Source organism: Streptomyces sp. NPDC059874 (assembly GCF_042731135.1).
Taxonomy (GTDB): domain Bacteria; phylum Actinomycetota; class Actinomycetes; order Streptomycetales; family Streptomycetaceae; genus Streptomyces.
In genome coordinates this window covers 1-46,697 of record NZ_JBHWJY010000068.1, presented here as the reverse complement: position 1 = coordinate 46,697, position 46,697 = coordinate 1, and the positions used below count along the sequence as shown (strand labels likewise).

The following is a 46,697-nucleotide window of genomic DNA, read 5'->3' as shown; positions in this document are numbered from 1 at the left end:
CGCGGGAACGTTCCCGCGCGCCCGGCCCCTTCCGTCGTTCAGCGGCTGAACAGGGGCTGCCCCGGCGGGACCGGCCCGTCGGACGGCAGCAGCGCCAGGTCCAACCCGCGCACCAGCCGGGCCCGCAGGGTCTCGTCCGCCGCCAGCGCCCGAGCGACCCGGCGCGCGGCCGCGGGGGCCTGCGCGTCGGCCGCCAGCACGACGGCGAGGGTGCCGTCGGAGTCGGCGCCGCCGCCCCGGCCCAGGTGGGCCCGGAGCACGGCCGGCTCCGCCGCCACGGCGGCCCGTACGGCCTCCCGTACGGCGGGATCGGCCAGCGGGTCCGCGTCGGTGCGGCCCTCGGCGAGCGCGAGCAGCGCCGCGCCGGTCAGCTGGTAGGTGACGGGGCCGGCCAGGTCCAGCACGACCGTGTCGGCCTTCTCGTGCGCGGCGGCGGCCAGTGCCTGGTGCAGCGGGACGGCCACCGGCCGGGCCGCCGGGTCCCAGAGCGCGAGCGAGGCGATCGAGGTGAAGGCGGGCAGGGCCCGCCGGTCGCCCGCCCGCAGCGTGGGGACGGCCATGTCGCTGGTCTTCTCGCGCTTGAGCCCGGTCTCCGGATCGGTCTCCACCTCGCCGAGCACGGCGACGACCGGGACCAGCAGGCGCGCGTCCTTCAGCGCCGCCAGCACCTCGGGCTCCTTCGCCCGGTCCTTGGACCAGGCCGCCAGGGCCTCGGTCAGTCGGGGGTCGGCGGAGCCGTCGTCGTCCGAGAAGCCCGGGTCGGGAATGTTCTTGTTCGAGTTGTTCGCCATGTTCGCCTCGTTCGCCACAGTGATCCGACCCTACTGTGCGGCGCGCGCGTCCCGTCCCCGGGTGCCCCGGCGCGGGCGGCGGGCCAGTACGACGGCCAGCGCGAGCAGCGCCGCCCCCAGGGCCGCCGCCGGGGCGCCGAGCCGTGCGGCGCGCTCGGGCGGTCGGACCGGCTCGGGGCCGGAGCCGAAGTAGGACCGCCCGGCCGGGGCGGGAGTGGGGACCGGCGCCTGCGGCTGCATCGCCTCCGCCTTCTGGAGGGCGGCGGCCGGGTCCACCATCCCGTGGCCGCGGGCGTCGTCGCGTCCGCCGGCCGGTGAGTCGGAGGCGGTGTCCTCCAGCAGCTTCTTTATCTGGGCCGGGGACAGCTCCGGGTGCGCGGCCTTGACCAGGGCCGCGGCGCCGGAGACGAAGGCCGCGGCGGCACTGGTGCCCCAGCCTTCGTAGTAGGAACGGTCGGGGTCGGCGATGACCACGTCCACGCCGGGGGCGCTGACGGTGGCGTACCAGTTGCGGGTGGAGAACTTGGCCTTCCTGCCGCGGCGGTCGACGGCGGTGACGGCGATCACGCCCGGGTAGGCGGCCGGGTAGGAGACGCGGTCGCCGTTCTCGCCGCCGTTGCCCGCGGAGGCGACGACGACCACGCCCTTGGCGAGGGCGTACTGGATGGCCTCGTCCTCCCCCGCCTCGTGGTGGGCGGAGTCACTGTCGTCACCGAGGGACAGGTTGATCACGTCGGCACCGTGGTCGGCTGCCCAGCGGATGCCCTCGGCGAGGGCGCCGCCCTTGGATTCGCGGGCCTGGGCACGGCCCGGGTCGCCCTCCTCCAGGATCACCCGGACCGGCAGGATCTTCGCCTGCGGGGCGACGCCGAGCACGCCCTGGCCCCGGTGGGGGCCGTGGCCGTGCCCGGCGATGATGCTCGCCATCGCGGTGCCGTGCCGGGCCCAGGAGCGGTCGCCGCGGCCGGCGCCCATGCCGACGAGGTCGGTGCCGTCCAGGACCTGACCGGCGAGGTCGGGGTGGGACTCGTCGACCCCGGTGTCGAGGACGGCGACGGTGACCCCGTCGCCGCGGGTGGTCCCCCAGGCCTCCTCGGCCCGCAGGGCCAGCAGGCCCCACTCGCGGTCCCGGATGGTGTCGGCGGCGGCGGTGGGCGCGCCGGCACCGGTCGCGAGGAGCGCGGCGAGCGCGAGGGCCACCGTACGGCCGAGTGCGCTCATCGGGTCGGCGCCGGGCTGGGCGGGGTCGTGACGGTGCGCAGGGCGGCGGCGACGTGGCCCGCGAGGCCCTTGGCCTCGTGACCGAGTCCGGCCCGGGCGGCGGGACCCGCGGCGTCCTTCTTCATCAGGTCCTCGGCGGGGAGGGGCGCGTCCAGGAGGCGGCCGTCGGCGAAGGCGGACACCGTGTAGAGCACGACGGGGGCGTCGGAGAGCACGGACGCGGTCCAGGCGGCGCGCTGCGCGTCGGCGAAGCCGAAGGCGGGTGGGGCGGTGAACCGCCCGGTGAGCTCGGCCATCGCGGGGGCGTCGGCCGGGGTGAAGACCATGCCGACGGTGATCAGGGAGCTACCGGTGGCGTCGGTGTAGGTGGCGCGGAGCACGCGGGTGCAGCCGGTGGGGGCCAGGAGGCGTTGCCAGTCGGCGGGGAGCGCGGCGGGGCACGGGGCGTCGGGGGCCAGCTCGATCCGCGTCCAGCTACGGTCGGCGCCGCCGGGGCCGGCCGAGGGGCCCGCGAGGACGGGCGGCAGGAGGCTGTCCACGGGGGTGGAGTGCCACAGCGACTCGGCCTTGCGGTAGACGGCGTCGGCGGAGGGCTTGTGGTGGGTGGCGCGGTGCTCGGACCAGGCGGTGAGGCCGGCGCCGACGACGAGGCCGGTCCCGAGGGTCGCGCACAGCACGGCGGCGAGTGCCCGTACGGGGTGGCGCCGGGGCCGCGTGGTGTGGTGCGGGGGTGGAGGCTGTTCGGGCTCGCCCAGAACCGCGGTCCGCGGTGTCGTCGTGGTCATCCGGCGGCTCCGCCCCCCGTTCTGTACGGCTGCCTGCCCGTACTCTACGGGGTCCCCGCACCGGGCCTTGGTCCCGCACGGACCGGTGCCGCTGCCGGCACGAGCCAGCCTCGCCGGCGTTTGAGGCGCGGGGTACGGTGCGGAGCCCCGGTTCGGGAAGGCGGCACCGCGCAGCGGCGCCCCCGGCCGCGACCCCTACCCACCGGTACATACCTCTGGCAAGCTGCCGCCATGTCTTCCGACCGGGCCCGGTACGACCGGGCGACCGCGCATCTCGACGCGCCCCTGGCCATCGTGGATCTCGAGGCGTTCGACGCCAACGCCGACGACCTGGTCCGGCGGGCGGGCGGCAAGCCGGTGCGCGTGGCGAGCAAGTCCGTACGGTGCCGGGCGCTGTTGGAGCGCGTACTGGCACGGCCCGGGTTCGCCGGGATCATGTCGTACACCCTGGCGGAGTCGATCTGGCTGGCCCGGGCGGGGTTCGAGGACGTGCTGCTCGCCTATCCGTCCGTCGACCGGGCCGCGTTCGCGGAGCTGGCCGGGGACGCCAAGCTCGCCGCCGCCGTGACGGTGATGGTGGACGATCCCGCGCAGCTGGAGCTCATCGACCGGGCCCGGGACGGCGGCTCCGAGGAGATCCGGGTCTGCCTCGAACTGGACACCGCGCTGCAGCTGTTCGGCGGGCGGGTCCGGGTCGGGGCGCGGCGCTCGCCCCTGAGGGAGCCCGCGCAGCTGGCGGAGTTGGCGCGGGTGGTGAGCGCGCGGCCCGGGTTCCGGGTGGTCGGCCTGATGGCGTACGAGGGCCACGTGGCCGGGGTCGGGGATTCGCTGGCCGGGCGGCCCGTGCGGTCGCGGGCGATCCGGCTGATGCAGGGCGCGGCCCGCAGGGAGCTGGCGGCGCGGCGGGCCGCGGTGGTGCGGGCGGTCCGGGAGGTGGTCCCGGACCTGGAGTTCGTCAACGGTGGCGGGACGGGGAGCGTCGCGGAGACCGCGGCCGAGGGTGCGGTGACCGAGATCGCCGCCGGGTCGGGGCTGTACCTGCCGCGGCTGTTCGACAACTACACGACCTTCACCGGCCGGCCGGCGGCGCTGTTCGCGCAGCCCGTGGTGCGGCGCCCCGGGGTGGGTGTGGTGACCGTCCTCGGCGGCGGGTATCCGGCCTCCGGCGCGGCCGGGGCCGACCGGTCGCCGGTGCCGTACCTGCCGCAGGGGCTGCGCTACGACCCTCGGGAGGGCGCCGGGGAGGTGCAGACCCCGCTGCTCGGCAGCCCGGCCGACGATCTGCTGATCGGCGACCGGGTGTGGTTCCGGCACGCGAAGGCCGGTGAACTGTGCGAGCGGTTCGACACCCTGCACTTCGTCGAGGGGGACAGGGTGACGGCCAGTGCCCCGACGTACCGGGGTGAGGGGAAGACCTTCCTCTGACCAGTACACCTAGTACGCCTGGTACACGGAGTCCGTCTGGTCCGGGATGACGCTCGCGTCGGAGCGCAGGACCGGGCCCTTGGTGCCGTCGTGGTCGACGTAGCCCGTCGTCGCGCAGGGGTAGGGCGTGGCCTTCCGCTGCTTCGGCTCGATGAACATGGGGTTCACGATCCACCGGCCGTCGCTGTTGTCGTAGGCCCGGCACATCAGCTCGTTCTTGTTGCGGTTGACGACGAGCCGCAGCGCGGTCGCGTCGCGCAGGAACGAGATGTCGGTGTCGGAGTCGCCGGCGGCGAACACCTGGCGGCGGGCGGCCGGCTGGACCTCCTCGGCGTCCGCGCCGCGCACCCCGAAGATCTCCTTGTTGATCCAGCAGCGCTTGCCGTCGATGTACGTGATCATCGTGTCGGCGCCGTCCCGGACGGATCCGCAGCCCTGGAGGTGGGCGGTGAACTTCCCGCCGCGGGTGGTCGTGTTGCGGATGCCGATGACGTGGTCCGCGTCGATGCCCACGCCCTTGGCCCACACCTCGACGACCGGCTGCGGGGAGGCGGAGCTGATCCAGACGTCGAAGCCGGACTTCTGGAGGGTGCCCACGAGGTCCCGCTGCTGCTCGTAGTAGCGCACCCAACCGGTGGCGGTGCCCGTGCCCACCTGCTGGGTGGCTCCGATGGGCGCGGAGAGGTTCTCGGTGCGGGCGGCGGCGGCGAAGCCGCGGATCTCGCGGGCCGTCCAGCCCTGCGTGAGCTGGGCCAGCCAGGCGTACGAGGGCTCGGTGGTGCGGCGGTCCCAGCCGGCGAAGGCGGTGGCGCCGGTACGGGTCGCGGCGGTGCCGTAGACGGCGTTGATCTCGTCGGCGCAGCCGGCTCCCTCCGCCGCTCCGGTGGGCAGCGGTTCGCCGGGGCGGGCGAGGGCGGCGCAGGCGTCGGCGAGGGCGGTGACCGCGGCGGGGGTCAGGAAGCGGCTGGTGGTGGCCCAGTCGGCCGGCCGGCGGATCTTCCCGTTGCGCAGCAGCCAGTACATGGTCGCGTCGCCGACGTCGTTCTTGACGACGGTGTTGTCCCAGTCGAAGACGGCCACGGGCTTGTGCCGCCGACCACAGGTGCCGTACCGGTCGACGAGCTGCTGGAGTCTGGCCTGGTTGTCCCCGTACCAGCCGGACCCGACGACCGCCCGCCGACAGGAGGTCTGGTCCGCCTGTGCGGGCGGCGCCAGGAGGAGTCCGGAGCCGGTGGCGGTTATGAGGGCGAGGGTGGCGGTTCTGTTCCTGCGCATGCTGCTCCTTCGCGTTCGGGTAGGAAAAAGCCGGGCGCCTCGCGAGGCGCCCGGCTGGGGCGGGCCGGTGGTAGGGGCCGGTGGTACGGGCCGGTCGTACGGCCGGTGGTACGGGACGACCTACAGCGGGGTGACGTACGCCCCGGAGATGCCGCCGTCGACGAGGAAGTCGGTGGCGTTGATGAAGGAGGAGTCGTCGCTGGCGAGGAAGGCGACGGCGGCGGCGATCTCGGTGGGTTCGGCGAAGCGGCCCAGCGGGATGTGCACGAGGCGTCGGGCCGCGCGCTCGGGGTCCTTGGCGAACAGCTCCTGCAGGAGCGGGGTGTTGACGGGCCCGGGGCACAGGGCGTTCACGCGGATGCCCTCGCGGGCGAACTGGACGCCGAGTTCGCGGGACATGGCCAGGACGCCGCCCTTGGAGGCGGTGTAGGAGATCTGGGAGGTGGCGGCTCCCATGATGGCCACGAAGGAGGCGGTGTTGATGATGGAGCCGCGGCCCTGGCGCTGCATGTAGGGCAGGGCGGCCTTGCAGCAGAGGTAGACGGAGGTGAGGTTGACGTCCTGGACCCGCTTCCAGGCCTCCAGGCCGGTGGTGAGGATCGAGTCGTCGTCCGGGGGCGAGATGCCCGCGTTGTTGAAGGCGATGTCCACGGAGCCGTAGGTGTCGAAGGCGGTCTTGAAGAGGGCTTCGACCTCCTCGGGGCTGGTGACGTCGACCTTCACGAAGGTCCCGCCGACCTCCTCGGCCGCGGCCTTGCCCGCGGTCTCGTCGATGTCTCCGCAGACGACGTTGGCGCCCTCGGAGGCCAGGCGGCGGGCGGTGGCGAGGCCGATGCCGCTGCCGGCTCCGGTGATGACGGCGGTGCGGCCGACCAGGCGGCGGCAGACGATCTCTTCAGTGGTCATGTGTCTCAGGCCTCCGTGCTGATGAAGACGTTCTTGGTCTCGGTGAAAGCGGTGAGGGCGTCGGGTCCGAGCTCGCGGCCGAGCCCGGACTGCTTGTAGCCGCCGAAGGGGGTCCAGTAGCGGACGCTGCTGTGGGAGTTGACGGACAGGTTGCCCGCGGCCACGGCGCGCGAGACCCGCAGCGCGCGGCCGATGTCGCGGGTCCAGAGGGAGCCGGAGAGGCCGTATTCGGTCGCGTTGGCCAGGCGTACGGCGTCCTCCTCGTCCTCGAAGGGCAGGACGACGGCCACCGGGCCGAAGACCTCCTCGGCGGCGACGGGCGCGGTGGGGGCGACGTCCGTGACGAGGGTCGGCGGGTACCAGAAGCCGGGGCCTTCGGGGGCCTTGCCTCGGATCGCGGTGAGGTCACCGGTGACGTAGGACCGTACGCGGTCCAGCTGGGTGCGCGAGATGAGCGGCCCCATCTGGGTCTTCTCGTCGAGCGGGTCCCCCACGGCCACGGATTCGATGCCGGGCGCGACGAGTTCCAGGAACCGGTCGTAGACGGAGCGCTGTACGAGGATGCGGGTGCGGGCGCAGCAGTCCTGGCCGGTGTTGTCGAGGAAGGCCATCGGGGCCGCGGCGGCGGCCGCTTCCAGGTCCGCGTCGGCGAAGACGATGTTGGGGCTCTTGCCGCCCAGTTCGAGGGTGACGCGCTTCACCCGGTCGGCGCACTTGGCCATGATCCGCTTGCCGACTCGGGTGGAACCGGTGAAGACGATCTTGGCGACGCCGGGGTGCTCGACGAGGGCGTCGCCCGCGACCGCTCCGTGGCCGGGGAGCACTTGGAAGAGGTGCTCGGGGATCCCGGCCTCGAGGGCGAGTTCGGCGAGGCGCAGCGCCGTGAGGGGGGTGGTCTCGGCGGGCTTGAGGATGACGGCGTTGCCGGCGGCCAGCGCGGGGGCCAGGCCCCAGGCGGCGATCGGCATGGGGAAGTTCCAGGGGGCGATCACGCCGATGACGCCGAGGGGTTCGAGGAAGGTGACGTCGATGCCGCCGGCGACCGGGATCTGGCGACCGGAGAGCCGTTCCACTCCCCCGGCGGCGAATTCGAGGAGGTCGCGTACGTTGCCCGCCTCCCAGCGGGCGTTGCCGATGGTGTGGCCCGCTTCGCGGACCTCCATCCGGGCCAGTTCCTCGATGTTCGCGTCGACGACCGCGGCGAAGCGGCGCAGCAGCCGGGCCCGGTCGGCGGGGGCGGCCGCCGCCCAGGCGCGCTGGGCCGCGGCGGCCCGGGCGACGGCGGCGTCGACATCGTCCCGTGTGGCGGCCGGGACGATGGCGACGGTTTCCTCGGTGGCCGGATTCAACACTTCCAGCGCATCGGACACGTGGTGCCTCACAGACGTTCGGATTCGGGTCGGTCGGCGGGATTGTCGGCGGGATTACAGGCGTTCGAAGGAGCGGCGCAGCTCCCAGTCGGTCACCGCGGAGTCATAGGCGTCGAGTTCGACGCGGGCCATGTTGCGGTAGTGGGCGACCACTTCGGGGCCGAAGGCGGCCTTGGCGATCTCGCTGTTCTCCCAGAGCTCGGCGGCCTCGCGCAGGGTCGCGGGGACGTGCGCGTAGTCGGCCGTGTAGGCGTTCCCGGCGCACACCTCGGGGAGTTCGAGGCGGTTCTCGATGCCGTAGAGCCCGGCCGCGACCAGGCCGGCGACGGCGAGGTAGGGGTTGACGTCGCCGCCGGGGAGGCGGTTCTCGAAGCGCATGGAACGCCCGTGGCCGACCACGCGGAGCGCGCAGGTCCGGTTGTCCACGCCCCAGGCGACCGCGGTGGGCGCGAAGGATCCCGGCCGGAAACGCTTGTACGAATTGATGTTGGGGGCGTAGAGAAGGGAGAAGTCGCGCAGCGCGGCCAGCTGCCCGGCCAGGAAGTGCCGCATCACCGGTGACATTCCCCCTGGCCCGTCTCCGGCCATGGCGTTGCGTCCGTCGGTGTCGCTGAGCGAGAGGTGGATGTGGCAGGAGTTGCCCTCGCGCTCGTCGAACTTGGCCATGAAGGTGAGCGAGACACCTTCCTGGGCGGCGATCTCCTTCGCCCCGGTCTTGTAGACGGAGTGCTGGTCGCAGGTGGTGAGCGCCTCGTCGTAGCGGAAGGCGATCTCGTGCTGGCCGAGGTTGCACTCGCCCTTCGCCGATTCGACGACCAGGCCCGCGGCCTGCATCTCGTTGCGGATGCGGCGCAGCAGGGGTTCGATGCGGCCGGTCCCGAGGACGGAGTAGTCGATGTTGTACTGGTTGGCGGGGGTCAGACCGCGGTAGCCCGCGTTCCAGGCCTGCTCGTAGGTGTCCTGGAAGACCATGAACTCCAGCTCGGTGCCGACCATCGCGGTGTACCCGAGCTCGGCCAGGCGCTCCAGTTGGCGGCGCAGGATCTGCCGGGGCGCGGCGACCACGGGCGAGCCGTCGTTCCAGGCGAGGTCGGCGAGGACGAAGGCGGAGCCCGGGTTCCAGGGGATGCGGCGCAGGGTGGCGAGGTCGGGGTGCATGGCGAAGTCGCCGTAGCCCCGGTCCCAGGAGGACATCTCGTAGCCGTCGACGGTGTTCATGTCGGTGTCGACGGCGAGCAGGTAGTTGCACCCTTCGGTGCCGTGCGCGAGGACCTCGTCGAGGAAGAACTGTGCGGCGAACCGCTTGCCCTGGAGCCGTCCCTGCATGTCGGGGAAGGCCAGGACGACTGTGTCGATCTCACCGCTGGCGACGAGGGAGCGGAGCTCCTCCGGCGCGAGCGGCGGCTTGCGGTCTACCACTGGAATCTCTCCTTCGGTGAGCCGAGTGCGCCTAAGGTATTGAACAGAACCATTGCTTGGGAAGGGGAGGAGCCAAGATGACCGACACGGCGAGCGAAGGGGACGCCGCCCGGCGTCTGGATCCCGTACTGCGGCAGGTGCGGGCGGGCAACGGTTTCGAGGAGGCCCTGGAGCAGATCCTCCAGGTGGTCCGGCTGGGTCTGGTGTCCGGCGGCGAACGGCTGCCGCCCGAGCGCGAGTTGGCGGAGCGGATGGGGATCAGCCGGGTCACGCTGCGCGAAGTGCTGAAGGTGCTCCAGGACCAGGGGCTGGTGGAGGCCCGGCGCGGCCGGTACGGCGGAACGTTTGTGCTGCCCCGCCCCGACACCCCGGCGGGCGGCGCCGAGGAGGAGCTGCGCCGGCGGGTCGCGGGCGTGGACATCGAGGACGTACTGCGCTTCCGCGAGGTCCTGGAGGTGGGGGCGGCCGGGCTGTGCGCCTCCCAGGGACTGACCGAGGAGGCCACCGACCGGCTGCTCGGCGCGCTGGCCGCCACCCACGACGCCCCGCTCGCCGACTACCGCCGCCAGGACACCCTCTTCCACCTCACCCTGTGCGAACTGGCCGGATCCGCCACCCTGACGGCCCAGTACGCGGCCGTCCGGGCCAAGGTCAACGACCTGCTGGACTGCATCCCGCTGCTCGTGCGGAACCTGGAGCACTCGCAGCAGCAGCACACCGCGCTGGTGGAGGCGGTGCTGGAACGGGACGCCGCCGGGGCGCGGGAGATCATGCGCGAGCACTGCTGCGGCACGGCGGCACTGCTGCGGGGCTTCCTGGCGTGATCCGGCGCGCGAGAGGCATTCGTAACGTCCGTTTAACGCAGAGGTCTTGCGCACTCCACTCCCATACGGCAAAGGTACGCAGCAAAACCATTGCAGCATTGCCCGTAGGCAGGAGCGCACGATGGCCGACGACATCGAGGCAGGGCTGACAGCCGTGCCCTCACTCACCAAGTCCCCCGAGGGCGGGAGCGACCACCCGGACGACTACCTGGAGCGCCGCACGCTCCGCCGCGGCAGCGCCGGCTGGCTGCTCCTGACCGGCCTCGGTGTCGCGTACGTCGTCTCCGGGGACTTCTCCGGCTGGAACGTCGGCCTCGACAAGGGCGGCTTCGGCGGCCTCGCCATAGCCACCGTCCTCATGGGCGCGATGTACGCCTGCCTGGTCTTCTCCCTCGCCGAACTGTCCACCATCCTGCCCACGGCGGGCGGCGGTTACGGCTTCGCCCGCCGTGCGTTGGGCCCCTGGGGCGGGTTCCTCACGGGCACCGCGATCCTCATCGAGTACATCCTGGCCCCGGCCGCGATCGTCATCTTCATCGGCGACTACGTGGAGTCCCTCGGCCTGTTCGGCCTCACCTCCGGCTGGCCGGTCTACCTCGGCTGCTTCGTGATCTTCATCGGCGTGCACCTGTGGGGCGTCGGCGAGGCGCTGCGCTTCAGCCTCGTCGTGACCGCCGTCGCCGTGGCGGCACTGCTGATCTTCGCGGTGGGCGCCTTCACCGAGTTCAGCGCCGACGGCCTGAACGACATCCCGGTCGACACGGAGGCCTTCGGCTCGAACTCCTGGCTGCCGCTGGGCGTTCTGGGCATCTGGGCGGCGTTCCCGTTCGGCATGTGGTTCTTCCTCGGGGTGGAAGGCGTACCCCTCGCCGCCGAGGAGGCGAAGGACCCGGTCCGCTCCATGCCGAAGGCGCTCGCCATCTCCATGGGCATCCTCGCCCTGCTGGCGCTGATCACCTTCTTCGCCGCGACCGGCGCGCAGGGCTCGGACGCCGTCAAGGCCGCCGGCAACCCCCTGGTGGTGGCCCTGGAGGGCGACGGCGGCCCCACCGCGCTGAGCCGCTTCGTGAACTACGCGGGCCTCGCGGGCCTGGTGGCCTCCTTCTTCTCCCTCATCTACGCGGGCTCGCGCCAGCTCTTCGCCCTCTCCCGCGCCGGCTACCTGCCCCGCTTCCTGTCCCTGACCTCGAAGCGCAAGGCCCCGTACCTGGGTCTGGTCATCCCCGGCGCCATCGGCTTCGCGCTCGCCGCGGCCACCGGGGACGGCGCGCGCATGCTCAACATCGCGGTCTTCGGCGCGACCATCTCCTACGCCCTGATGGCCCTCTCCCACATCGTGCTGCGCCGCCGGGAGCCGGGCCTGGAACGGCCGTACCGCACCCCCGGCGGCGTGGCGACCTCCTCGGTGGCCTTCGTACTCGCCCTCTCGGCCCTCGTCGCCACCTTCCTGGTGGACAAGGACGCGGCATTCATCGCACTGGCCGTGTACGCCGTCGCCCTGGCCTACTTCGCGATCTACAGTCGGCACCACCTCGTGGCCTCGGCCCCCGAGGAGGAGTTCGCGGCTCTGGCAGAAGCCGAGGCGGAACTGACCCGCGACTGAAACCCTGCCCCTGCGAACTCCTCTCGCCCTTCCCTTCTGGAGGTACGGAACGTGCCCAGGCCGCTCATCGGCATCACCACCTATGTCGAGGAATCCACCCGCTACGGCGTGTGGGACCTCCCGACGTCCCTCGTACCGTCCGGGTACTACGAACTCGTCCAGGCGGCGGGCGGCGCGGCCGTGCTGCTCCCGCCGGACGAACCCGCGGCGGCGGAGGAGGTGCTGAGCCGGGTGGACGGCCTGATCGTCGCGGGCGGCCCGGACGTGGACCCGGTCCACTACGGGGCGGTACGCGACCCCCGCACGGGCGCCCCGGCGACGGTCCGAGACCACTGGGAACTGGCCCTGATCGCGGCGGCCCTCGACGCGGGCACCCCGCTCCTGGGCATCTGCCGGGGCATGCAGGCGCTGAACGTGGCCCTGGGCGGCACGCTGATCCAGCACATCGACGGCCACGTCGACACCCCGGGCGCCACCTCCTGGCACCCGGTCCGCCCGGTCCCCGGCACCCGGTACGCCTCGCTCGTCCCCGAGGAGGCGCAGGTCCCGACCTACCACCACCAGGCCGTCGACCGCCTGGGCCGCGGGCTGATCGTCTCGGCGCATGCCGTTGACGGCACGGTGGAGGCGATCGAACTCCCGGACCGCTGGGTCGTGGGCGTCCAGTGGCACCCCGAACGCGACAAGGACACCCGCGTGATGGCCTCCCTGATCGAAGCAGCCGCCCGCGCTCCGCTCCCGGTCCCGGTGGCCTGACCGCCCCTGCCCCCGCCTGCGCGCCGCCGCTCCCGGGGCTCCGCCCCGTACCCCGCGCCTCAAACGCCGGCGGGGCTGAAGTCGCCCTCCGGCCGGCGAAACCGGTTTGCCCTTCGGCGGGGCTGGGTTTGGTCCGCGCCTGGCGTACGGCAGGAGCAAATCCAGCCCCTCCGGCGTTTGAGGAGCGGGGTACGGGGCGGAGCCCCGGATCTTTGAGCCGCACCGGGCAGACGGCAGCAGCCAACATCCAGCCCCGCCGGCGTTTGAGGCGCCCCCGGTACGCCCGGCTACGAACGGAGTCGGGTCAGCGACAGGAGGTCACGGGCCGGCCCCGCAGGCCGCGCACCGCCCGGCCAGACCGCCCGCAGCGCCCGGCCGAGCGCCGCACCGGCCACCGGTACCTCCACCAGCCGTCGCGCCGCCAGCTCGTCCCTCAGCGCCAACTCCGACAGCACGCACGGCCCCGCCCCGCTCAGCGCGGCCGCCTTCACCGCGGTGGTCGACGCCAGTTCCAGCAGCGGCGCCGCCAGCCCCCCGGCCGAGGCCAGCGCGGCGTCCAGCACCTGCCGGGTCCCGGACCCCCGTTCCCGCAGGATCAGCGAGGTGGAGGCGAGTTCCGCCGCCTCCACCGCCCGCGCCCGCCGCGCCCACGCGTGCCCCGGCGCCACCGCCACCACGAGCCGGTCCTGCGCGATCACCGCCGAGTCCAGCCCTTCCGGCACCGTCAGCCCCTCCACGAAGCCGAGGTCGGCCTCGTGCGTGAGGACCCGCTGCGCGACGACCGCCGAGTTCCCGGCGTGCAGGGACACCGCCGTGTCCGGCCGCTGCCCGCGCAGGGCGATCAGCCACCCAGGCAGCAGGTACTCGGCGATCGTCATGCTGGCCGCCACCCGCAGTCGCGAATCGCGCCGCCCCCGCAGCGCCTGCGCCCCCGCGTCGAAGGCTTCCGCCGCTTCCACCACCCGTCGGGCCCAGTCCGTGACCAGCGCGCCCTCCGCCGTCAGCGTCGACCCCCGCGGGGAACGGTCGACCAGGGCCACCCCGAGTCGTGTCTCCATCGCCCGGATCCGGCTGCTGGCCGCCGGCTGGGTGATGCCCATCCGCCTGGCCGCCCCGCTCAGGCTGCCGACCCGCGCGACCGCGAGCAGCAGCTCCAGCGCGCCCAGATCCGGCACCCGGTGCGCCAGCGGCACCCACTCCTCTTCACCCATAACATCAGTTTATGGCCTTATAGCGAGATGACCTCTGCCGTCCGCCCGCACCTGCGACGACGCTGGATCCATGGCCACCACCCTCGTGCGACCCCGCACCCTCACCGCACCCGCGCCCCGAGCCCACAAGGCCCCCGCGCTCCGGCACCTCGGCCCCAACTGGTACGCCTCCGTCATGGGCACGGCGATCATCGCCAACGCCGGGGCGACCCTCCCGTACCAGCTTCCCGGTCAGCACGTGGCCTGCCGGCTCGTCTGGGCTCTGTCCGCCGTCGTCCTCGCCGTCCTGCTCACCGCCCGCGCCGGCCACTGGCTCCACCACCGCGACCAGGCCCGCGCCCACCTCCTCGACCCGGCGGTCGCCCCCTTCTACGGCTGCCTCTCGATGGCCCTGCTGGCCGTCGGCGGCGGCGCCCTCATCGTGGGCAAGGACCTCATCGGGACCGACGCCGCCGTCGCCGTGGACACCGTCCTGTTCACCGCCGGCACCGCGATCGGCCTGGTCATGGCCGTGGTCGTGCCCTACCTGATGGTGGTCCGCCACAAGGTCGAGCCCGGGCAGGCCACCCCCGCCTGGCTGCTCCCCCTCGTGTCCCCCATGGTCTCGGCCGCCCTCGGCCCGCTGCTGATACCCCACCTGCCCGCCGGCCAGCCCCGCGAGACCCTGCTGCTCGCCTGCTACGCGATGTTCGGCATCAGCCTGCTGGCCACCCTGCTGATGCTCCCCCTGGTCTTCGGCCGGCTGATCGTGGGCGGCCCCCTCCCCCTGGCCCTGACCCCCACTCTGTTCCTGGTCCTCGGCCCCCTCGGCCAGTCCACCACCGCCGTGAACCAGCTCGCCGACATGGCCCCCCAGTCGATCGGCGCCCCCTACGCCGGGGCGCTCGGCGCCTTCGCGGTGGTCTACGGGGTCCCCGTGATGGGATTCGCCCTGCTGTGGCTGGCGCTCTCCGCCGCGATGCTGGTCCGGGCGGCCCGAGGCGGTATGGGCTTCGCGATGACCTGGTGGGCCCTGACCTTCCCCGTCGGCACCTGCGTCACCGGCGCCGCGGGCCTGGCCCGTCACACCGGCCTGACCGCCTTCGCCTGGCTCGCCGCGGCCCTGTTCCTCGCCCTGCTGACCGCCTGGCTCCTGGCCGCCACCCACACCCTGCGCGGCCTGTTCTCCGGCCGCCTGCTCGCCGCTCCCCGCCAGACCGCGTCGCGCTAGGGCCTGTCCCCGGCGGGGTCCCGATCAGCCGGGTCCCGGCCCCTCCGGGTACCGGCGCGCCGCGCGCAGTGCCGCCGCCAGGACCCGTGGGGCCTCGGCGAGGGAGGGGCCGTACCAGGTCAGGTGGCGGCCGCTGACGAGCGCGGCGGGCAGTTCGGGAAACGCCTCCGGCCCGTCGGACGCCGTGAAGCGGTACGGCTCGTCCGGAAGAACCACCAGGTCGCAGTCGGCGGCGGCCAGCTCGGCCGGCGGAACCCTCGGGTACCGGTCCGTGTGGCCGGCGTACGCGTTGCGCACTCCGAGGCGCCCCAGCAGGTCCCCGGCGAAGGTGTCCCGGCCCAGCACCATCCACGGCCGCCGCCACACCGGGACGAAAGCGGTCAGCGCCCCGACCGGCTCCACCCCGGCCCACGCCCGCTCGGCGTCCGCCAGCCACCCGGGCCTCGTCAGCCCCAGCGCCCCCACCAGTACCCGGTCCAGCTCACGCAGCGCCTGCGGCAGCTCCCGTACCTCGGTGACCAGCACCTCCAGACCGGCCGCGCGCAGGGCCGCCAGGTCGGGGGGCCGGTTCTCCTCCTCGTTGGCGATCACCAGGTCCGGGCGCAGCTCGACGATCCGCCGTACGTCGGGGTTCTTCGTCCCCCCGATCCGCATCGCGCCCCCGAGGTCGGCCGGGTGCGTGCACCAGTCGGTGACCCCGACCAGCAGCCCCGGCGCGCTCACCGCGACCGCCTCGGTCAGCGAGGGCACCAGCGAGACGACGCGCCGCACGCCGCTCAGCGCCCGGGGGACGGCGGCTCGGACGTGGCGTGGATGTGGTCGCCCACCGCGACCACCAGGAGCCGGGTGTCCTCGGTGACCGCCCGCCAGCGGTGGCGTACGCCTCCCGACAGGAACAGCGCGTCGCCGCTCTCCAGCCGGTACGCCCGGCCCTCCGCCTCCACCTGGCAGGCGCCCGCGACCACGTACATCAGCTCGTCGTTGCGGTGCTGGTACTCGCGTCCCGCGTCCTGGTCTCCGGTGAACTCCAGCGCGTGCAGCTGATGGTGGCCGCGGACCAGGGGCCGGACACCCGGAACCGGGCTGAGCCCGGATTCGTCTCCTGCCCGTACGAGGTCCACCGTGCGGGCGGTGTCGGAGGCGGCGAGCAGCTCGACGGCCGTGGTCTCCAGCGCGTCCGCGACCCGCTCCAGGGACCGCATGCTGGGCCGGGCCCGCTCGTTCTCTATCTGGCTGAGGAAGGGCACCGACAGACCGCTGCGCGCCGAGACGGCGGCCAGCGTCAGGTGCAGCGCGCGGCGCCGCTTGCGCACGGCCACGCCCACCCGTAGCGGTTCCTTGCCGTCCTTGTCGTTCATGTCGCTCTTGTCGTTCTGATCGCCGTGGTCGCCCTTGCCGTCCCTGTCGTTCATGTCGGGGCTGCCCTCCCCTTGTCCGTCGCACATCGGTGTGCTGTAAGCACCTTACGCAGCAACCGCCCCCGGTTTCGCATGCACGGGATTCCCGTGCGTACCGGGTGCGCGCCCGTTCACCTTCCGTGGCGGGCCGCCCCATCCGGCCCCCGGCCCCGTTGCGGCATCATCGTCACCGTGACGACGACACGACGCCTGATGCTCCTGGACACCGCCTCCCTCTACTACCGCGCGTACTTCGGTGTGCCGGATTCCGTGAAGGCCCCCGACGGCACTCCGGTCAACGCCGTCCGCGGGCTGCTCGACTTCATCGGTCGCCTGGTCCAGGACCACCGCCCCGACGATCTGGTGGCGTGCATGGACGCCGACTGGCGGCCGCACTGGCGGGTGGATCTGATCCCTTCCTACAAGGCCCACCGGGTCGCCGTGGAGACCGAGAGCGGACCCGACGTCGAGGAGACCCCGGACACCCTCGCCCCCCAGGTCCCGATCATCGAGACCGCGCTGGACGCCTTCGGCATCGCCCGGGTGGGCGTCGCCGGGTACGAGGCGGACGACGTGATCGGCACGCTAACGGCCCGCGCTAGCGGCCCGGTGGACATCGTCACGGGCGACCGGGACCTCTACCAGCTGGTGGACGACGCCCGGCAGCGCCGCGTGCTGTACCCCCTCAAGGGCGTGGGCAGCCTCCAGGTGACGGACGAGGCGTGGCTGCGCGAGAAGTACGGGGTGGACGGCCCCGGCTACGCGGACCTGGCGCTGCTGCGCGGGGACCCGAGCGACGGCCTGCCGGGGGTCCCGGGCATCGGCGAGAAGACGGCGGCCAAGCTGCTCGACGCGTACGGGGACCTGGCCGGGATCATCGCGGCGATCGACGACCCGAGGTCGAAGCTGACCCCCACCCAGCGCAAGCGGCTGGACGAATCCCGGCCGTACCTGGCGGTGGCCCCGAAGGTGGTCCAGGTGGCCTCGGACGTCCCGCTGCCGGCCTTCGACCCGGCCCTTCCGACCGCGCCCGCGCAGCCCGAACTGGTGGATGCGCTAGCCCATCGGTGGGGTCTGGGGGGCGCAGTCTCCCGGCTGAGCGGCGCACTGCGCATCTGAGGTGCTAACTTAGGTAAGGCTAAGTTTCAGGGGAGTCAGGGGAGACACCGTGGCAGAAGGACGCGCCCGTACCGTCGGCACCGCCGCCGTGGTCCGCACCGAGCGGCTCACGCCGCACATGGTGCGCATCGTGCTGGGCGGTGAGGGCCTGGAAGGCTTCGGCGCGGGCGAGTTCACCGACCATTACGTCAAACTCCTCTTTCCCCCGCAGGGCGTCACCTACCCCGAGCCGTGGGACCTGGAGCGGATCCGCGCCGAGTACCCGCGTGAGCAGTGGCCGCGCCAGCGCGCGTACACCGTACGGAGCTGGGACCCGGCGCACCTGGAGCTGACGCTCGACTTCGTCGTCCACGGCGACGAGGGCCTGGCCGGCCCCTGGGCGGCGCGGGCCCAGCCCGGCGAACTCGTACGCTTCCTCGGCCCGGGCGGCGCGTACGCTCCGGCCCCGACGGCCGACTGGCACCTCCTGGCAGGCGACGAGAGCGCGCTCCCCGCCATCGCGGCGGCGATGGAGCGGATGCCGGGGGGCGCGCGAGTGCACGCTTTCGTGGAGGTCGAGGGCCCGGCCGACGAGCAGAAGATCGCCACCCCGGACGGCGTCGTGCCGGTCTGGGTCCACCGCGGCGACCGCCCGATCGGCGAGGCCCTGGTCGAGGCGGTCACCTCCCTCCACTTCCCCTCCCGCGACGTGCACGCCTTCGTCCACGGCGAGGCGGGCTTCGTCAAGGAACTGCGCCGCCACCTCCGCCTGGAGCGCGGCGTCCCGCGCGAACGCCTGTCGATCTCGGGCTACTGGCGCCTGGGCGAAACGGACGAGGGCTGGCGCGCGATCAAGCGCGACTGGAACGCGGCCGTGGAAGCCGAACAGGACCACGCCACGGCCGCGTAGCCCCTACGGGCCCCGCCCCGGTCCCCCGCGCCTCAAACGCCGGCGGGGCTGGATGGTGCGGCGGGGCTGCGCCCGGCGCCTTGGGCGCGGCCATGCCCTCAATCGCCGGGCGGGCTGTTTGCCCTGCGGGCAGCACTGTGGCGGACGGGCGCCAGCCAAATCCAGCCCCGCCGGCGTTTGAGGCGCGGGGTCCGGGGCGGAGCCCCGGCAGCGGCGCCGCACCGGGCACCGGCGGAGCCACCCCGCGCGCGGACACCAGCCCGGCGGGACAATGGCCGCATGCGTACGCTCCGCGCACTCGCGGCAGCCGGGACCGCCGCGCTCCTGGCCGCGACAGCGGGAGCGGCATCAGCCGCCCCCTCCCCGCCCCCCGCGCCGAAACCGCAGATCAGCGACGAGGCCGTCGACAAGGCCGTCGCCCGCCTCGACCAGACCATCACCGACCTGATGCGCCGCACCGGCGTCCCCGGCCTCTCCGTGGCCGTCGTCCACGACGACGAGGTCATCCACCTCAAGGGCTTCGGCGTCCGCCGCACCGACGAGCCCGCCAAGGTCGGCCCCGACACCGTCTTCCAGATCGCCTCCGTCTCCAAGCCCGTCTCCTCCACCGTCATCGCCGGCGCCTTCACCACCCCCGACGAGTGGGACCGTCACGTCACCCTCCCCGGCTTCGCCCTCAAGGACCCCTGGGTCACCGACCACGTCACGACCGCCGACCTGTTCTCCCACCGCAGCGGCCTGCCCGACCACGCCGGCGACCTCCTCGAAGACCTCGGCTACGACCAGTCGTACATCTTCGACCACCTGCGCCTGGAGCCCCTCACCCCCTTCCGCGCGACCTACGCCTACACCAACTCCGGCCTCACCGCCGCCGCCGAGGCCGTCGCCCGCGCCAAGGGCACCACCTGGCAGAAGCTCAGCGCGGACACCCTCTTCAAGCCCGCCGGCATGACCCACACCAGCACCGAGTTCTCCGCCTACGTCAACGCACCCGACCACGCCTCCACCCACGTCAAGAACCCGGACGGCACCTGGAGCCCCCGCTACGTCCGCGACCCGGACGCCCAAGCCCCCGCCGGCGGCGTCAGTTCCACCGCCCGCGACATGTCCCGATGGCTGCGGCTCCAGCTGGCCGACGGCACCCTCGACGGCAAGCGGATCATCCCCGCCGCCACGCTCGCCCGCACGCACGTTCCCCAGATCGTCTCGCAGCCGCCCACCTCCCCCACCGGCCGCGCCGGCTTCTACGGCCTCGGCTGGAACGTGTCCTACGACGACTCCGGCCGGCTGCGCCTGAGCCACTCCGGCGCCTTCGAACTCGGTACCAACGCCAACGTCACGATGCTCCCCCTGGAGAAGCTCGGCATCGTCGTCCTCACCAACGGCGCCCCCGTCGGCCTGGCCGACGCCGTCGCCCTCGATTTCTTCGACGTCGCCCAGCACGGCAAGGCCACCACCGACTGGCTTCCCCTGCTCGCGTCCGTCTACGCGAAGGAGGTCGACGAGGCCCGGTCCCCCACCGACTACGCCCACCCGCCCGCCTCCGCCAAGCCCGCCAAGGACAGCGCCGCCTACACCGGCACCTACGACAACCCGTACTACGGCAAGGCGACCGTGACGGCCGACAACAAGGGCACGCTGACCCTCGCCCTCGGCCCGAAGCCGATGCTCTTCCCGCTCACCCACTACGACGGCGACACCTTCAGCTTCGAGACCACCGGCGAGATGGCGGTCGGCCGCACCGGGGTGACCTTCGCCGACGGCACCCTGCGCGTCGAGTACCTCGACGCCACCCACCTGGGCACCTTCACCCAGCAGTAGGCGTGTGCCCCTCGCCGCATAGCCTGTCCCCGAGATGAGACGCAAAGCCCAGGTACCCCCCTCGCCCCTCCCCCAGCGCGCGGGCATCGACCCGGTGCGCCTGCGGCTGCCCGCCGATCCGGAGGGGATGTGGCCGGATCTCGGCGCCTACCTCACCGCGCGGTACGCGGGCACCCGCGGCGCGCAGTCCATCGCGCACCTGCTGGCCGCCGGCCGGGTGCTCGGCCCCGGCGGGCGGGTGCTGCGCGCGGGGGACCCGTACGAGCCCGGCGGATACCTGTGGTTCCACCGGGACATGGAGCCCGAGCCGGTGGTGCCCTTCGCGCTCCGCGTGGTGTACCGCGACGCGCACCTGCTGGTGGTGGACAAGCCGCACTTCCTGGCGACCACGCCGCGCGGCAGCCACGTCACCCAGACCGCCCTGGCCCGGCTCCGCGAGGAGCTGGACCTGCCGGAGCTGAGCCCGGCGCACCGGCTGGACCGGCTGACCGCGGGGCTGGTCATGTTCAGCATCCGGCCCCAGGACCGCGGCGCCTACCAGCTCCTCTTCCAGCGGCGCGAGGTGCGCAAGGAGTACGAGGCCCTCGCGGCGCGCGATCCGGCGTCGGCCTTCCCCCGCACGGTCCGCAGCCGGATCGAGAAGACGCGCGGGGTCATCGCGGCGGTCGAGGTCCCGGGCGGCGAGCCGAATGCCGAGAGCCTGATCGAGCTCGTCGACGCCCGGGGCGACCTGGCCCGCTACCGGCTGACCCCGCACACCGGCCGCACCCACCAGCTGCGGGTGCACATGAACGCGTTGGGCCTGCCCATCCTCGGCGATCCGGTGTACCCGCGGGTCACGGACCCGGCCCCGGACGACTACCGTCGCCCGCTGCAACTGCTGGCCCGGGTACTGGACTTCACCGACCCGGTCACCGGGACCGCCCACCGCTTCGAGAGCGGCCGCGAGCTCCAGGCCTGGTCCGACCGCACCGGCTGGGAAGCCGGCAGCCGGTGATCTACGGGACCTGGACGCCCGCGATCCGCAGCGCCGCATCGGCCGTGGCCGCGGCGAAGACCGTCACGGGACGCGCCGGATCGGAGCGGTGTATCAGCATGACGCCCTCGATGAGCCCGAACACGAGGTCGTTGCGCAGGTCCAACCCCGCCTTGTCCCCGGCCAGTTCGTCACCGACGGACGTGCCGTCGAGCAACGTCCGGTAGCCGTCCCTGAGTTCCTCGCGCATCCGGCGGAACTGCGAGAAGCGCGAACCGGCCACCTCCGGCAGCAGGTACAGCGCCCCCAGGTTGTACGGGCCCCCGCACAGCAGCAGCACGTCGGACCGGCACAGCTCCCACAGCCGGCGCGCCGCGGGCCGCTTCGCGTCGGCGAGCAGTTGCCGGGCCAGCACCAGCGAGGGTGCGACCGTGGACTCCAGCAGTTCGGCGAGGAGTTCCTCCTTGCCGCCGAAGTAGTGGTACATCGTGGCCTGGCGCATTCCAGCCCGTTCGGCGACCGCCCGGGTGGTGGTCGCCGCATATCCACGGACGGTGAACAGCTCGGCCGCCGCGCAGAGGAGTTCCTCGCGCGGCGGCCGGCCGCTTTCCGGTCTCGCCTGGTCGGCGCGCGGCCGACCGATCCGTCTCGGCCCCCCGGCCGGTCCCCCACTCATGGGCTGATCGTCGCACACAGCACGCTGATTCGATCATGGCAAGAGATCAGATCGAGCCAACCCCATCTTTAGAGGAAGCTCCAAATCCGGTTATCCGACGGAGCTGTAGGCCACCACACCCCGCAGGAGCGCGTCCACTGCCTTTCGGGCATTGCGGGCCACCGTGCTGCCGCTCTCGCCGGAGGCCGAGGGGGCCGCCGCCGCGATCTGGCCGAGCACGTCGATGACTTGCTTGCACCAGCGCACGAAGTCACCGGCCGGCATCTCCGCCTCGCGCAGCACCTCGTCCAGGCTCTTGTCGGACGCCCACTGGTACGCCGCCCACGCGAAGCCGAGGTCCGGCTCGCGCTGGCCCACGCCCTCCGTCTGGTTGATGCGGTGCTCCTCCTCCAACGCGTCGAGCCGGCCCCAGATGTGCACCATCTCGCCCAGGGCGGCCTTCGCCGCGCCGCCCGGCACCTTCGGCGCGACCGCGTCGTCGGACTGTCGCGCCTCGAAGACCAGAGCCGAGACGCAGGCCGCCAGTTCGGCCGGACTCAGCCCCTCCCAGACCCCGGCGCGCAGACACTCCGAGGCCAGCAGGTCGAGCTCACCGTACAGCCGGGCCAGACGCTGCCCGTGCACGGTGACCTCGTCCTCGCGCAGGTAGTCCAGCTCGGTGAGCAGCGCGTGGATACGGTCGAAGGTGCGGGCGATGGTGTTCGTCCGGCCCTCGATGCGCCGCTCCAGCTGCTGCGTGTCCCGCTTGAGCCGCCAGTAGCGCTCCGCCCAGCGGGCGTGGTCCTCGCGCTCGTCGCAGCCGTGGCAGGGATGCGCCCGCAGCTCGGACCGCAGCCGGGCGATCTCACGGTCGTCGGCGGCCGCGGCCCGGCCGCGCGCACGCCGCTCCGGGGTGATGTGCCCGGCCTTGGTCCGCAGTTGGGACGCCAGGTCCCGACGGGACTGCGGGGAACGCTGGTTGAAGGTCTTGGGGATGCGCATCCGGTCCAGCGCCTCGACCGGGACCGGGAAGTCGATCGCGGCGAGCCGCTTGACCTGCCGCTCGGCCGTGAGCACCAACGGCCGCGGCCCCTCCGCCCACTCCTGCCCGCGGTGCCCGTGGACCCGCCCCGCCGGCACGCCCGGATCCAGCACCAGCGCGAGCCCGGCGAACTTGCCGGTCGGCACGTGGATGATGTCGCCCGGCTTGAGCTTCTCCAGCGAACTGGCCGCCTGCGCCCGCCGCTGGGCCGCGCCCTGCTTGGCCAGCTCCGTCTCGCGGTCCTTGAGCTCGCGGCGCAGCCGCGCGTACTCCTCGAAGTTCCCCAGGTGGCAGGTCATGCCCTCCTGGTAGCCCTCCAGGCCCTCCTCGTTGCGCTGCACCTGCCGGGAGATCCCGACGACCGAGCGGTCGGCCTGGAACTGCGCGAAGGAGGTCTCCAGCAGCTCGCGCGAGCGGTGCCGCCCGAACTGGCTGACCAGGTTCACCGCCATGTTGTACGAGGGCTTGAAGCTGGAGCGCAGCGGATACGTGCGCGTACCCGCGAGCCCGGCCAGGCCCGCCGGGTCCATGCCGCGTTGCCACAGCACCACCGCGTGGCCCTCGACGTCGATGCCGCGCCGCCCGGCCCGGCCGGTCAGCTGCGTGTACTCGCCGGGGGTGATGTCGGCGTGCTGCTCACCGTTCCACTTGACCAGCTTCTCCAGGATCACCGTGCGCGCCGGCATGTTGATGCCCAGCGCCAGGGTCTCGGTGGCGAAGACCGCCTTGACCAGACCGCGGACGAACAGCTCCTCCACGACCTCCTTGAAGGTGGGCAGCATGCCGGCGTGGTGCGCGGCGATGCCCCGCTCCAGGCCTTCGAGCCACTCGTAGTACCCCAGGACGTGCAGGTCCTCGGTGGGGATGGACGCGGTGCGCGCCTCGACGAGCTCGCGGACCTTGAGGCGCGCGGAATCGTCGTTCAGCCGCAGCCCCGCGTAGAGGCACTGCTGGACGGCGGCCTCGCAGCCGGCCCGGCTGAAGATGAAGTTGATCGCGGGCAGCAGCCCGTCGTTGTCGAGGCGGGCGATGACCTCGGGGCGGGACGGGGTCCAGATCCGGCCGCGGGAGCGCCGCTCGCGCTCGCGGTCGGCCTCGCGGACCATCTTGCCGCGCCGCCTGTCCTTCGGACTGTAGGTGCGACTGTTCTCCTCGCGCGCCATCCGCAGCAGGTCGGGATTGACCTCCCGGCGCGCGGAGCCGCGGCCTCCGTGGTCGGACTCCTCCTCGAACAGGTCGTAGATCTTCCGGCCGGCCATGACGTGCTGCCACAGCGGGACGGGCCGCTCCTCCGAGACGATCACCTCGGTGTCGCCGCGCACGGTGTCCAGCCAGTCGCCGAACTCCTCCGCGTTGGACACGGTGGCCGACAGTGACACCAGCGTCACCGACTCGGGGAGGTGGATGATCACTTCCTCCCAGACCGCTCCGCGGAACCGGTCGGAGAGGTAGTGGACCTCGTCCATCACGACGTAGCCGAGGCCCAGTAGCGACTGCGAGCCCGCGTAGAGCATGTTGCGGAGCACCTCGGTGGTCATCACGACCACGGGCGCCTCGGAATTGACACTGTTGTCACCGGTCAGCAGGCCCACCTTGTCGGCGCCGTAGCGCTTGACGAGGTCGGCGTACTTCTGGTTCGACAGGGCCTTGATCGGCGTCGTGTAGAAGCACTTGCGGCCCTGCTGCAGGGCCAGGTGCACGGCGAACTCGCCGACGATCGTCTTGCCCGAGCCGGTCGGGGCGGCCACGAGGACGCCCTTGCCGGCCTCCAGTGCCTTGCAGGCCTCGACCTGGTACGGGTCCAGATCGAATTCGTACATCTCGCGGAAGGGGTGCAGAGCACTGGCCTCTTCGGCGGCGCGGATCCGGGCAGCGGCGTACCGCTCGGCGGGTGAGAGTTCTTCGGTCATCTTGAGATCGAGCCTACCCGCCGGCTCTGACAACAGTCGCGATCATTTATGTGAGGATCCGGACCGCCCCGGGCACGCACTCGGCGGTCACCGGCAGGGGCCCGAGCGGCTCCCCGTCCGCGTAGGCGGTGACCCCGGCCGCCTCCAGCGTGACCTTGGCGGCCCGGTGGACGGTGACCTTCGGATGATCGAGGTGCCTGCCCTTGTAGACCTGCGGGAAGACCTTGAGCAGGGTGGCCCTGCTGCAGTCGCCGACGACCACGACGTCGAAGAGCCCGTCGTCGGGGACGGCGTCCGCGCAGATGCGCATGCCGCCGCCGTACGAGGACCCGTTGCCGACGGCCACCAGCGTCGCCCCGGTCTCGATCACCGGCCCGTCGTCCAGGGTGATCCGGTACGGGAAGGGCCGGAAGGCGGCCAGCTCCGCGATCATGGCAAGGTCGTACTTGAACCGCCCGGCCGGCAGCCGCATCCGGTTGCCCCGGTCGTTGACCCGCGAGTCGAAGCCGGAGCACAGCACGGTCCCGTAGTACATGCCGCCCACCCGCCCCAGGTCGATCTCGCGGATCCGGCCCTCCTTGAGGGCCTCGGCGGCCAGCCGCCCCGCCCGCGCGGGCTCCCCCACGGGCAGCCCCAGCGCCCGCGCGAAGTCGTTGCCGGTCCCGACGGCGATCACCCCGAGCGGTACGAGCGTCCCCGCCAGGGCCTGGAGCGCCAGGGAGACCATGCCGTCACCGCCCACCGCGATCACCGCGCCGGTGCCCTCGCGGACGGCGGCCCGCAGCCGGGCCAGCGCGTCCGGCCCGTCCGCGCCGACGACGCCGCGCACCGAGAAACCGGCGGCCCGCAAAGCGGAAGCGGCCGGCTGCGCGCCGTGCGCGCCCCGGCCGCGTCCCGCGGTGGGATTGACGAAGAGGGTGATCTCAGAGCTCACCCGCCGGAATGTACCTGTCAGGTCGCGTCGTCGTAACCGTTGATCCGCTCGCGTCCGCCGTCGGCCTGCCCGGGCAGCGCGGCCGGGGCCGGCACCGCTTCCATCTGCCCGATCGGCGCCGGGGTCAGGTCCAGCTCGGAGGCCTCGTCGTCGTCCAGGCCCGCGTCGGGGTCGTTGCGCTTGCGCCTGCGGTCGTTGACCAGGCAGATCCCCAGCGCGATGAAGTACAGGGCCACGATCGGGGCGGCCAGCGACAGCATGGTCAGCGGGTCACCGGTGGGCGTGGCGAACGCGGCGAAGACCGTGATGCCGAGCACCATGGCGCGCCACCAGCTCGCCAGCCGCTTCGCGGTGAGCGCCCCGGTGAAGTTCAGCAGGATCAGAAGCAGCGGCAGCTCGAAGGCCAGGCCGAAGACCACGACCAGCCGTGTCACCAGGTCGAGGTAGTCGTCGACCGGCAGCAGGTTGCGCGTGTCGTCGGGGGTGAATTCGAGGAGGATCGTGGCGGTCTGCGGAAGGATCTTGTACGCGAGCACCGCGCCGGCACCGAACAGCGGCGCGCCGACCGCGACGAAGCTCATCGCGTACTTCTTCTCGTGACTGTGCAGGCCGGGGGCGGTGAACGCCCACAACTGGTACAGCCACACCGGCGCGGACAGCACCACACCGGCGGTCAGCGAGACCTTCAGGGCGATCGAGAACGGCGCGATCAGACCGTTCACGGTCATGTCGGCGCAGGGCTTGCCGTTGCGCTGCGAGACCACCCCGTCGGTGCAGCCGACGGAGTCCAGCATCGGCTTCAGCATGAAGTCGATGATGCCCTTGTAGAAGAAGGCCGCCACGACGGTGATCACGAGGATCGCCCCGACCGACTTCATCAGACGGTTTCTCAGCTCACGCAGGTGCTCGACAAGAGGCATCCGCCCTTCGGCGTCCTTGTCCGCTTTCTCCTGCTTGCGGGCAGACTTGAGCAACCCACGTCCCTTGTCTCGTTGCAGATGACTGGCGTGACCGGCGCGGCTCAGCCCTGGGCGGTACGGTTCGGCTCGCTCACGGGCCGGGAGCTCGTGACGTCACCGGGCGCGGCCTGGATGGTGCGCGGGGCGGCGGGCTGCTGCGCGGCCTGGTCGGCCACGTTCGCCGCGGTACCGGCGTCCTCCGCCTCGCCGTCCTTCTTCATGGCCTTGGCCTCGCTCTTGAGGATGCGGGCCGACTTGCCGAGCGAACGGGCCATCTCGGGAAGCTTCTTGGCGCCGAACAGCAGCACGATGACAGCGATGATCAGAAGGATCTCAAGGGGCTTCAGATTGCCGATCATGTGTGTCTTCCTTCTCACCGAAACGGCTGGTTGTGGTGGCTTCGGGCGGCCCGCACGAAAAAACCGGCGACCGACCTGCCAAGGATCGTAACCCCCGGGGGTTAACGCTCGGCAATCCCCCGGGGTACCCGCGCTTGCGCGAAGGCCGGTTGTTCACGCCCCGGTCACACGGATTCGTCCCGCTTCAAGGACGTACTCCGCGACCCGACCGGGCCAGATCCACCGCCGCCCGCTCCAGCTCCACCGAGGCATCCGAGATCCGCCGGCTCGCCCGCTCCACCTGCCCGGACAGCCTGCGCACCTCCACGAACACCCGCACGGCCAGCACGGACAGGACGGCGACCCCCAGAAAACCCAGGGCAATTGCGAACATCGGCCACAGCATGGAAGGGAGCCTAGACGAGAAGCCCCCTCAGACGCTGCGCAGGGTGCTCACGCCCCCACCCGTCAACAGCTCCACAATGCGCTCACCAGCGGGTTTACGGACCGACGCGCCACACGCGGGACAGGTGAAGGAGTAGAAGGTGGCTCTGCGGCTGCCCCCGATGGCCAGGCGCAACGCACCCGCGTCCAGCTCGAAGCGGGCACGGCAGTCGGGACAGGACGCCTTGAAGGCAACGGACCCGGACTTCTGCGACATCGACCCCGCTCCCCTCAGACCGATTCCCCGTACCCCGCGAGCGCCTCTCGAGCCGCGCTCCGCGCACTCTCCGCCAGTTCCACAGGGGCCACGATCCGCCCCTCGCGGCCCAGCCTCAGCGCGAGGCGACGCAGCGACGCCGGATCCGGACTCCGCAACGTGATCCGCAGCCCGCCGTCGGCCAGCTCCTCGGCGACATCGTGCGGGTAGTACTCGGCGACCCAACGCCCGCCCGGCCCCACCTCGACCACCACCTCCGGATCCTCCGCGGCCGGCTGGACGAGGCCCTCGGACAGATCACGCGGCTCGATGGCGGGCGGCTCGGCCCGCTCGTCCAGCAGCCGGATCTCCGCGACCCGGTCCAGCCGGAAGGTGCGCCGCGCCTCCGAGAGGTGGCACCACCCCTCCATGTACGTGTGACCCACCGCGAACAACCGGATCGGGTCGACCTTGCGCTCCGTGAGCTCGTCGCGCGCCGGCGAGTAGTAGCGCAGCCACAGCCTGCGCCGCTCCGCGATGGCCCGGTCGACGTCCGCGAACACCCCGCCCTCCGACTCGAAGGTCACCGACAGCCGGGACGAAGCCCCGGCGGCCTCGCCCGCGGCCGCCTCCAGCTTGGCGGTGGCCCGCAACAGCGCGTCCCGGTCGCTCTCCCGCAGCCCCGGCAGCGTCGCCACCGCACGCGCCGCCACCAGCAGCGCGGTCGCCTCGTCGGCAGCCAGCCGCAACGGCTCGGCGGTGGACTCCCCCGACGCGTCCGGATTGCGCCACCAGATGCGCTCCCCGTCGGTGTCGATGTCGAGCAGGTCACCGCCCCGGAAACTGGTCCCGCACATGGGCAGCACGTCGAGGTCCGAGATCAACTCGTCCTCGGTGATCCCGAAGGCCCGCGCGACGTCGGCGACGTGCGCGCCCGGGCGCTCACGCAGATACGTGACCAGGGACAGCATCCGGCGGGTCTGGTCGATGGCGTTGGCAGCCATGCTGGTACGTCTCCCCCTCAGGGCGTGCTCTTCGGATGGTGCGCTTGCGTTGCACTGCATTGCGGCGCCGCCGGATCGGCGGCCCCACCGCGACGGCCGGCGGCCGACGGTCCCTCCCGGCCGCGCGGGTCAGGCCTTGGCGACGGCCCTCAGCCGGTCCACCACGTCCGCCCGCAGATCGGCGGGCCCGACCACCACGACGTCCGGCCCGAACTCCACCAGCCAGGCATCCAGCCCGTGCCCGTACGGGATCTCCAGCTCGTCCCAGCCGTCCCCGCCCTCACGCACCGCGGTCGCCTTGGCCCGCAGCGGGTACCCCGCCCCGGCCCGCAGCCGGATCAGCGCCGAACGGTCCGCGCTCTCCCCCGCCCAGCTCGCCACGGTCTCCCGCACCGTCACCACGTCGGGCACCTCCGCGGTGTACCTACCAGCCCGCGAACGGACCTTCCCGGTGATCCGCGACAACCGGAACACCCGCTCCGCACCACGGTCACGGTCATAACCCGCCAGGTACCAGTGACCCCGCCAGCACTCCAACGCCCACGGCTCCACCTGCCGCGTCTCCGGCCGCGCCGCCGTCGACTTGCGGTAGTCGAACACCACCGGCCGCCGGTCCCGGCACGCCAGCATCAACGGCTCGAAAGCCGCCTCGTGCACCGGAATGCGCGGCTCGATGGCACTGTGCTGACCCTCGTACGGATCCCCCGCCTCCGGCATCCCGCCCGCACGCAGCTTCTGCAGGGCGCCACTGGCCGCCCCCGCCAGCCGCGCCTGCTGCCACACCTTCGCCGCCAGCCCCAGCGCCGCGGCCTCCTCGGCGTCCAGGGAGACGGGAGGCAGCCGATTGCTGTCCCGGCGCGCGAGATAACCGATCTCGCCCTCCAGGTTCTCCACCGTCTCGATCACCAGGCCGAGTTCACGCAGATCGTCCTTGTCCCGCTCGAACATCCGGTTGAACGACTCGTCGTTGCCGGCTTCGAGGTACGCCTCGATGGAACCGCGCAACTCCCGCTTGCTCAGCGGCCGGCGCGTCCCCAGCAGACACAGCGCCAGATTCATCAGCCGCTCGGCCTTGGCAATCGCCATCGACGCCCATCCCCGCTTCCCTCGTACGCGTCCGCTCGCGGACACAGCCGTGACCGTTGACCGTACCGCCCCGGCGCGCCCCGACAAAAGCGAGGGGCCCCCACCGACAGGCAGGGGCCCCTCAACCGATCAAACAGCTGCCCGATCAGGCGTCCATCAGGTCACAGACGAAGATCAGCGTCTCGCCCGGGGCGATCGCACGGCCCGCACCCTGGTCACCGTAGGCCAGGTGCGCCGGGATCGTCAGCTTGCGACGGCCGCCCACCTTCATGCCCTGGACACCCTGGTCCCAGCCCTTGATGACCTGGCCGACACCCAGCTGGAACTGCAGCGCGCTGCCGCGGTTCCACGACGCGTCGAACTCCTCACCGGTGGAGAAGGCCACGCCCACGTAGTGGACCTTGACGAAGGCGCCGACCTTGGCCTCGGCACCCTCGCCCACCCAGATGTCCTCGATCACCAGGTCGGTGGGAACCGGACCCTCGGGGAAATCGATCTCGGGCTTCTCGAGCTTGTCGCTCACGGAACTGCTCCTCAAACTTACGAACCGGTCAACCGGGACAGTCTTACATCACCGCGAGGATGTCGAGGCTGAAGACCAGCGTCGACTTAGCCGGAATGGACCCCTTCTCCTCGTCCCCGAACGCCATGTCCGGCGGGATCACCAGCAGGATGCGGCTACCGACCTTCTTGCCGGTGATGCCCTCCTTCAGCCCCTTGACCGAAAGCTGCGACATCGGCCAGGTGACCGTCGTGTCCGTGGCGTACGTGCTCTCGAAGGTCTTGTCGTCCTTCCAGACCTTGCCGTTGAACTTCACCACGACGTTGTCGGTGTCCTTCACCGCCGCGCCGTCGCCCTCCAGGACATAGTTCGACACCAGCTTCGCCGGCGGCTCCACGTCCTTCGGAACGGACACGGAGACTTCCTTGCCGTCCGTGTTCGTACCGATCTTCGGCAGGGCCTTGTCGTCCTGCGCGACCTCCTTGCCCGTGGCCGAGACCGGAACCGTCGCACCCTTGACGATGTCCACGACGAAGACCAGCGTGGCGTTCGGCTTGATCTTCTCGCCCGAGCCCTGGGCCCCGTAACCCAGGTCCGGCGGGATCACCAGCTCGACACGACTGCCGACCTTCTGACCCTCGAGGCCCTGGTCCCAGCCCTTGATGACGGCACCCGCACCGATGGTCACATCGAACGGCTGGCCACGGTCGAAGCTCTGGTCGAACGGCTCCTTGCCGTCCCACACCTGGCCGAGGTAATTGACCTGGGCGATGTCGCCCTTCTTCAGCACAGGGCCCTTGCCCTCGCTGACGGTCACCACCTTCAGCTCCTTCGGCGGCGTGCCCTTACCCGTCGACAGGGTGGGCTTCTCCCCGAACTTGGCACCCTTCGTGATCGCGGGCGCCCCGTTCTTCATCTGGGCGGAGTCGGAGCCGCTGTCACCACACGCCGCTGTCGACAGCAGCAGAAGGGGTACGACAAGCAGGCCGGCAAGTCGGCGCACGTGTTCCTCAGATCTCAGACGGCAAGCGGTCGCCGCCACTCTAAGCCGTGACAAGGGCCCCGTACGAGACAGGTACGGGGCCCCACACGCGCCGAGGAGATCTACATCCCGGCGATCAGCTTCTCCACCCGGTCGTCCACCGACCGGAACGGGTCCTTGCACAGCACCGTCCGCTGCGCCTGGTCATTGAGCTTCAGGTGCACCCAGTCCACCGTGAAGTCCCGCCGCTGCTCCTGCGCCCGACGGATGAAATCACCACGCAGCCGCGCCCTCGTCGTCTGCGGGGGCACCGACTTGCCCTCGAAGATCTTCAGGTCGTTGCAGATCCGCGCCGCCTGCCCCTTGCGCTCCAGCAGGTAGTACAGACCACGCCGACGGTGGATGTCGTGGTACGCGAGGTCTATCTGAGCCACCCGCGGATTCGACATGGTCATGTTGTGCTTGCCCCGGTACCGCTCGATCAGCTGGTACTTCATCACCCAGTCGATCTCGGTCCCGATCCGATCCAGATCCTCCGCCTCGATCGCATCGAGGGTCCGGCCCCACAACTCCAGCACCTGCTCCACCACACCGGTACGGATCCCCCGGCGCTCGGCGAAGTCCACCGCCTTGTCGTAGTACTCCCGCTGGATCTCCAGCGCCGAAGCCTCCCGACCACTCGCCAGACGCACCTTGCGCTGACCCGTGATGTCGTGACTGACCTCACGGATCGCCCGGATCGGGTTCTCCAACGTCAGATCACGCATCACCGTGCCCGCCTCGATCATGCGCAGCACCAGATCGGTCGCACCGACCTTCAGCAACATCGTCGTCTCGGACATGTTCGAGTCCCCGACGATGACGTGCAGCCGACGGTAACGCTCCGCGTCCGCGTGCGGCTCGTCCCGCGTGTTGATGATCGGCCGGGACCGCGTCGTCGCGGAACTGACACCCTCCCAGATGTGCTCGGCCCGCTGACTCACGCAGTAGACCGCACCCCGAGGAGTCTGCAGCACCTTGCCCGCACCGCAGATCAACTGCCGCGTGACAAGGAACGGAATGAGGATGTCCGCCAAGCGGGAAAATTCCCCGTGCCGCGCCACCAGGTAGTTCTCGTGGCAGCCGTACGAGTTGCCCGCCGAGTCGGTGTTGTTCTTGAAGAGATAGACGTCGCCCGCGATTCCCTCCTCATGCAGGCGGCGCTCAGCGTCGACGAGCAGTCCTTCGAGAATGCGCTCGCCCGCCTTGTCGTGCGTGACCAGTTCGGTCACGTTGTCGCATTCGGGTGTCGCGTATTCCGGATGCGAACCCACGTCGAGGTACAGGCGGGCGCCGTTCCGCAGGAAGACATTGCTGCTGCGGCCCCATGACACAACACGGCGGAAGAGGTAGCGCGCCACTTCGTCAGGAGACAGTCGGCGCTGTCCCCTGAACGTGCACGTGACGCCGTACTCGTTCTCCAGCCCGAAAATGCGGCGGTCCATGACTGAACATTACGCCTTCTGCCCTCTTCTGAAACCGGGTTCGCCGGCGCGGTTCGATCAGTTTCCCCGGAAACCGCCCGCGAGCCGCCGTAAACACGCACGGGCCGGCCGGATACGCACGACACGACACCCGCGCATACCCGGCCGACCCCCGACGAAAACCCTCCCGAGCCTCAGCCCTGCCCGGCAGACACCCCCACCGCGGCCGAAGCCCCCGCCGAACCCGCCACCGCACGGCCACGCCCCCGCGCCGCGAGCACCCGCTGAGTGGCCATCAGGACCACCAGCGCGGCCGCCCCGCCCGCACTCGCCACACCGAAGCCCGCGGCCGTGCCACCCAGTTCCACCGCCGGACCCGCAACGGCAGTACCGATCGCCGCGCCGACCCCGAAGAACGTCACCAGCCACGAGAACGCCTCCGTCACCGTCCCCGCCGGAGCGTGCCGGTCCACCACGATGAACGCGCACGCGATCGCCGGAGCCAGGAACACCCCCGCGAGCGCCGTCAGCGCCGTCATCGCCACCGGACCGGGAACCACCATCAGCGGCAGGTAACACACCGCCAGCAACGCCACCAGCACCCGCAGCCGCCGCTCCGGCGCACCCGCCCACTGCCGGGCCCCGTACGCCACACCACCCACCAGCGCGCCCAGACCCAGCGCCGCCATCAGCCAGCCGTACACCGCCTGCCCGCCGTGACCGTCCGCATACGCCACCCCGGCCACCGTGATCGACCCCAGCGCCGTCCCCACGAAGAAGAACGCACCCAGCAACGCCAGCAGACCCCGCGAGCGCAGCGCCCCCAGCCAGTGCGCCTCGCGCGGCTCCGACCGCCACGCCCTCGACGGCTCGGAAACCACCACCGACAGCGCGCCCAGCACCCCGATCGCATTGAGCGCCACCAACGCCCCGGCCGGGGACCACAACGCCACGAACAGCGTCACCAGCAGCGGACCGACCGTGAACATGACCTCCTGGGCCACCGCGTCCATCGCGTACGCCCGGTGCACCCGCTCCTCACGGCCGCCCAGCACGCCCGGCCACAGCGCCCGCAGCCCGCCCTCCAGCGGCGGCGTGAAGAGCCCCGCGATCACGACGGCGGCGTACGCCGCCACCGCCGACCCGGTGCCCGCCAGCGCGAGCCACACCATGCCCAGCGCGGAGACCAGCGCCGCCGGCAGCTGCACCCGCGGCTGCCCGTACAGGTCCACCGCACGCCCCAGCAGCGGCTGACCCACCGCGTTCGCCACCCCGTACGCGGCGGCCAGCGCCCCCGCCAGGCTGTAGCTGCCGCCCTCGGCCCGGGTGAACAGCACGATCGCGATCGGCGCGGTCGCGTTCGGCAGCCGCCCCACCAGCGTGCCCACCAGCAGCCTCGCGGCGTGCCGGGTCCTGAGCAGCTCCGCGTATCCCGCGGCCATGTCCGCCCCCTTCCGCCCGGACCACCGCCGGGGTAATACGTATAACGTGACTCGTCATACGTACCATGGCCACAGTCCACGGGTCCACCCAGCGGACACCACACCCACCTCCGACCACGCACAACGGGAGCCCCCTGTGACGAGACCCACCAGCCGGGACGTCGCCACCGCCGCCGGGGTCTCCCAGGCCACCGTCTCCCTCGTACTCGGCGACAAATGGCGCGGCCGCGTCTCCGAACGCACCGCCGACCTCGTCCGCCAAGCCGCCACCACCCTCGGCTACCGCCCCAACCTCGCCGCCCGCAACCTCCGCCTCGGCACCACCCGCACCGCCCTCCTCGTCGTCCCCGCCCTCACCAACGAATTCTTCGCCCGCGTCTACACCGGCGCCGCCCGCATCGCCGCCGAACACGGCTTCGGCGTCGTCCTCTACCCCTCCCCCGACGGCACCGGCCCCGCCCGCGACCCCTTCGCCTCCGCCCGAGCCGCCCTCGACGGAGTCATCGCCTCCTCCATGGCCGCCGACGCCCTCCACGCCATCGGCGGCACCGACCTCCCCCTCGTCATGCTCGACAGCGACCCCACAGCCGGAGGCTCCGCCCACGTCAACCTCGCCATCGCCGACGGCATGCGCCAAATCACCCAACACCTCCTCGCCCTCGGCCACCGCCGCTTCCTCCACCTCGCCTCCGCCATCGACACCTGGACCTTCGAAGTCCGCGCCGAAGCCCTCACCACCCACCTCGGCCCCCACACCGAACTGCGCACCGTCCGCGCCCCCCTCAGCGTCGACGGCGCCCGCACCGCCATGGAAACCGCCCTCGCGGCACCCGGAACCCGCCCCACCGCGATCATCTGCGACGACGACATCCTCGCCGCCGGCGCCTGCAAAGCCGCCCGCCGCCTCGGCCTGCGCATCCCCGACGACCTCTCCGTCACCGGCTTCGACGACCTCGCCCTCGCCACCGCCGTCGAACCCGAACTCACCACCGTCCACCTCCCCGCCGAACGCATCGGCGAACAAGGCATGACCGCCCTCCTCGCCGTCCTCGAAGGCACCCCCTGGACCGCCCCCGACATCCCCGTCACCCTCATCCCCCGCGACTCCACCGGCCCCGCCCCCACCCCCTGACACGACAAAGCCCCGGCCCGCCCTACTGGGCGAACCGGGGCCATCACCGAACCGGGAAACCTACTCCGCTTCGTCCTCCGGAGCCTCTTCATTCGACACGGCATCCGCCTGCGCGGCCGCCGGCACATTCGCCTCCAGCAACCGCGCCAACTGCCTGCCACGGATCCGCTTGAACTTCCGCTGCTGCGCCCGCGTCCGGTCCAGCACCGCCACCTCGAGCCGCTCGGCCGGAATCGTCTTGTCCGCGGCATTGGCCTGGCTCGACAACGCCTGCACCGCCAGCTTCAGCGCCTCCGACAGGGTCATCCCGTCCTGGTGACGCTGATCGAGGAACGTACTGATCTGCTCGGCATTGCCACCGACCGCGACCGAACCGTGCTCGTCCACGATCGAACCGTCATGCGGAAGCCGATAGATCTGATCCCCGGCAGCCGTCGCACCGACCTCGGCGACGACCAACTCCACCTCGTACGGCTTCTCCCCGGCACTGGAGAAGATCGTGCCGAGCGTCTGCGCGTACACGTTCGCCAGCCCACGGGCCGTCACATCGTCACGGTCGTAGGTGTACCCACGCAGATCCGCGTACCGCACACCACCGATCCGCAGGTTCTCGTACTCGTTGTACTTGCCGGCGGCCGCGAAGCCGATCCGGTCATAGATCTCGCTGAACTTGTGCAGCGCACGGGACGGGTTCTCGCCGACGAACACGATGCCGTCGGCGTACTGCAGCACGACAAGGCTGCGACCGCGGGCGATGCCCTTCCGGGCGTATTCCGCCCGGTCGGCCATGGCCTGCTGGGGTGACACATAGAACGGAGTCGACACCGGCTGTCCGTCCCTTTCTTCTGGGCTCCTACGGAACGACGGATGGTCAGAGCAGGGCGGCGCGCGGGCCGTCGGGCTGCTCCAGCCGACGGTTGGTGACCGTACGGGCCAGCTCCTGCGACTGGTCGTCGGTCAGCCTGCGGAATCCCTCGTCCGTGATCACGGTGACGATCGGATAGATGTGGCGGTACAGGTCCGGCCCACCGGTCGCCGAGTCGTCGTCAGCCGCGTCGTACAGCGCCTGCACGACCAGCGTGGTGGCCTGCTCCTCCGTCAGATCCGGGCGGAAGAGCTTCTTCATCGAACCTCGGGCGAAGATCGAACCCGAACCGGTGGCGGCGTAACCGTGCTCCTCGGAGCGGCCGCCGGTCACGTCGTAGGAGAAGATCCGGCCCTTCTCCTTGGCCTCGTCGTACCCGGCGAAGAGCGGCACGACGGCCAGCCCCTGCATCGCCATGCCCAGATTGCTCCGGATCATGGTCGACAGCCGGTTCGCCTTACCCTCCAGGCTGAGGGTCGTCCCCTCCACCTTCTCGAAGTGCTCCAGCTCCAGCTGGAACAGCTTCACCATCTCCACGGCCAGGCCGGCCGTACCGGCGATGCCGACCGCGGAGTACTCGTCGGCCGGGAACACCTTCTCGATGTCCCGCTGCGCGATCATGTTCCCCATGGTCGCCCGCCGGTCACCGGCGAGCACCACTCCGCCGGGGAAGGTGGCCGCGACGATGGTCGTCCCGTGCGGCGCCTCGATCACGCCTTCCGGCAGCTTGCGGTTGCCGGGCAGCATCTCGGGCGAGTGCGCACCCAGGAAGTCCATGAAGGACGACGACCCCGGCGTCAGGAAGGCTGCCGGTAGACGCCCTGTGCTACGAGTGTTGGGTTCCACAGGTGTCCCTCCAGATATTCGGCTGCCCGACGAATGCGGTCGGGATTCTCCTTCAACAGGCCAAGGCCCACGTTGCAATTGAAGCAAAGTACGCCACGGACCCTACCCGTCTTGTGGCAGTGATCCACATGCACGGCCGGAGCCCGAAGGCAGAGACAGCAGAGGCCTCCCTGAGCTGCGATCATCTGATCTCGCTCGGCCTCAGTGATTCCGTACTTGCGCTTCAGGTGCCCCGCGCGGTTTCGGGGCTTGCGACACGCCTTGCATCGCGTCGCAAAACCATCAGGGGCGCTCTTCCGCCGATGCCATTCACTGTGCGGCTTGATCTCGCCGCACGTCCGGCAGAGCTTGTGCCCGTCCGGAACATCGACCTTCTCGCGCACAGTCTTGCCCTCTGCGGCCCGACGGGCCCGGTAACGCTCTGCGCAGTACTCGGAGACGCACTTGCGACACCGCGTCTGGAGCCCGTCGGGACGGTTCCGATCCGCTGCGAACGAGTCGGGCGCGAGCACCTCAAGGCAACGTCGGCACTGTCGCCCACTCTGCGAATCGGACATTTAGCTCATTCGCCACCTTTCTGCACAAATGAGCGCACGAAGTCCTCTGCGTTCTCCTCCAAGACATCGTCGATTTCGTCCAGAACGGAGTCGACGTCGTCGGAGAGCTTCTCCTGGCGCTCCTTGAGGTCGGTCGATTCTTCGACCGCGGCCTCCTCGACCTCCTCGGTCGAGCGCTGCGCCTTCTGCTGTCCGCCGCCGGTGTCCTTGGTCGCCATGTCTACCTCACCCCGCTCGGTTCGCACGCTCATGTCGAGAGACCCCGGGATTCGGGATCTCTCAAGATCAGACCCTACGTCGGACCCTACAAGGAGGGTCCGACATTCGTCCCCGCACTTTCATAACGTCCGGCTGATTTCATGATTCCCGGACCGGGGCCCTTTCAGGCCTCGAAGGCACCGCTCACTGTCCCGAAAGCACCCGCACCAGGTCCTCCGCCGTGCGGCAGCGGTCCAGGAGCTCCTTGACGTGGTTCCGGGTCCCCCGGAGGGGTTCCAGGGTCGGGACCCGCTGGAGCGAGTCGCGGCCCGGGAGGTCGAAGATCACCGAGTCCCAGGAGGCGGCCGCCACGTCGTCCGCGTACTGCTCCAGGCAGCGGCCGCGGAAGTACGCCCGGGTGTCCTCCGGCGGCTTGCTCTGGGCCCGCTCCACCGCCGGCTCTTCCACCAGCCGCTTCATCTTGCCGCGGGCCACCAGGCGGTTGTACAGGCCCTTCTCCGGCCGTACGTCCGAGTACTGGAGGTCCACCAGGTGCAGCCGCGCCGCGTCCCAGCCCAGGCCGTCACGGCGCCGGTAGCCCTCGAGGATCTCCCGCTTGGCGATCCAGTCCAGCTCCCCCGACAGGCTCATCGGGTCGGTCTCCAGCCGGCCCAGGACGTCCTCCCAGCGGGCCAGGACGTCCTTGGTCTGCTCGTCCGCGTCGGACCCGTAGCGCTCGTCCACGTACTTCCTGGCCAGCTCGAAGTACTCCATCTGGAGTTGTACGGCGGTCAGGGTCCGTCCGCTGCGCAGCGTGATGAGGTGCTGGAGGTCCGGGTCGTGCGAGACCTGGTGGAGGGTGCGTACGGGCTGGTCGACGGCGAGGTCGACGTTGATGAACGCGTCCTCGATCATCCCGAGGACCAGCGAGGTCGTGCCGAGCTTCAGGTAGGTGGAGATCTCGGAGAGGTTGGCGTCTCCGATGATCACGTGGAGCCGGCGGTACTTCTCGGCGTCGGAGTGGGGTTCGTCCCTGGTGTTGATGATGGGGCGCTTGAGGGTGGTCTCCAGGCCGACCTCGACCTCGAAGTAGTCCGCTCGCTGGCTGATCTGGAAGCCGTGCTCGCGGCCGTCCTGGCCGATGCCGATGCGTCCCGCGCCGGTGACGACCTGGCGGGAGACGAAGAAGGGGGTCAGGTGGCGCACGATGTCCGAGAAGGGGGTTTCCCGCTTCATCAGGTAGTTCTCGTGCGTGCCGTAGGAGGCGCCCTTGTTGTCGGTGTTGTTCTTGTAGAGGTGGATCGGCTGGGCGCCGGGCAGCTGGGCGGCTCGTACGGCGGCCTCGGCCATGATCCGCTCGCCGGCCTTGTCCCAGAGGACGGCGTCGAGCGGGTTGGTGACCTCCGGGGAGCTGTATTCGGGGTGTGCGTGGTCGACGTAGAGCCGTGCGCCGTTGGTGAGGATGACGTTGGCGAGGCCGATGTCCTCGTCGGTGAGCTGGCTGTTGTCCGCGGCCTCGCGGGCGAGGTCGAAGCCCCGGGCGTCCCGCAGCGGATTCTCCTCCTCGAAGTCCCAGCGGGCGCGGCGCGCCCGGTGCATCGCCGCCGCGTAGGCGTTGACGATCTGGGACGAGGTGAGCATGGCATTGGCGTTCGGGTGGCCCGGGACGGAGATCCCGTACTCCGTCTCGATCCCCATTACTCGCCGTACGGTCATGCGGCCCTCCTTGCCCGGCGGCGCTCCCCTTTCGGGAGCGGCGCTCAAGTACCGCTGGTGCTCCGGTGCGCGTGCCTGTGCCTGTTCCTGTGCGGTGCCCGTCCCCGCACTGCGCGTCCGGCGGCGGTACGGAAGAGCCTAGAACCACTTCGCGCTCGTGGGGAGATCATTTCCGTCATTGAATGTGCCTCGTCGTCGGCTGAAAAGCGGCCGGTAAAGCAGTCGGCTGCGGATGCCCTTGGAGGGCATCCGCAGCCGCTCCGCTTGTCAGAGGTACTGACCGGTGTTTGCCACCGTGTCGATGGAGCGTCCGGTGTCCGCGCCTTGCTTTCCGGTGACGAGGGTGCGGATGAATACGATCCGCTCGCCCTTCTTTCCGGAGATTCGGGCCCAGTCGTCCGGGTTGGTGGTGTTGGGCAGGTCCTCGTTCTCCTTGAACTCGTCCACGCATGCCTGGAGGAGGTGGGAGACGCGGAGGCCCTTCTGGTTGTGTTCGAGGAAGGCCTTGATGGCCATCTTCTTGGCTCGGTCGACGATGTTTTGGATCATGGCGCCCGAGTTGAAGTCCTTGAAGTAGAGGACTTCCTTGTCGCCGTTGGCGTACGTGACCTCGAGGAAGCGGTTCTCCTCGGTTTCGGCGTACATCTGCTCGACGACGGTCTGGATCATGCTGTGGACGGTGCCGGCCGGGGAGCCCTGGTGTTCGGACAGGTCGTCCGTGTGCAGGGGCAGCGAGGCCTTGAGGTACTTGGCGAAGATGTCCTTCGCGGCTTCTGCGTCCGGGCGCTCGATCTTGATCTTCACGTCGAGGCGGCCGGGGCGCAGGATGGCCGGGTCGATCATGTCTTCGCGGTTGGAGGCGCCGATGACGATGACGTTCTCCAGGCCTTCCACGCCGTCGATCTCGGCGAGCAGCTGGGGGACGATGGTGTTCTCGACGTCCGAGCTGACTCCGGATCCGCGGGTGCGGAAGAGGGATTCCATCTCGTCGAAGAAGACGATGACGGGGGTGCCCTCACTGGCCTTCTCGCGGGCACGCTGGAAGACGAGGCGGATGTGCCGCTCGGTCTCGCCGACGTACTTGTTGAGGAGTTCGGGTCCCTTGATGTTCAGGAAGTAGGACTTTCCTGCTGCCTGTCCGGTCACTTCGGCGACCTTCTTGGCAAGGGAGTTGGCGACGGCCTTGGCGATGAGCGTCTTGCCGCAGCCGGGCGGGCCGTAGAGCAGGATGCCCTTGGGGGGCCGCAGTTCGTGTTCCTTGAAGAGGTCGGGGTAGAGGTACGGGAGCTCGACGGCGTCGCGGATCAGCTCGATCTGGTCGCCCAGGCCGCCGATCTTGTCGTAGTCGATGTCGGGGACCTCTTCGAGGACGAGGTCTTCGACCTCGCTCTTGGGGACGACCTCGTAGACGTAGCCGGAGCGGGGTTCGAGCAGGAGGGCGTCGCCGGGGCGGATGGTGATGTCCAGGAGCGGCTCGGCGAGCCTCACCACCCTTTCCTCGTCGGTGTGCCCGACGACCAGGGCGCGCTCGCCGTCCTCGAGGATTTCCTTGAGGGTGACGATGTCCCCGGCCCGCTCGTATTCCATGGCCTCGACCACGTTGAGCGCTTCGTTGAGCATGACCTCTTGGCCGCGCCGGAGGTCTTCCGGGTCGACGCTGGGGCTGACGTTCACGCGGAGCTTTCGGCCTCCGGTGAAGATGTCGACGGTGCCGTCCTCGTTGGCTTGCAGGAAGACACCGAAGCCTGCCGGCGGCTGTGCGAGCCGGTCGACTTCTTCCTTGAGGGCCACGATCTGGTCGCGGGCCTCACGGAGGGTATTCGCCAGTCGTTCGTTCTGTGCGGAGACGCCGGCCAGATTTGTCTGAAGCTCGACGATCCGCTCTTCGAGAATCCTCGTGTGTCGCGGAGAGTCGGCGAGCTTGCGGCGCAGGACGGCGATTTCCTGCTCGAGATAGGCAACCTGGCCGGCGGGGTCCTCAGACCCTCGCGCGGGCCGGATGCCGCGGTTGATGTCGTCGTCGTGGGCTGCCACGGTCCTCACCTCCTCCAAGGGGAGCTGGACGCTTCCTGACCCTACCTGGGCTGGTGGTGATTGAAACCCCTAGATCACAAAGACGGTAGAGGCGTGTCCGATCTTCACCCTTGCGTACTCCCTCACGCCAAGGAAATACCCACCCATCAACATCTGAAAGCGGCCGGTTGTAAGGTCGAACTGTTCAACACCCGTCAGGGCCCGCGCGACTTGCCGCGAGTTGTGACCGGGATGGATCACTCAGGGCAGGGAACGGCAGGGGATATGACCGTGCAGCAGGAGGCTTCGACGGGTCTCGTCGGCGAGTCCGGCGAGCCGCTTGAGGTCTGGATCGACCAGGACCTCTGCACCGGGGACGGCATCTGCGCGCAGTACGCGCCGGAGGTGTTCGAGCTGGACATCGACGGTCTGGCGTATGTGAAGGGCGCGGACGACGAGCTGCTTCAGGAGGCGGGGGCGACGACTCCGGTTCCGTTGACGCTGCTGCGGGACGTGGTCGATTCGGCGAAGGAATGTCCGGGTGACTGCATTCACGTGAGGCGCGTTGCGGACGGGGTGGAGGTCTTCGGTCCGGACGCGGAGTGAGGCTTCAAACACTCCTGGCGGCTGAGTCCGTCAGCTCCTGGCGGAATTTTCCGTCGCTCCAGCGCCACTTGGCGAGCTGGTTGAGGTCGGGGCTGTAGCGCGGGACGTCGGGTGAGGAGTAGCCGAGGAGGCGTGCGGTGACGGCTCCGTCGCGCACGGTGAGGTCGGTGGCGGTCTGTCGTCGGGTGGCTTCGAGCAGGGTGGCGACGATGCGGGGGCGGGCGCCGGCGGTGCGGTCCTGGACGAGTACGTAGATGGCGTGGGGTGGGGTGCCGGATCCGGCGTCGCAGCGGACGGCGGCGACGGTTTCGGGGCGGCCGTCGCCGTCGAGGTCGCCTTGGGCGGTGGCGGTGACGGCCTGCGGGGCGCCTTTGCAGTCGAGGGGGTAGGTGATCCCCGCCGGGTCTGGGGCGCCGGCCTGGGGGCCTTCGGCGGGCTGGGCGGAGACTCCGGTGGCCGGTTGTACGAGTCCCGCGCCGGCTATGACGGCGGCCATGGCGGATGCGGTGGCGATCCAGTGGACGGGCCTGGTGCGAGTGTGTCCCAGTTCCGGCTCGGCGGGGCTGTGCAGCACGCGGGGTGTCTCCTGTGCGAGGGATGACGGGGAGCCAGCATCGTGCCATACGTCACACGATGGTGGAACCGCCGGGTCCGGTCCGGCGGGAGCGTTTCATCCGACAACGAAAAGGCGCTGTGGCGCAGTTCCCGGGGTGGGTGGGGAACTGCGCCACAGCGCCGATGTGTTGAACGAGCGGTGCGGTTACGCGGAGCGGTCGCTGCCGGGTCCCTCGTAGTCCTCGCCGTAGGCGCCCTTGGCGGGGCGGCGGCGGCGCATGGGGGGTTCGACGCCGTCCGCGAGGCGGCGGGCGGTGACGAGGAAGCCGGTGTGGCCGATCATCCGGTGGTCGGGTCGGACGGCGAGGCCCTCGACGTGCCAGTTGCGGATCATCGATTCCCAGGGCTGCGGTTCGGCGAAGCAGCCGATCTCGCGGATGGATTCGACGGTCTTGGACAACTGGGTGGTGGTGGCCACGTAGCAGCAGAGGATGCCGCCGGGGACGAGTGCCTTGGAGACGGCCTCGAGGCATTCCCAGGGGGCGAGCATGTCGAGGATGACGCGGTCGACGTCGGTGTCGGACAGGTTGTCCTGGAGGTCGCCTACGGTCAGCTGCCACGCGGGGTGGGGGCCGCCGAAGTAGCGCTCGACGTTGGCGGTGGCGATTTCGGCGAAGTCCGCGCGGCGCTCGTAGCTGTGGAGCATGCCCTGGTCGCCGATGGCGCGCAGCAGGAAGCTGCTCAGGGAGCCGGAGCCGACGCCTGCTTCCACGACGCGGGCGCCGGGGAAGATGTCGGCGAAGGCCAGGATCTGGCCGGCGTCCTTGGGGTAGACCACGGCGGCGCCGCGGGGCATGGACAGGACATAGTCGGGGAGCAGGGGGCGCAGCGCGAGGTACGCGACGTTTCCCGTGGTACGGACAACACTGCCCTCGGGGGAGCCGATCAGCTCGTCGTGCGGGAAGGAACCCTTGTGGGTGTGGAAATTCTTCCCGGCTTCGAGCGTGAACGTGTAGTGGCGGCCCTTGGGGTCGGTGAGCTGAACCTGGTCCCCGACCTCGAAGGGCCCGCGTCGGCGGGCGGCACCGGTCGGTTCGGACATGTGACCAGTGTATTGGCTTCAGGACTGGGGCCGTGCCATGGCCTTCACGAAGGCTTTTTCGACGTCGAGGGTGGAGAGGACGCCGTAGATCTCGCCGGTGGGTTCGAGAACGAGGTATTCGGTGGCGGGGGTGGCGCGGAGGTGGTCGAGGAGTTCTTCGCCGGTGAGGTCCGCGGAAACCTTCATGCCGTCGGTGAGGTCTTGGGCGAGGGTGCTGACGGCGACCCAGGGGCGGCGGTGTTCGGGGACGGAGGCGATGGCGCTTTCGCGGACGATAGCGGTGGGGTCTCCGTGGCCGTCGACGACGACGAGGGCGCGGGCGCCGGCTTCGTTGGCGCGGCGGAGGGCTTCGGAGAGGGGGGTGGCGTTCTCGACGGGGATGGCGCGGCGGGTGAGGGCGCGGGCGCGGAGTTCGGGGAGGTGTTCGCGCAGGCGGGCCATGCGGAGGCTGTTGCCGGCGCCGGTCCAGATGATGGCGGCGAGGATCGCGGCGAGGAGTGCGTCCATGACGGTGTCCATGCCGCCGATGTCGTCGGTGCGGTTGCCGAGGAGTCCGGTGTGGGTGAGGAGCGGCAGGCCGAGGAGGACGGCGACGGCGAGGGCGCGGCCGATCCAGGCGGCGGCGATGGTGCCGGTCATGGGTTTGCCGGTGATGCCCCAGATGACGGCGCGGAGCATGCGGCCGCCGTCGAGGGGGAGGCCGGGGAGCAGGTTGAAGGCGGCGACGAGGAGGTTGGAGATCATCAGGCCGGCGAGGAGGACGCCGGGGACGGTGGCCGGGTCGACGGCTTTCATGCCGAGGTAGAAGGCTCCGGCGAGGAGGAGGGAGAGGAGGGGGCCGACGAAGGCGAGGACGAATTCGCGGCCGGGGGTCTCGGATTCCTTCTCGATTTCGGAGACTCCGCCGAAGAATTGGAGCTGGATGCGGCGGACGGGGAGTTTGAAGCGGAGGGCGGCGACGGTGTGGGCGAGTTCGTGGACGAGGACGGAGGCGTAGAAGGCGACGGCGAAGAAGAGGGAGACGAGGTAGCGGACCGGTCCGAGGTCGGGCAGGACGCGGTCGAGTTGGTCGCCGAAGACCCAGGTGATGAGGGCGGCTACGAGGAACCAGCTGGGCGAGACGTAGACGGGCACGCCGAAGGGGCGGCCCATGAGGATTCCGCCGCCCGGTCCTGAGCGCCGGTTCGCGCGCTCGCCGGTTTCGTCGGTGTCTGTCACGGCTGTCCTTCGGTCCTGGGGGTCCCCCCGGACGGAGTCTGGGGGATTGGTGTTTCCAGTGTGGTGCGGTGGTGCTTTCGGTGGGGGTGTAGCGGGTTGTGATGCTCTGATCATGCAGTGCGAGGGGGTCTGTCGTCGATGGTATGGCGTGGGCTGTCGGTGGTGGGTCGTAGGGTTTTGTGCATGACGACGAGCTCGGGTGCCGTGCCAGGTGCCGCTGATGCGGAAGGTGCCGCGGGTGCCGCTGCGGACATCACTGTGGGTGGCGGGGCGGATGCCGCCGCGGTGCGGGCCGCTGTGGCGCCTTCTTCGCTTTCTCCTTCGCGGGCGAGCGATTTCATGCGGTGCCCGCTGTTGTACCGGTTTCGGGTGATCGACAAGTTGCCGGAGAAGCCGAGTGCGGCGGCCACGCGCGGGACGCTGGTGCACGCGGTGTTGGAGCGGCTCTTCGATCATCCTGCGGCGGAGCGTACGGCGCCGGCGGCGAAGGCGTTGATTCCGGGGCAGTGGGAGCGGTTGCTGGAGTCGAAGCCGGAGCTGGCGGAGTTGTTCCCGGAGGGTGATGAGGGGGCGGGGCTGGCGCAGTGGCTGACGGAGGCCGAGGCACTGGTGGACCGTTGGTTCACGTTGGAGGATCCGACGCGGCTGGAGCCGGTGGAGCGGGAGTTCTTCGTGGAGACGGAGCTGGAGTCGGGGCTGCGGTTGCGGGGGATCATCGACCGGGTGGACGTGGCGCCGACGGGTGAGGTGCGGATCGTCGACTACAAGACGGGCAAGGCGCCGCGGCCGGAGTATGCCGAGGGTGCGCTGTTCCAGATGAAGTTCTACGCGTTGGTGGTGTGGCGGCTGAAGCAGGTCGTGCCGCGGCGGCTGCAGCTGGTGTACCTGGGCAGTGGTGAGGTGCTGACGTACGACCCGGTGGTGGAGGATCTGGAGCGGGTGGAGCGCAAGCTGCACGCGTTGTGGGAGGCGATCCGGGAGGCGACGGAGTCGGGTGACTGGCGGCCACGGCCGACGAAGCTGTGCGGCTGGTGTGATCATCAGGCGGTGTGTCCCGAGTTCGGGGGTACTCCCCCGGCCTATCCTCTGATGATCACTCCGCGCCCTGGTGGCGCCTCCCAGGGGTGGCCGGCGGAAGATTCCTGATCGCCGGGTCAGGGCAGAATGGGCGGCGTCCGTTGAAGCCGTACGAATACGAGGTAGACCCCGTGGCGATCCGCGTCCTTCTGGTCGACGACCAGCCGCTGCTGCGCACCGGCTTCAGGATGATCCTGGAGGCCGAAGAGGACCTCGCGGTGGTCGGTGAGGCCGGGGACGGTCTGCAGGCGCTGGACCAGGTGCGGGCGCTCCAGCCGGACGTGGTGTTGATGGACATCCGGATGCCGCGGATGGACGGGGTGGAGGCGACCCGGCAGATCACGGGTCCGGGTCGGGACGGTCCGGCGAAGGTGTTGGTGCTGACCACGTTCGATCTGGACGAGTACGTGGTGGAGGCGCTGCGGGCGGGGGCGAGCGGGTTCCTGCTGAAGGACGCGCCGGCCAATGAGCTGGTGCAGGCGATCCGGGTGGTCGCGGGGGGCGAGGCGATGCTCGCGCCGAGCATCACGCGGCGGCTGCTGGACAAGTACGCGGGTCACTTGCCGTCGGGTGAGGAGAGCGTGCCGGACACCCTGGGTACGTTGACCGAGCGGGAGGTCGAGGTGCTGAAGCTGGTGGCGCGTGGGTTGTCGAACGCGGAGATCGCGGCGGACCTGTTCGTGAGCGAGACGACGGTGAAGACGCATGTGGGGCACGTGCTGACGAAGCTTGGGCTGCGGGACCGGGTGCAGGCGGCCGTGTACGCGTACGAGAGCGGTCTGGTGCGGCCGGGCGCGAGCCAGTAGGGCCCCGGACACCGCGAACGGGCCGGCAGCCGCGTCGTGCGGCTGCCGGCC

45 protein-coding genes are annotated in these 46,697 nt (G+C 70.9%); 13 read left to right on the top strand and 32 right to left on the bottom strand.

The window, feature by feature from the left end:
- Positions 1–38: 38 nt before the first annotated feature.
- Genes ACFV9H_RS30710 through ACFV9H_RS30700 form a run of 3 tightly spaced genes read right to left on the bottom strand, consistent with a single transcriptional unit; the run spans position 39 to position 2,797 of the window.
- Positions 39–791, bottom strand: coding sequence for an SseB family protein (locus ACFV9H_RS30710; protein WP_385404570.1), 753 nt, complete (start codon positions 789–791; stop codon positions 39–41).
- Between the two features lie 30 nt (positions 792–821).
- On the bottom strand, positions 822–2,012 hold the full coding sequence (mycP, locus tag ACFV9H_RS30705) for a type VII secretion-associated serine protease mycosin (protein WP_385404568.1): 1,191 nt from the start codon (positions 2,010–2,012) through the stop codon (positions 822–824).
- Positions 2,009–2,797 carry a hypothetical protein gene (locus tag ACFV9H_RS30700; RefSeq protein WP_385404565.1) on the bottom strand — a complete coding sequence of 263 codons (789 nt, stop codon included), beginning with the start codon at positions 2,795–2,797 and terminating at the stop codon, positions 2,009–2,011. Before ACFV9H_RS30700 ends, mycP begins: the two co-directional genes overlap by 4 nt.
- Before the next feature lie 231 nt (positions 2,798–3,028).
- On the opposite strand from ACFV9H_RS30700, the gene ACFV9H_RS30695 reads away from it, so the two are divergent.
- Positions 3,029–4,222, top strand: coding sequence for an amino acid deaminase/aldolase (locus ACFV9H_RS30695; RefSeq protein WP_385404563.1), 1,194 nt, complete (start codon positions 3,029–3,031; stop codon positions 4,220–4,222).
- 9 nt (positions 4,223–4,231) lie between these two features.
- Here the strand turns inward: ACFV9H_RS30695 and ACFV9H_RS30690 are convergent, their stop codons facing one another.
- The 4 genes from ACFV9H_RS30690 to ACFV9H_RS30675 all read right to left on the bottom strand — a co-directional run bounded on the left by ACFV9H_RS30690 (position 4,232) and on the right by ACFV9H_RS30675 (position 9,192).
- Positions 4,232–5,497: a haloacid dehalogenase-like hydrolase gene (locus tag ACFV9H_RS30690; RefSeq protein WP_385404560.1), complete on the bottom strand. Its 1,266-nt coding sequence runs from the start codon at positions 5,495–5,497 to the stop codon at positions 4,232–4,234.
- Positions 5,498–5,617: 120 nt separating this feature from the next.
- The gene (locus tag ACFV9H_RS30685; protein WP_329387616.1) at positions 5,618–6,403 is read right to left on the bottom strand and encodes a 3-oxoacyl-ACP reductase; all 786 of its coding nucleotides are present in this window, start codon (positions 6,401–6,403) and stop codon (positions 5,618–5,620) included.
- Positions 6,404–6,408: 5 nt separating this feature from the next.
- The gene (locus tag ACFV9H_RS30680) at positions 6,409–7,773 is read right to left on the bottom strand and encodes an aldehyde dehydrogenase family protein (RefSeq protein WP_385404558.1); all 1,365 of its coding nucleotides are present in this window, start codon (positions 7,771–7,773) and stop codon (positions 6,409–6,411) included.
- Between the two features lie 54 nt (positions 7,774–7,827).
- On the bottom strand, positions 7,828–9,192 hold the full coding sequence (locus ACFV9H_RS30675) for a glutamine synthetase family protein (protein ID WP_385404555.1): 1,365 nt from the start codon (positions 9,190–9,192) through the stop codon (positions 7,828–7,830).
- A 77-nt stretch (positions 9,193–9,269) separates the two neighbouring features.
- Here ACFV9H_RS30675 and ACFV9H_RS30670 point away from each other — a divergent pair, with 77 nt between their 5' ends.
- From ACFV9H_RS30670 to ACFV9H_RS30660, 3 genes are all read left to right on the top strand, one after another.
- Positions 9,270–10,016 carry a FadR/GntR family transcriptional regulator gene (locus ACFV9H_RS30670; protein WP_385404553.1) on the top strand — a complete coding sequence of 249 codons (747 nt, stop codon included), beginning with the start codon at positions 9,270–9,272 and terminating at the stop codon, positions 10,014–10,016.
- Between the two features lie 121 nt (positions 10,017–10,137).
- The gene (gene eat, locus ACFV9H_RS30665; protein ID WP_385404550.1) at positions 10,138–11,619 is read left to right on the top strand and encodes an ethanolamine permease; all 1,482 of its coding nucleotides are present in this window, start codon (positions 10,138–10,140) and stop codon (positions 11,617–11,619) included.
- Between the two features lie 51 nt (positions 11,620–11,670).
- Entirely contained in the window at positions 11,671–12,375 is a 705-nt protein-coding gene (locus ACFV9H_RS30660; protein ID WP_385404547.1) for a gamma-glutamyl-gamma-aminobutyrate hydrolase family protein, read from the top strand.
- A gap of 287 nt (positions 12,376–12,662) precedes the next feature.
- Here ACFV9H_RS30660 and ACFV9H_RS30655 read toward each other — a convergent pair whose 3' ends face one another.
- Complete coding sequence (locus ACFV9H_RS30655; protein ID WP_385404545.1) at positions 12,663–13,586, bottom strand: LysR family transcriptional regulator; 924 nt, start codon at positions 13,584–13,586, stop codon at positions 12,663–12,665.
- 70 nt (positions 13,587–13,656) lie between these two features.
- Between ACFV9H_RS30655 and ACFV9H_RS30650 the strand changes: the two genes are divergently transcribed.
- Positions 13,657–14,796, top strand: a complete 1,140-nt coding sequence (locus tag ACFV9H_RS30650) for a TDT family transporter (RefSeq protein ID WP_385404543.1) — start codon at positions 13,657–13,659, stop codon at positions 14,794–14,796.
- Between the two features lie 24 nt (positions 14,797–14,820).
- On the opposite strand, the gene ACFV9H_RS30645 is transcribed toward ACFV9H_RS30650, so the two are convergent.
- Entirely contained in the window at positions 14,821–15,567 is a 747-nt protein-coding gene (locus tag ACFV9H_RS30645) for a helical backbone metal receptor (RefSeq protein ID WP_385404541.1), read from the bottom strand.
- Between the two features lie 5 nt (positions 15,568–15,572).
- Positions 15,573–16,154, bottom strand: coding sequence for a helix-turn-helix domain-containing protein (locus ACFV9H_RS30640; RefSeq protein WP_385404581.1), 582 nt, complete (start codon positions 16,152–16,154; stop codon positions 15,573–15,575).
- Between the two features lie 252 nt (positions 16,155–16,406).
- Here ACFV9H_RS30640 and ACFV9H_RS30635 point away from each other — a divergent pair, with 252 nt between their 5' ends.
- The 4 genes from ACFV9H_RS30635 to ACFV9H_RS30620 all read left to right on the top strand — a co-directional run bounded on the left by ACFV9H_RS30635 (position 16,407) and on the right by ACFV9H_RS30620 (position 21,019).
- Entirely contained in the window at positions 16,407–17,312 is a 906-nt protein-coding gene (locus ACFV9H_RS30635; RefSeq protein ID WP_385404579.1) for a 5'-3' exonuclease H3TH domain-containing protein, read from the top strand.
- Positions 17,313–17,361: 49 nt separating this feature from the next.
- Positions 17,362–18,201 carry a siderophore-interacting protein gene (locus ACFV9H_RS30630; protein ID WP_385404539.1) on the top strand — a complete coding sequence of 280 codons (840 nt, stop codon included), beginning with the start codon at positions 17,362–17,364 and terminating at the stop codon, positions 18,199–18,201.
- 279 nt (positions 18,202–18,480) lie between these two features.
- Positions 18,481–20,022 carry a serine hydrolase gene (locus tag ACFV9H_RS30625; protein ID WP_385404537.1) on the top strand — a complete coding sequence of 514 codons (1,542 nt, stop codon included), beginning with the start codon at positions 18,481–18,483 and terminating at the stop codon, positions 20,020–20,022.
- A gap of 34 nt (positions 20,023–20,056) precedes the next feature.
- On the top strand, positions 20,057–21,019 hold the full coding sequence (locus ACFV9H_RS30620; protein WP_385404534.1) for an RluA family pseudouridine synthase: 963 nt from the start codon (positions 20,057–20,059) through the stop codon (positions 21,017–21,019).
- Between the two features lies 1 nt (position 21,020).
- Here ACFV9H_RS30620 and ACFV9H_RS30615 read toward each other — a convergent pair whose 3' ends face one another.
- The 13 genes from ACFV9H_RS30615 to ACFV9H_RS30555 all read right to left on the bottom strand — a co-directional run bounded on the left by ACFV9H_RS30615 (position 21,021) and on the right by ACFV9H_RS30555 (position 33,955).
- Positions 21,021–21,674 carry a helix-turn-helix domain-containing protein gene (locus tag ACFV9H_RS30615; protein WP_385404531.1) on the bottom strand — a complete coding sequence of 218 codons (654 nt, stop codon included), beginning with the start codon at positions 21,672–21,674 and terminating at the stop codon, positions 21,021–21,023.
- Positions 21,675–21,764: 90 nt separating this feature from the next.
- Positions 21,765–24,605 carry a DEAD/DEAH box helicase gene (locus ACFV9H_RS30610; protein WP_385404529.1) on the bottom strand — a complete coding sequence of 947 codons (2,841 nt, stop codon included), beginning with the start codon at positions 24,603–24,605 and terminating at the stop codon, positions 21,765–21,767.
- Between the two features lie 46 nt (positions 24,606–24,651).
- Positions 24,652–25,539, bottom strand: coding sequence for a diacylglycerol kinase (locus tag ACFV9H_RS30605; RefSeq protein ID WP_385404527.1), 888 nt, complete (start codon positions 25,537–25,539; stop codon positions 24,652–24,654).
- 17 nt (positions 25,540–25,556) lie between these two features.
- Positions 25,557–26,513 (bottom strand): twin-arginine translocase subunit TatC, encoded by a 957-nt coding sequence (tatC, locus tag ACFV9H_RS30600; RefSeq protein WP_385404525.1) that lies wholly within the window; start codon positions 26,511–26,513, stop codon positions 25,557–25,559.
- Between the two features lie 47 nt (positions 26,514–26,560).
- On the bottom strand, positions 26,561–26,857 hold the full coding sequence (gene tatA / locus ACFV9H_RS30595) for a Sec-independent protein translocase subunit TatA (protein ID WP_385404523.1): 297 nt from the start codon (positions 26,855–26,857) through the stop codon (positions 26,561–26,563).
- Between the two features lie 184 nt (positions 26,858–27,041).
- Positions 27,042–27,242, bottom strand: coding sequence for a hypothetical protein (locus ACFV9H_RS30590; RefSeq protein ID WP_385404522.1), 201 nt, complete (start codon positions 27,240–27,242; stop codon positions 27,042–27,044).
- Positions 27,243–27,269: 27 nt separating this feature from the next.
- A complete protein-coding gene (locus tag ACFV9H_RS30585; protein ID WP_329387575.1) occupies positions 27,270–27,497 on the bottom strand; it encodes a hypothetical protein in 228 nt (75 codons plus the stop codon).
- A 14-nt stretch (positions 27,498–27,511) separates the two neighbouring features.
- Positions 27,512–28,480: a helix-turn-helix transcriptional regulator gene (locus ACFV9H_RS30580; RefSeq protein ID WP_385404519.1), complete on the bottom strand. Its 969-nt coding sequence runs from the start codon at positions 28,478–28,480 to the stop codon at positions 27,512–27,514.
- Positions 28,481–28,609: 129 nt separating this feature from the next.
- The gene (locus tag ACFV9H_RS30575) at positions 28,610–29,566 is read right to left on the bottom strand and encodes a helix-turn-helix transcriptional regulator (RefSeq protein WP_385404517.1); all 957 of its coding nucleotides are present in this window, start codon (positions 29,564–29,566) and stop codon (positions 28,610–28,612) included.
- 145 nt (positions 29,567–29,711) lie between these two features.
- The gene (locus tag ACFV9H_RS30570; RefSeq protein ID WP_385404515.1) at positions 29,712–30,089 is read right to left on the bottom strand and encodes an FKBP-type peptidyl-prolyl cis-trans isomerase; all 378 of its coding nucleotides are present in this window, start codon (positions 30,087–30,089) and stop codon (positions 29,712–29,714) included.
- A 43-nt stretch (positions 30,090–30,132) separates the two neighbouring features.
- The gene (locus ACFV9H_RS30565; RefSeq protein ID WP_385404513.1) at positions 30,133–31,071 is read right to left on the bottom strand and encodes an FKBP-type peptidyl-prolyl cis-trans isomerase; all 939 of its coding nucleotides are present in this window, start codon (positions 31,069–31,071) and stop codon (positions 30,133–30,135) included.
- A gap of 101 nt (positions 31,072–31,172) precedes the next feature.
- Complete coding sequence (gene pafA, locus ACFV9H_RS30560; RefSeq protein ID WP_385404511.1) at positions 31,173–32,534, bottom strand: Pup--protein ligase; 1,362 nt, start codon at positions 32,532–32,534, stop codon at positions 31,173–31,175.
- A 173-nt stretch (positions 32,535–32,707) separates the two neighbouring features.
- Entirely contained in the window at positions 32,708–33,955 is a 1,248-nt protein-coding gene (locus ACFV9H_RS30555) for an MFS transporter (protein ID WP_385404508.1), read from the bottom strand.
- 136 nt (positions 33,956–34,091) lie between these two features.
- Between ACFV9H_RS30555 and ACFV9H_RS30550 the strand changes: the two genes are divergently transcribed.
- A complete protein-coding gene (locus ACFV9H_RS30550; protein WP_385404505.1) occupies positions 34,092–35,087 on the top strand; it encodes a LacI family DNA-binding transcriptional regulator in 996 nt (331 codons plus the stop codon).
- A 60-nt stretch (positions 35,088–35,147) separates the two neighbouring features.
- Here the strand turns inward: ACFV9H_RS30550 and prcA are convergent, their stop codons facing one another.
- From prcA to arc, 6 genes are all read right to left on the bottom strand, one after another.
- Positions 35,148–35,912, bottom strand: a complete 765-nt coding sequence (gene prcA, locus ACFV9H_RS30545; RefSeq protein ID WP_385404502.1) for a proteasome subunit alpha — start codon at positions 35,910–35,912, stop codon at positions 35,148–35,150.
- Between the two features lie 46 nt (positions 35,913–35,958).
- Positions 35,959–36,798: a proteasome subunit beta gene (gene prcB, locus ACFV9H_RS30540; protein WP_385404499.1), complete on the bottom strand. Its 840-nt coding sequence runs from the start codon at positions 36,796–36,798 to the stop codon at positions 35,959–35,961.
- Entirely contained in the window at positions 36,750–36,983 is a 234-nt protein-coding gene (locus ACFV9H_RS30535; protein WP_385404577.1) for an endonuclease VII domain-containing protein, read from the bottom strand. Before ACFV9H_RS30535 ends, prcB begins: the two co-directional genes overlap by 49 nt.
- Positions 36,984–37,360: 377 nt before the next feature.
- Positions 37,361–37,573 carry a ubiquitin-like protein Pup gene (locus tag ACFV9H_RS30530; protein WP_030294332.1) on the bottom strand — a complete coding sequence of 71 codons (213 nt, stop codon included), beginning with the start codon at positions 37,571–37,573 and terminating at the stop codon, positions 37,361–37,363.
- A 184-nt stretch (positions 37,574–37,757) separates the two neighbouring features.
- Positions 37,758–39,269: a depupylase/deamidase Dop gene (dop, locus tag ACFV9H_RS30525; protein ID WP_385404497.1), complete on the bottom strand. Its 1,512-nt coding sequence runs from the start codon at positions 39,267–39,269 to the stop codon at positions 37,758–37,760.
- Between the two features lie 267 nt (positions 39,270–39,536).
- The gene (gene arc / locus ACFV9H_RS30520) at positions 39,537–41,303 is read right to left on the bottom strand and encodes a proteasome ATPase (RefSeq protein ID WP_385404494.1); all 1,767 of its coding nucleotides are present in this window, start codon (positions 41,301–41,303) and stop codon (positions 39,537–39,539) included.
- Positions 41,304–41,567: 264 nt separating this feature from the next.
- On the opposite strand from arc, the gene ACFV9H_RS30515 reads away from it, so the two are divergent.
- Positions 41,568–41,888, top strand: a complete 321-nt coding sequence (locus ACFV9H_RS30515; protein WP_385404491.1) for a ferredoxin — start codon at positions 41,568–41,570, stop codon at positions 41,886–41,888.
- A 4-nt stretch (positions 41,889–41,892) separates the two neighbouring features.
- Here ACFV9H_RS30515 and ACFV9H_RS30510 read toward each other — a convergent pair whose 3' ends face one another.
- The 3 genes from ACFV9H_RS30510 to ACFV9H_RS30500 all read right to left on the bottom strand — a co-directional run bounded on the left by ACFV9H_RS30510 (position 41,893) and on the right by ACFV9H_RS30500 (position 44,697).
- The gene (locus ACFV9H_RS30510; protein WP_385404575.1) at positions 41,893–42,459 is read right to left on the bottom strand and encodes a hypothetical protein; all 567 of its coding nucleotides are present in this window, start codon (positions 42,457–42,459) and stop codon (positions 41,893–41,895) included.
- Between the two features lie 189 nt (positions 42,460–42,648).
- The gene (locus tag ACFV9H_RS30505; RefSeq protein ID WP_385404489.1) at positions 42,649–43,545 is read right to left on the bottom strand and encodes a tRNA (adenine-N1)-methyltransferase; all 897 of its coding nucleotides are present in this window, start codon (positions 43,543–43,545) and stop codon (positions 42,649–42,651) included.
- An 18-nt stretch (positions 43,546–43,563) separates the two neighbouring features.
- Positions 43,564–44,697, bottom strand: coding sequence for a site-2 protease family protein (locus ACFV9H_RS30500; RefSeq protein WP_385404572.1), 1,134 nt, complete (start codon positions 44,695–44,697; stop codon positions 43,564–43,566).
- 249 nt (positions 44,698–44,946) lie between these two features.
- On the opposite strand from ACFV9H_RS30500, the gene ACFV9H_RS30495 reads away from it, so the two are divergent.
- Together ACFV9H_RS30495 and ACFV9H_RS30490 are read left to right on the top strand one after the other, a co-directional pair.
- A complete protein-coding gene (locus tag ACFV9H_RS30495) occupies positions 44,947–45,909 on the top strand; it encodes a RecB family exonuclease (RefSeq protein ID WP_385404487.1) in 963 nt (320 codons plus the stop codon).
- Between the two features lie 62 nt (positions 45,910–45,971).
- Positions 45,972–46,646 carry a response regulator transcription factor gene (locus ACFV9H_RS30490; protein ID WP_329387549.1) on the top strand — a complete coding sequence of 225 codons (675 nt, stop codon included), beginning with the start codon at positions 45,972–45,974 and terminating at the stop codon, positions 46,644–46,646.
- The last annotated feature ends 51 nt before the right edge of the window (positions 46,647–46,697 follow it).

Bases quoted from the DNA above. Each gene is read 5' to 3' on its own strand.
- ACFV9H_RS30710 (WP_385404570.1), bottom strand. From the start codon at position 791: ATGGCGAACAACTCGAACAAGAACATTCCCGACCCGGGCTTCTCGGAC.
- mycP (WP_385404568.1), bottom strand. From the start codon at position 2,012: ATGAGCGCACTCGGCCGTACGGTGGCCCTCGCGCTCGCCGCGCTCCTC.
- ACFV9H_RS30700 (WP_385404565.1), bottom strand. From the start codon at position 2,797: ATGACCACGACGACACCGCGGACCGCGGTTCTGGGCGAGCCCGAACAG.
- ACFV9H_RS30695 (WP_385404563.1), top strand. From the start codon at position 3,029: ATGTCTTCCGACCGGGCCCGGTACGACCGGGCGACCGCGCATCTCGAC.
- ACFV9H_RS30690 (WP_385404560.1), bottom strand. From the start codon at position 5,497: ATGCGCAGGAACAGAACCGCCACCCTCGCCCTCATAACCGCCACCGGC.
- ACFV9H_RS30685 (WP_329387616.1), bottom strand. From the start codon at position 6,403: ATGACCACTGAAGAGATCGTCTGCCGCCGCCTGGTCGGCCGCACCGCC.
- ACFV9H_RS30670 (WP_385404553.1), top strand. From the start codon at position 9,270: ATGACCGACACGGCGAGCGAAGGGGACGCCGCCCGGCGTCTGGATCCC.
- eat (WP_385404550.1), top strand. From the start codon at position 10,138: ATGGCCGACGACATCGAGGCAGGGCTGACAGCCGTGCCCTCACTCACC.
- ACFV9H_RS30655 (WP_385404545.1), bottom strand. From the start codon at position 13,586: ATGGGTGAAGAGGAGTGGGTGCCGCTGGCGCACCGGGTGCCGGATCTG.
- ACFV9H_RS30650 (WP_385404543.1), top strand. From the start codon at position 13,657: ATGGCCACCACCCTCGTGCGACCCCGCACCCTCACCGCACCCGCGCCC.
- ACFV9H_RS30640 (WP_385404581.1), bottom strand. From the start codon at position 16,154: ATGAACGACAAGGACGGCAAGGAACCGCTACGGGTGGGCGTGGCCGTG.
- ACFV9H_RS30635 (WP_385404579.1), top strand. From the start codon at position 16,407: ATGCTCCTGGACACCGCCTCCCTCTACTACCGCGCGTACTTCGGTGTG.
- ACFV9H_RS30625 (WP_385404537.1), top strand. From the start codon at position 18,481: ATGCGTACGCTCCGCGCACTCGCGGCAGCCGGGACCGCCGCGCTCCTG.
- ACFV9H_RS30620 (WP_385404534.1), top strand. From the start codon at position 20,057: ATGAGACGCAAAGCCCAGGTACCCCCCTCGCCCCTCCCCCAGCGCGCG.
- ACFV9H_RS30615 (WP_385404531.1), bottom strand. From the start codon at position 21,674: ATGAGTGGGGGACCGGCCGGGGGGCCGAGACGGATCGGTCGGCCGCGC.
- ACFV9H_RS30610 (WP_385404529.1), bottom strand. From the start codon at position 24,605: ATGACCGAAGAACTCTCACCCGCCGAGCGGTACGCCGCTGCCCGGATC.
- tatA (WP_385404523.1), bottom strand. From the start codon at position 26,857: ATGATCGGCAATCTGAAGCCCCTTGAGATCCTTCTGATCATCGCTGTC.
- ACFV9H_RS30590 (WP_385404522.1), bottom strand. From the start codon at position 27,242: ATGCTGTGGCCGATGTTCGCAATTGCCCTGGGTTTTCTGGGGGTCGCC.
- ACFV9H_RS30585 (WP_329387575.1), bottom strand. From the start codon at position 27,497: ATGTCGCAGAAGTCCGGGTCCGTTGCCTTCAAGGCGTCCTGTCCCGAC.
- ACFV9H_RS30580 (WP_385404519.1), bottom strand. From the start codon at position 28,480: ATGGCTGCCAACGCCATCGACCAGACCCGCCGGATGCTGTCCCTGGTC.
- ACFV9H_RS30575 (WP_385404517.1), bottom strand. From the start codon at position 29,566: ATGGCGATTGCCAAGGCCGAGCGGCTGATGAATCTGGCGCTGTGTCTG.
- pafA (WP_385404511.1), bottom strand. From the start codon at position 32,534: ATGGACCGCCGCATTTTCGGGCTGGAGAACGAGTACGGCGTCACGTGC.
- ACFV9H_RS30555 (WP_385404508.1), bottom strand. From the start codon at position 33,955: ATGGCCGCGGGATACGCGGAGCTGCTCAGGACCCGGCACGCCGCGAGG.
- ACFV9H_RS30535 (WP_385404577.1), bottom strand. From the start codon at position 36,983: ATGATCGCAGCTCAGGGAGGCCTCTGCTGTCTCTGCCTTCGGGCTCCG.
- ACFV9H_RS30530 (WP_030294332.1), bottom strand. From the start codon at position 37,573: ATGGCGACCAAGGACACCGGCGGCGGACAGCAGAAGGCGCAGCGCTCG.
- dop (WP_385404497.1), bottom strand. From the start codon at position 39,269: ATGACCGTACGGCGAGTAATGGGGATCGAGACGGAGTACGGGATCTCC.
- ACFV9H_RS30515 (WP_385404491.1), top strand. From the start codon at position 41,568: ATGACCGTGCAGCAGGAGGCTTCGACGGGTCTCGTCGGCGAGTCCGGC.
- ACFV9H_RS30505 (WP_385404489.1), bottom strand. From the start codon at position 43,545: ATGTCCGAACCGACCGGTGCCGCCCGCCGACGCGGGCCCTTCGAGGTC.
- ACFV9H_RS30500 (WP_385404572.1), bottom strand. From the start codon at position 44,697: ATGGGCCGCCCCTTCGGCGTGCCCGTCTACGTCTCGCCCAGCTGGTTC.
- ACFV9H_RS30495 (WP_385404487.1), top strand. From the start codon at position 44,947: ATGACGACGAGCTCGGGTGCCGTGCCAGGTGCCGCTGATGCGGAAGGT.